General features: G+C 68.0%; 50 protein-coding genes, 1 other RNA gene and 2 pseudogenes (2 of these 53 only partly in view). 42 read left to right on the top strand and 11 right to left on the bottom strand.

The features are described 5' to 3' along the window. Positions 1-305 (top strand): annotated as a pseudogene (locus tag AC3WXD_RS07685) (YaeQ family protein) (it extends 342 nt beyond the left edge of the window). A gap of 144 nt (positions 306-449) precedes the next feature. Beyond that, positions 450-797, top strand: a complete 348-nt coding sequence (locus AC3WXD_RS07680; RefSeq protein ID WP_020204589.1) for an FKBP-type peptidyl-prolyl cis-trans isomerase — start codon at positions 450-452, stop codon at positions 795-797. Between the two features lie 73 nt (positions 798-870). Here AC3WXD_RS07680 and AC3WXD_RS07675 read toward each other — a convergent pair whose 3' ends face one another. Then, positions 871-1,191: a hypothetical protein gene (locus AC3WXD_RS07675; protein WP_059411286.1), complete on the bottom strand. Its 321-nt coding sequence runs from the start codon at positions 1,189-1,191 to the stop codon at positions 871-873. 208 nt (positions 1,192-1,399) lie between these two features. Between AC3WXD_RS07675 and AC3WXD_RS07670 the strand changes: the two genes are divergently transcribed. Then, the gene (locus AC3WXD_RS07670) at positions 1,400-2,104 is read left to right on the top strand and encodes a gamma-glutamylcyclotransferase (RefSeq protein WP_043366986.1); all 705 of its coding nucleotides are present in this window, start codon (positions 1,400-1,402) and stop codon (positions 2,102-2,104) included. Between the two features lie 26 nt (positions 2,105-2,130). Next, positions 2,131-2,931: an ankyrin repeat domain-containing protein gene (locus AC3WXD_RS07665; RefSeq protein WP_492323467.1), complete on the top strand. Its 801-nt coding sequence runs from the start codon at positions 2,131-2,133 to the stop codon at positions 2,929-2,931. Between the two features lie 38 nt (positions 2,932-2,969). On the opposite strand, the gene AC3WXD_RS07660 is transcribed toward AC3WXD_RS07665, so the two are convergent. Beyond that, positions 2,970-4,685, bottom strand: a complete 1,716-nt coding sequence (locus AC3WXD_RS07660; RefSeq protein WP_020204593.1) for a long-chain fatty acid--CoA ligase — start codon at positions 4,683-4,685, stop codon at positions 2,970-2,972. 219 nt (positions 4,686-4,904) lie between these two features. Between AC3WXD_RS07660 and trxA the strand changes: the two genes are divergently transcribed. Further along, positions 4,905-5,750: a thioredoxin gene (gene trxA, locus AC3WXD_RS07655; RefSeq protein ID WP_492323466.1), complete on the top strand. Its 846-nt coding sequence runs from the start codon at positions 4,905-4,907 to the stop codon at positions 5,748-5,750. Between the two features lie 34 nt (positions 5,751-5,784). Continuing rightward, entirely contained in the window at positions 5,785-6,171 is a 387-nt protein-coding gene (locus tag AC3WXD_RS07650; protein ID WP_020204595.1) for a cupin domain-containing protein, read from the top strand. A 21-nt stretch (positions 6,172-6,192) separates the two neighbouring features. Here the strand turns inward: AC3WXD_RS07650 and AC3WXD_RS07645 are convergent, their stop codons facing one another. After that, a complete protein-coding gene (locus AC3WXD_RS07645; protein WP_059411283.1) occupies positions 6,193-6,645 on the bottom strand; it encodes a bacteriohemerythrin in 453 nt (150 codons plus the stop codon). A 180-nt stretch (positions 6,646-6,825) separates the two neighbouring features. On the opposite strand from AC3WXD_RS07645, the gene AC3WXD_RS07640 reads away from it, so the two are divergent. Next, complete coding sequence (locus AC3WXD_RS07640) at positions 6,826-7,404, top strand: P-loop nucleotide/nucleoside kinase family protein (protein WP_492323465.1); 579 nt, start codon at positions 6,826-6,828, stop codon at positions 7,402-7,404. Between the two features lie 14 nt (positions 7,405-7,418). Here AC3WXD_RS07640 and tcdA read toward each other — a convergent pair whose 3' ends face one another. Then, positions 7,419-8,327 carry a tRNA cyclic N6-threonylcarbamoyladenosine(37) synthase TcdA gene (gene tcdA, locus AC3WXD_RS07635; RefSeq protein WP_492323464.1) on the bottom strand — a complete coding sequence of 303 codons (909 nt, stop codon included), beginning with the start codon at positions 8,325-8,327 and terminating at the stop codon, positions 7,419-7,421. A 215-nt stretch (positions 8,328-8,542) separates the two neighbouring features. Between tcdA and AC3WXD_RS07630 the strand changes: the two genes are divergently transcribed. The 5 genes from AC3WXD_RS07630 (at position 8,543) to AC3WXD_RS07610 (ending at position 15,471) form a co-directional block, all read left to right on the top strand. Further along, positions 8,543-10,738 carry an AsmA family protein gene (locus AC3WXD_RS07630; RefSeq protein WP_492323463.1) on the top strand — a complete coding sequence of 732 codons (2,196 nt, stop codon included), beginning with the start codon at positions 8,543-8,545 and terminating at the stop codon, positions 10,736-10,738. Positions 10,739-11,008: 270 nt separating this feature from the next. After that, complete coding sequence (locus tag AC3WXD_RS07625; protein WP_059411280.1) at positions 11,009-12,202, top strand: MFS transporter; 1,194 nt, start codon at positions 11,009-11,011, stop codon at positions 12,200-12,202. A gap of 131 nt (positions 12,203-12,333) precedes the next feature. Continuing rightward, complete coding sequence (pdxH, locus tag AC3WXD_RS07620) at positions 12,334-12,972, top strand: pyridoxamine 5'-phosphate oxidase (RefSeq protein ID WP_492323462.1); 639 nt, start codon at positions 12,334-12,336, stop codon at positions 12,970-12,972. Between the two features lie 214 nt (positions 12,973-13,186). Then, positions 13,187-14,419 (top strand): SAM-dependent methyltransferase, encoded by a 1,233-nt coding sequence (locus AC3WXD_RS07615; protein ID WP_020204602.1) that lies wholly within the window; start codon positions 13,187-13,189, stop codon positions 14,417-14,419. A gap of 8 nt (positions 14,420-14,427) precedes the next feature. Beyond that, positions 14,428-15,471 carry a DUF72 domain-containing protein gene (locus tag AC3WXD_RS07610; protein ID WP_492323461.1) on the top strand — a complete coding sequence of 348 codons (1,044 nt, stop codon included), beginning with the start codon at positions 14,428-14,430 and terminating at the stop codon, positions 15,469-15,471. Between the two features lie 13 nt (positions 15,472-15,484). Here AC3WXD_RS07610 and msrA read toward each other — a convergent pair whose 3' ends face one another. Continuing rightward, positions 15,485-16,039 (bottom strand): peptide-methionine (S)-S-oxide reductase MsrA, encoded by a 555-nt coding sequence (gene msrA, locus AC3WXD_RS07605; RefSeq protein WP_020204604.1) that lies wholly within the window; start codon positions 16,037-16,039, stop codon positions 15,485-15,487. A gap of 398 nt (positions 16,040-16,437) precedes the next feature. Here msrA and AC3WXD_RS07600 point away from each other — a divergent pair, with 398 nt between their 5' ends. Together AC3WXD_RS07600 and AC3WXD_RS07595 are read left to right on the top strand one after the other, a co-directional pair. Beyond that, on the top strand, positions 16,438-16,992 hold the full coding sequence (locus AC3WXD_RS07600) for a flavin reductase family protein (RefSeq protein WP_020204605.1): 555 nt from the start codon (positions 16,438-16,440) through the stop codon (positions 16,990-16,992). 17 nt (positions 16,993-17,009) lie between these two features. Continuing rightward, a complete protein-coding gene (locus tag AC3WXD_RS07595) occupies positions 17,010-17,549 on the top strand; it encodes a MarR family winged helix-turn-helix transcriptional regulator (protein ID WP_059411278.1) in 540 nt (179 codons plus the stop codon). Here AC3WXD_RS07595 and AC3WXD_RS07590 read toward each other — a convergent pair. Continuing rightward, the gene (locus AC3WXD_RS07590; protein WP_020204607.1) at positions 17,527-18,009 is read right to left on the bottom strand and encodes an Lrp/AsnC family transcriptional regulator; all 483 of its coding nucleotides are present in this window, start codon (positions 18,007-18,009) and stop codon (positions 17,527-17,529) included. The two genes, AC3WXD_RS07595 and AC3WXD_RS07590, sit on opposite strands and share 23 nt — an antisense overlap. 171 nt (positions 18,010-18,180) lie before the next feature. On the opposite strand from AC3WXD_RS07590, the gene kynB reads away from it, so the two are divergent. The 3 genes from kynB to kynA are packed head-to-tail and all read left to right on the top strand — an operon-like array spanning position 18,181 to position 21,064. After that, complete coding sequence (kynB, locus tag AC3WXD_RS07585; RefSeq protein ID WP_059411277.1) at positions 18,181-18,843, top strand: arylformamidase; 663 nt, start codon at positions 18,181-18,183, stop codon at positions 18,841-18,843. Positions 18,844-18,885: 42 nt separating this feature from the next. Next, the gene (gene kynU / locus AC3WXD_RS07580) at positions 18,886-20,142 is read left to right on the top strand and encodes a kynureninase (protein WP_020204609.1); all 1,257 of its coding nucleotides are present in this window, start codon (positions 18,886-18,888) and stop codon (positions 20,140-20,142) included. A 13-nt stretch (positions 20,143-20,155) separates the two neighbouring features. Next, a complete protein-coding gene (gene kynA / locus AC3WXD_RS07575; protein WP_492323460.1) occupies positions 20,156-21,064 on the top strand; it encodes a tryptophan 2,3-dioxygenase in 909 nt (302 codons plus the stop codon). A gap of 7 nt (positions 21,065-21,071) precedes the next feature. Here kynA and AC3WXD_RS07570 read toward each other — a convergent pair whose 3' ends face one another. Further along, entirely contained in the window at positions 21,072-21,896 is an 825-nt protein-coding gene (locus AC3WXD_RS07570) for an IclR family transcriptional regulator (protein WP_492323459.1), read from the bottom strand. Between the two features lie 328 nt (positions 21,897-22,224). On the opposite strand from AC3WXD_RS07570, the gene AC3WXD_RS07565 reads away from it, so the two are divergent. Next, positions 22,225-23,418, top strand: a complete 1,194-nt coding sequence (locus AC3WXD_RS07565; RefSeq protein ID WP_020204612.1) for an acyl-CoA dehydrogenase — start codon at positions 22,225-22,227, stop codon at positions 23,416-23,418. A gap of 169 nt (positions 23,419-23,587) precedes the next feature. On the opposite strand, the gene AC3WXD_RS07560 is transcribed toward AC3WXD_RS07565, so the two are convergent. Next, complete coding sequence (locus tag AC3WXD_RS07560) at positions 23,588-24,226, bottom strand: peroxiredoxin (protein WP_020204613.1); 639 nt, start codon at positions 24,224-24,226, stop codon at positions 23,588-23,590. A gap of 230 nt (positions 24,227-24,456) precedes the next feature. Between AC3WXD_RS07560 and AC3WXD_RS07555 the strand changes: the two genes are divergently transcribed. From AC3WXD_RS07555 to AC3WXD_RS07535, 5 genes are all read left to right on the top strand, one after another. Then, positions 24,457-24,774, top strand: coding sequence for an ElaB/YgaM/YqjD family protein (locus tag AC3WXD_RS07555; RefSeq protein ID WP_369796917.1), 318 nt, complete (start codon positions 24,457-24,459; stop codon positions 24,772-24,774). 195 nt (positions 24,775-24,969) lie between these two features. Beyond that, a complete protein-coding gene (locus tag AC3WXD_RS07550; RefSeq protein ID WP_020204615.1) occupies positions 24,970-25,350 on the top strand; it encodes a phage holin family protein in 381 nt (126 codons plus the stop codon). After that, positions 25,347-25,874 carry a DUF3318 domain-containing protein gene (locus AC3WXD_RS07545; RefSeq protein ID WP_492323458.1) on the top strand — a complete coding sequence of 176 codons (528 nt, stop codon included), beginning with the start codon at positions 25,347-25,349 and terminating at the stop codon, positions 25,872-25,874. Before AC3WXD_RS07550 ends, AC3WXD_RS07545 begins: the two co-directional genes overlap by 4 nt. Positions 25,875-26,057: 183 nt before the next feature. After that, entirely contained in the window at positions 26,058-27,251 is a 1,194-nt protein-coding gene (locus AC3WXD_RS07540; RefSeq protein ID WP_492323587.1) for an AI-2E family transporter, read from the top strand. Positions 27,252-27,291: 40 nt separating this feature from the next. Beyond that, complete coding sequence (locus AC3WXD_RS07535; protein ID WP_492323457.1) at positions 27,292-29,163, top strand: S9 family peptidase; 1,872 nt, start codon at positions 27,292-27,294, stop codon at positions 29,161-29,163. A 66-nt stretch (positions 29,164-29,229) separates the two neighbouring features. Here the strand turns inward: AC3WXD_RS07535 and AC3WXD_RS07530 are convergent, their stop codons facing one another. Beyond that, positions 29,230-30,327, bottom strand: a complete 1,098-nt coding sequence (locus tag AC3WXD_RS07530) for a linear amide C-N hydrolase (protein WP_059411272.1) — start codon at positions 30,325-30,327, stop codon at positions 29,230-29,232. Positions 30,328-30,337: 10 nt separating this feature from the next. Continuing rightward, entirely contained in the window at positions 30,338-31,021 is a 684-nt protein-coding gene (locus AC3WXD_RS07525) for a MarC family NAAT transporter (protein ID WP_492323456.1), read from the bottom strand. A 499-nt stretch (positions 31,022-31,520) separates the two neighbouring features. Here AC3WXD_RS07525 and AC3WXD_RS07520 point away from each other — a divergent pair, with 499 nt between their 5' ends. Both AC3WXD_RS07520 and AC3WXD_RS07515 read left to right on the top strand, forming a co-directional pair. Further along, the gene (locus tag AC3WXD_RS07520; RefSeq protein WP_020204621.1) at positions 31,521-31,790 is read left to right on the top strand and encodes a YtcA family lipoprotein; all 270 of its coding nucleotides are present in this window, start codon (positions 31,521-31,523) and stop codon (positions 31,788-31,790) included. Then, positions 31,787-32,539: pseudogene (locus AC3WXD_RS07515) on the top strand (HlyD family secretion protein); the annotation flags it as partial. The gene AC3WXD_RS07520 and the pseudogene AC3WXD_RS07515, both read left to right, overlap by 4 nt. Before the next feature lie 446 nt (positions 32,540-32,985). On the opposite strand, the gene AC3WXD_RS07510 reads toward AC3WXD_RS07515, so the two are convergent. Beyond that, entirely contained in the window at positions 32,986-33,405 is a 420-nt protein-coding gene (locus tag AC3WXD_RS07510) for a hypothetical protein (RefSeq protein WP_492323455.1), read from the bottom strand. Between the two features lie 245 nt (positions 33,406-33,650). On the opposite strand from AC3WXD_RS07510, the gene AC3WXD_RS07505 reads away from it, so the two are divergent. The 17 genes from AC3WXD_RS07505 to AC3WXD_RS07425 all read left to right on the top strand — a co-directional run. Next, positions 33,651-33,947: a helix-turn-helix domain-containing protein gene (locus AC3WXD_RS07505; protein ID WP_492323454.1), complete on the top strand. Its 297-nt coding sequence runs from the start codon at positions 33,651-33,653 to the stop codon at positions 33,945-33,947. A 78-nt stretch (positions 33,948-34,025) separates the two neighbouring features. Next, positions 34,026-34,544 (top strand): hypothetical protein, encoded by a 519-nt coding sequence (locus AC3WXD_RS07500; RefSeq protein ID WP_492323453.1) that lies wholly within the window; start codon positions 34,026-34,028, stop codon positions 34,542-34,544. Between the two features lie 15 nt (positions 34,545-34,559). Further along, positions 34,560-36,692: a transposase gene (locus AC3WXD_RS07495; protein ID WP_492323452.1), complete on the top strand. Its 2,133-nt coding sequence runs from the start codon at positions 34,560-34,562 to the stop codon at positions 36,690-36,692. Positions 36,693-36,762: 70 nt separating this feature from the next. Next, positions 36,763-37,533: an AAA family ATPase gene (locus tag AC3WXD_RS07490; protein ID WP_492323451.1), complete on the top strand. Its 771-nt coding sequence runs from the start codon at positions 36,763-36,765 to the stop codon at positions 37,531-37,533. Beyond that, positions 37,523-38,164, top strand: coding sequence for a hypothetical protein (locus AC3WXD_RS07485; RefSeq protein WP_492323450.1), 642 nt, complete (start codon positions 37,523-37,525; stop codon positions 38,162-38,164). The genes AC3WXD_RS07490 and AC3WXD_RS07485 overlap by 11 nt, the downstream gene beginning before the upstream one ends. Further along, positions 38,154-38,657, top strand: coding sequence for a MarR family transcriptional regulator (locus AC3WXD_RS07480; protein ID WP_492323449.1), 504 nt, complete (start codon positions 38,154-38,156; stop codon positions 38,655-38,657). Before AC3WXD_RS07485 ends, AC3WXD_RS07480 begins: the two co-directional genes overlap by 11 nt. Then, the gene (locus AC3WXD_RS07475; RefSeq protein ID WP_492323448.1) at positions 38,654-38,977 is read left to right on the top strand and encodes a hypothetical protein; all 324 of its coding nucleotides are present in this window, start codon (positions 38,654-38,656) and stop codon (positions 38,975-38,977) included. The genes AC3WXD_RS07480 and AC3WXD_RS07475 overlap by 4 nt, the downstream gene beginning before the upstream one ends. Beyond that, positions 38,977-39,129 (top strand): hypothetical protein, encoded by a 153-nt coding sequence (locus tag AC3WXD_RS07470; protein WP_492323447.1) that lies wholly within the window; start codon positions 38,977-38,979, stop codon positions 39,127-39,129. Before AC3WXD_RS07475 ends, AC3WXD_RS07470 begins: the two co-directional genes overlap by 1 nt. An 11-nt stretch (positions 39,130-39,140) precedes the next feature. Then, positions 39,141-39,569, top strand: coding sequence for a hypothetical protein (locus AC3WXD_RS07465; RefSeq protein WP_492323446.1), 429 nt, complete (start codon positions 39,141-39,143; stop codon positions 39,567-39,569). Then, complete coding sequence (locus AC3WXD_RS07460; RefSeq protein WP_492323445.1) at positions 39,569-40,162, top strand: HI_1489 N-terminal domain-containing protein; 594 nt, start codon at positions 39,569-39,571, stop codon at positions 40,160-40,162. The genes AC3WXD_RS07465 and AC3WXD_RS07460 overlap by 1 nt, the downstream gene beginning before the upstream one ends. Continuing rightward, entirely contained in the window at positions 40,159-40,488 is a 330-nt protein-coding gene (locus tag AC3WXD_RS07455; RefSeq protein ID WP_492323444.1) for a hypothetical protein, read from the top strand. Before AC3WXD_RS07460 ends, AC3WXD_RS07455 begins: the two co-directional genes overlap by 4 nt. 31 nt (positions 40,489-40,519) lie before the next feature. Continuing rightward, positions 40,520-41,143 (top strand): DUF3164 family protein, encoded by a 624-nt coding sequence (locus AC3WXD_RS07450; protein WP_492323443.1) that lies wholly within the window; start codon positions 40,520-40,522, stop codon positions 41,141-41,143. 9 nt (positions 41,144-41,152) lie between these two features. Beyond that, positions 41,153-41,371, top strand: a complete 219-nt coding sequence (locus tag AC3WXD_RS07445; protein WP_492323442.1) for a hypothetical protein — start codon at positions 41,153-41,155, stop codon at positions 41,369-41,371. Between the two features lie 66 nt (positions 41,372-41,437). After that, entirely contained in the window at positions 41,438-41,710 is a 273-nt protein-coding gene (locus AC3WXD_RS07440; protein WP_492323441.1) for an HU family DNA-binding protein, read from the top strand. 7 nt (positions 41,711-41,717) lie between these two features. Continuing rightward, positions 41,718-41,784, top strand: an RNA gene (locus tag AC3WXD_RS07435) — hammerhead ribozyme type II. 4 nt (positions 41,785-41,788) lie between these two features. Beyond that, on the top strand, positions 41,789-42,229 hold the full coding sequence (locus tag AC3WXD_RS07430) for a hypothetical protein (protein WP_492323440.1): 441 nt from the start codon (positions 41,789-41,791) through the stop codon (positions 42,227-42,229). Then, positions 42,226-42,438: the 5' end (the start) of a DUF3850 domain-containing protein gene (locus AC3WXD_RS07425; RefSeq protein ID WP_492323439.1), read on the top strand. It continues 555 nt past the right edge of the window; 213 of the gene's 768 nt are visible here — the first part of the coding sequence; its start codon is at positions 42,226-42,228; the stop codon falls past the right edge of the window. The genes AC3WXD_RS07430 and AC3WXD_RS07425 overlap by 4 nt, the downstream gene beginning before the upstream one ends.

Genomic DNA, 42,438 nt, shown 5'->3' with positions numbered 1-42,438 from the left:
CACCTTCCCCCCCCCCCCCCCCCCCCCCCCCCCCCCCCCCCCCCCCCCCCCCCCCCCCCGTGACCGTGTTCACCTACAATGGCGCAAGCGCGCGCGAATGGTGGAAGGGCATGGCGGGCAAGGCCGGCAAGCTGCGCAACGTGACCATCTACAATGTGCCGGCCGAAGCGGTGGACGCGCTCGCCGCGCTGGCCCAGCGCGCCATGCGGCTGTCGGTGACGATCCAGGACGGCGAGATCTGGGTCAGCGACGACGACCACAACGTGCGCATCACCCTCGACGTCCTGCAGCGCGCGGCGGGCTGAGCCCGCGCGGCGCCGGCATCGCCAGCACCACCAGCACGCACCACCAGCACCATCGCGCAGTACCCCGTTCGCCCGGGACCGCCAGCCACGCGCGGGCGGCCCCGGTACCGTGACACTCCCTGAGACACTACAAGGAAGCCAATCATGAATACGACTCCCTCCGGCCTGCAATACGAAGACACCGTCACCGGCGAAGGCGCCGAAGCCACCGCCGGCAAGCATGTCACGGTGCACTACACCGGCTGGCTCTACGACAACGGCCAGGCCGGCCGCAAGTTCGACTCGAGCAAGGACCGCAACGACCCCTTCGTGTTCCCGCTGGGTGCCGGCCACGTCATCCGCGGCTGGGACGAAGGCGTGCAGGGCATGAAGGTCGGCGGCACGCGCCGCCTGGTCATCCCGGCCGAGCTCGGCTACGGCGCGCGCGGCGCCGGCGGCGTGATCCCGCCGAACGCCACGCTGCTGTTCGAGGTGGAACTGCTGGCGGTCTGAGCGCCGGCCAGCGCCGCGCAGAAAAAAGGGACGCCCGCGGGCGTCCCTTTTTGCTTCCGGGCGCCGGCCGCGGTCAGAAGCTGATGGCGGCGTTGCCCACGTCGACGCGCACCTTGTCGCGGTCGAGCAGGCGCGCGGCGTGGCGCGCGTAGTCCTGGGCCCAGGCGGCGTCGTCGGCGAAGCGCTGCTCGCCCGAGAACTTGGCCACGTTGAGGATCTTGTCGATCACCAGCACCTTGCCCACCGGGCTGGAAGCCTGGCAGTCGAGCTCGGCGTATTCGCGGTCGAACCAGCGCCAGCCGGCCTCCTCGGTGACGGCGGCCAGTTCGGCGTCGCCGATGGTGAAGCCGAATTCCTTGCCGGTGCCGAAGGCCACCGTGAGCGTGCGCGCCATAGCCTGTTCTCCTGGGTTGATGCGGTATTGTAAGGACTTGTCCGGCGCCGCCGCCACCGTGCGCGGTCAAGTCCGTGCGATTTCGCCGGCCCCGCCGCCATGCCGACCGTTGTCTGCCGCACACAGCCAGTTGAGCGTTGCGGCGATTTCTGCCTGCCATGTGGTTTCCTTGCCGCCTGAAACGCAGCTTTGGATTATGCTTGCAGGCATGGCCATCACCCGACAAGATCTCGAAACGGATCGGCTGCGTGCTTCTCTTTGCAGCACGCCGGTGGCTTCCTCGCTACTCCCGGAAGCCGCATTCGAAGGCTCCCTGCGCGCCACGCTGGACCAGCGCCCGGACACGCCCGCGCTGGCCGGCGATGTGTGGGTGTTCGGCTACGGCTCGCTGATCTGGAACCCGATGGTGGTGCACACCGACCGCCAGCTGGCCACCGTGCACGGCTACCACCGCGGCTTCTACCTGTACTCGCGCATCAACCGCGGCACCTGGGACAGCCCCGGCCTGGTGCTGGGGCTCGACCGCGGCGGCTCGTGCCACGGCGTGGCGTTCCGCATCCCCCATGACATGATCGAGCAGGAATTCCGCCTGCTGTGGCGCCGCGAGATGCTGACCGGCGCCTACCACCCGCGCTGGCTCAACGTGAAACTGGCCGGCAGCGCGCCGCAGCCGGCGCTGGCCTTCGTCATGAACCGCGGCCACGAAGCCTATGCCGGGCGCCTGCCCGACGAGCGCGTGGTGGCCTGCCTGCGCCACGCCGCCGGCCTGTACGGCCCGGCGCGCGAATACCTGCAGCAGACCCTGCTCGGGCTGGCCACCAACGGCGTCGACGATCCCTATCTCGGCCGGCTGTGGCGCCAGTTGCAGGACACCGATGCCGCAAGCGGGCCTGCCGCCGGCACGGCCGCCTGATCCGGACCTATCCAGGAATCCACCCGATGCCGCGCCCCGCCGCCCGCCCCCGCCGACTGGTACTGGCCGAAGTGCTGGGGCTGACCGGGTTGCTGATGGGCGGCGCGCTGCTGGCCGGCCCGGGCGGATCGAGCCTGGCGGCGCGCCCTGCCGGCGGCGCGGCGTCCCATGCCGCGCCTCGCTCGCAGGCACCCGCGGGCACCGCGGCGTCCGGCCCGCGCGAGGGCGTGGGCGCGCTCGATCGCAACCTGATCGCCGCGGCCATGCAGGGCGACCTCGAACTGGTCAAGCGCCTGCTTGCCGCCGGCGCCTCCGCGCAGGCCACCGACGAGCGCGGCCGCAGCGCCTTGCTGGTGGCGGTGGACAGCCGCCACACCGAGGTCGCCAAGACCCTGGTGGCAGCCGGCGCCAACGTCAACCGCAAGGACATCGACGCCAACAGCCCCTTCCTGCTGGCCGCCGCCACCGGGCAGCTCGAGGTGGTGCAGCTTTCGCTGGCGCACGGCGCCGACCTCGCCAGCACCGACAGCAACGACAGCACGGCGCTGATCCTGGCCAGCCAGCATGGCAATACCGAGGTGGTGAAAGTGCTGCTCAAGGCCGGCGTGCCGGTCGACCACGTCAACCGGCAGGGCTGGACCGCGCTGCTGGAAACCATCGTCATGGGCGACGGCAGCGCGCGCTACGAAGACACCGTGCAACTGCTGCTCGACGCCGGCGCGGACGCCAACCTGGCGGACCGCGACGGCACCAGCCCGACGCGGCACGCGCGCGAGCGCAGCTACAAGACGATGGTGAAGATGCTGGTGCGCGCGCGCGGGCACTGAAGGCCGCCCCGCGCGCGGCGGGCGTCAGGCGGCAAGCATCAGGCCGCCGGCCTGGCCGCATCGTCGCGCGCGTTCTCGCTTTCCTGCAGCTGGCGCCACATCACCTTGCCGGTGCCCGACTTGGGCAGCGCGTCGACGAACTCCACCACGCGCGGGTACTTGTAGGCCGCCATGTTCTCCCTGGCCCATTCGATGATGTCCTCGGGCGTGGTCTTGCCGCGGGCATCGGTCTTGAGCACCACCACCGCCTTGACGGTCTCGCCGCGGTAGGCGTCGCGCGTGCCGATGATGCACGCTTCCTGCACGGCCGGATGCTTGTACAGCAGGTTCTCCACCTCGGCCGGCCACACCTTGAAGCCGGAGGCGTTGATCATGCGCTTGAGGCGGTCGGTCAGGAAGTAGTAGCCCTCCTCGTCCATGCGCCCGAGGTCGCCGGTGCGGAAGAAGGTCTTGCCCTCGAACTCGATGAAGGCGTCGCGCGTGGCGTCCGGCTTGCCCCAGTAGCCCTTGAACACCTGCGGGCCGCACACGATGATCTCGCCGGTTTCGTTGGGTGGCAGCTCGGCCAGCGTGACCGGGTCGATCACGCGCGCGTCGGTGTTGAAGGTGGGCACGCCCAGGCATTGCAGCTTGGGGCGGTCGCTCGGGTTGCCGTGGGTCGGCGCCATCGTCTCCGACAGGCCGTAGCCTTCCAGGTAGTTCAGGCCGAACTGCTGGTGCAGCCGCTCGGCCACCGCCTGCGGCATGGCCGCGCCGCCGCCGCCGATGTAGCGCAGGCTCGACAGGTCGAACTGGGCCAGGTTGGGGCTGCCGAGGAAGTCGATCACCATCGTCGGGATGTTGGTCCAGTGCGTGACCTTGTAGCGCGAGATCAGGCGCCCGGCCACCTCGCGGTCCCAGCGCGGCAGCATCACCACGGTGGCGCCGCTGTAGATCGGGCCGTTCATGCCGTACTGCATGCCGGTGACGTGGAACAGCGGCAGCACCGACAGGATGGTCGATTCCGCGCCGCTACCGCTCCAGGTACTGCCGCCGATCACGTTGTGCATGACCGTGCGGTGGGTGTGGATGCAGCCCTTGGGAAAGCCGGTGGTGCCCGAGGTGTACGGCATCACCGCCATGTCGTCGGGGCCGGCGGTGTGCGGCGCCGGCACCCGCTGCGCGGCGAGGACCCGCGACCACGGCGTGGCGCCGGCCGGCAGCGGGTGCTCGGCGGTGAGCCAGGCCGGCGGCGCGTCCTCGGGGTTCTCGTAGCTGGCCGGCAGCGCGTCGCCGTACTGCGTGACCAGCATGTGCCGCAGGCGCTGCGCCTCGGGCAGCTCGGCGCTGGCCTGTTCGGCGCCGGCGGCGAGGTCGGCGCTGCAGATCGCCACGCGCGCCTGCGCGTCGCTGATGTAATGCTTGAATTCCTCGGTGCGGTTCATCGGGTTGACCGGCACCACCACGGCGTCGGCGCGCAGGATGGCGTAGTAGCCGATGATGAACTGCGGGCAGTTCTGCATGTAGAGCAGCACCCGGTCGCCCTTCTTCACGCCGGCTTCCTGCTGCAGCCAGCCGGCCACCGCGCTGGCCTGCGCCTCGAGCTGGCGGAAGGTGATGGCGTTGCCGAAATAGCGGATGGCCGCCTTGTCGGCGTAGCGGTGCGCGGAAACCACCAGGTTGTACCAGAGCGAGGTCTCCGGCGACACGATCTCGGTAGGAACGCGCTTGGGCCAGAACTGGAAATGCGGGCGCGCGGGCTGGTGGGTCTGCATGGAACGTCTCCTGTGCGGTCTGTCCGACCTGATCTTGGATACCAGTCAATCAATATAACCGAACGACCGTTCTATTTTCAATCCATCGCTTACCCTTGTCTATCCACCTTGCCCGCCCGCCTTTGCGCGCCACGCTGTTGCAATCGGCGGCATCCGCCCCCAACTAGGCCCCGTATGGCCCCGGCATGCGCGGGGCTTCCCTTCTAGCGAGATCAAGTCATGAGCGACGTAACCCTGCAGAATTTCGAGGCGGACGTGATCGAGACATCGCGTCACATCCCGGTGCTGGTGGATTTCTGGGCGCCCTGGTGCGGCCCGTGCAAGACGCTGGGACCGATGCTGGAGAAGCTCGAAGCGGAGGCCGGCGGCAAGTGGCGGCTGGCCAAGGTCAACGTGGACGAGAACCAGGACCTCGCCGCGCACTTCGGCGTGCGCAGCATCCCGCATGTGGTGGCCTTCGTGGACGGCCAGGCGGTGGACCAGTTCACCGGCGTGCTGCCGGAGTCGGGCCTGCGCGAGTTCCTCGCGCGCGTGATGCCGGACCCGGGCCAGACCGCCCTGCGCGCCGCGCGCGACGCGCTCGCCGCCGGCGACCGCGAAGCCGCGCGGGCGGCGTTCCAGGCGGCGCTGGCCTTCGATCCGGGCTTCGACGCGGCGCGGCTCGAGTACATCGGCTTCCTGCTCGACGGCGACGCGCTGGAACAGGCCGAGACCGAGTTCGGCATGCTGTCGCGCGGCGCGTCGCAGGAAGACGGCTTCGCGGCGCTGCGCACCCGGCTCGAAGCCATGCGCGGCGTGGCCGAACTGCCCGACACGGCCACCCTGGCCGCGCGCGTGGCGGCCGCGCCCGGCGACCTGCGCACGCGCCTGGACCTGGCCCGCGCGCTGATCGCGCACCGGCACTACGAGCCGGCGCTGGAACAGCTGCTGGCCATCGTGCGGGCCGACCGCGGCTTCGAGGAGGACATCGGGCGCGTCACCATGCTGTCGGTGTTCGCGCTCATGGGCGACCAGCCCGAGGCGGTTTCGCGCTGGCGCCGGCAACTGGCCTCGGTGCTGAATTAAACTGGCGGGCCCGACCTTCCTGCCCGCCCTAGCCGTGACCGCTGCCGCCCTGCCCCGCCTGGCCGATTTCCGCGCCGACCCCGCCCCCAGCCACGACCGTCCGCGCCCGGACCGGCTCGTGGCGGGCAATCCCGAGCGCACCACCTGGACGCACTACAGCGCCGGCCAGGGCGATTTCGACTGCGGGGTGTGGGGCTGCGAGCCGGGCGCGTGGCGCATCGCCTTCCCGGCGGGCAAGGAGGAATTCTTCCACGTCATCAGCGGACGCATCCGCATCAGCGACGACGCGGGCAACGCGCGCGAGTTCGGGCCCGGCGACGCCTGCGTGATCCCGGCCGGCTTCACCGGCCTGTTCGAGGTGCTGGAAACGGTGCGCAAGCACTTCGTGGTGCTCGACCGCGCGGCCGCCGGCGGCGGCTGAAGCGCCGCGGCGCGGCCGTCTTCAGGCGGCCTGCCCGTCGGGCGCCTCGATCAGCGTGAAGCCGTGCTCGCGCATGTAGCCGACCATCATCGCGTCCATCGACCTCACGTGCTGGTCGAACCAGCCGGGCAGTTCGGACACCAGCCGCCGGCCCAGCGTCACGTCGCCCTCGGCGACCTTGACGCGCACCGCGTCGGCCACCGCCAGCACCTGCTGGTGCTCGCCGCGGTGGCAGTGCTGCGGGCCGAAGTTCATGGCTTCCATCCACGTTTCTTCCTGGCCGAAATGATGGCGCGTGTGCTCGATCCACTCGTCCAGCGCGGCCAGGAAGCCGTCGTCCGCGGCGCGCGCGGCGGCATCCAGCAATTGCACGAATTCTTCATGGGTGGCGTCGGTCACCGGCTCGCCGAGCAGCAGCTCGGGCGCAAGGGCGGCGCGGCTCGGCGCGGGGACATCCGTGGCGTGATCGGTCATGTCTGGAGAAGCGAGGCAACGAAGGAATCGGCTGGCCGGCCCCGCGCGCGCGGCGCGAAGTCCGGCCCCAGCCGAGAGCATACCGAATCCGCCGCGGCGCGGACTGATCCAGGACAAACCGGCGCGCGGGTTATGCTGGCGGCTGGCTTTCCACCGCCGCGGGCTCCGCCCCGCCTTCCCATGCCCCGACTGCTCTTCTTCTGCGGCCATGCCGGCACCGGCAAGACCACCCTGGCCCACCGCCTGATCGGCCCGCTCATGCAGGCCACCGGCGAGCCGTTCTGCCTGCTCGACAAGGACACCCTGTACGGCAGCTACAGCGCCGCCGCGATGGGCGCGCTGACCGGCGACCCCAACGACCGCGACAGCCCTACCTACCTCAAGTACCTGCGCGACGCCGAATACCACGGCCTGCTCGACACCGCGCGCGAGAACCTCGCGCTGGGCATCAGCGTGATCGTGGTCGGGCCGCTGTCGCGCGAGGTGCGCGACCACCGGCTGCACGATCCGGCATGGCTGCGCGTGCCCGCCGGCACCCAGGTGCGCACGGTGTGGGTCCACCTGCCCGAGGACGAGGCGCACGCGCGCATCGTGCGGCGCGGCAACCCCAACGATGCCTACAAGCTCGCGCACTGGGAGGACTACCGCGCGCGGCGCTTCATGCCGGCGCCGGAGCAGCACCCCGAGCTGCGCTATTTCGACAACACCGCGCCGGGCGAGGGCGAGCTAGCGGCCCTGCTGGCGGCGCTGGCCGCCTAGCGCGGGCGCGCGGCTCACTCGGGGGCGGCGGGCCCGGTCAGCGCGGTGAGCGCGCCCAGCACGCTGGCGGCGGCGACCATGCCGAACACCGCCGTGACCGCCACCGACGAGCCGAAGCCGGCGCAGGCCAGGCCCTGCGGGCCGGCGGGCGCGATCGCGGGCGCGTCGGCCGGGGCTTCGTCGATCTCGCAGGCCTGCTGCTCGGGTTCGGGATAGCGCAGCGGCTCGTCGGAGAAGACCGCGTCGATGCCGAACTTGCGCTTGGGATTGCGCGGCCAGCCCCAGTCCTGGCGCAGGCGGGAGCGCACCTTGGCCAGCAGCGGGTCCTGCACCGTGCGCGAGAAATCGACCACACGGATGCGGGTCGGGTCGAGCTGGCCGCCGGCGCCGCCGCAGGTGATGATGCGCCGCCCGGTGCGGCGCGCCCAGCCCAGCATGGCGACCTTGACCTTGACCGAATCGATCGCGTCGATGATGTAGTCGTGCCCGCCGAGCAGCTCGGCGACGTTGTCCTCGGTGACGAAGTCGTCCACCTCGGTCACGCGGCAGCGCGGGTTGATCTGCACCATGCGCTCGGCCATCGCCTGCACCTTGGCGCGGCCGTAGGCATCGCCCAGCGCGTGGATCTGGCGGTTGGTGTTGGACAGCGCGATGTGGTCGAGGTCGATCAGCGTGACGCGGCCGACCGCGTTGCGCGCCAGCGCCTCGGCCGCCCAGCTGCCCACGCCGCCGATGCCGACCACGCATACGCTGGCCGCCTCCAGCCGCGCCAGCCCGGCCGCGCCGTACAGCCGCGCCACGCCGCCGAAGCGGCGGTGGTAGTCGTCGTCGGCCGGGCTCTCGTGCGTCAGCGCCGGCGGCAGCTGCGCCAGTTCCGGGGAGGCGGAAGGGGCCGGGGAGGTTTCCGGGACGAGGTGGCTCATGGATAGGATCGAGGCTTGCTGAAGGAGGGCCGCCGGCGGGCGGACGCGGGCGGACTGGCCGTCCAGGCGCCGCCTGCGTCACCCTGTCAGCCTGGCGCCGACAGGAGAACGCGGCGCGCAACTATACAATACCTGACAACAGTGGTCCGGCCGCCGCATCGCCCCACCCCCGGGGCCGGCGCCGCGGCCACCCGCCCGACCAGGACGACAATCCCATGCCCGTGCGCCGCAAGGCCGTTCTCTGGAGTGTACTGACGCCGCTGGCGCTGGTGGCCATCGTGGTCGTGGTCGTCCTGACCTTCGACTGGAACCGCCTCAAGCCGTGGCTCAACCAGCGCGTGTCCGAGGCCATCGGCCGGCCTTTCGCCGTCAACGGCGACCTCACGCTGACCTGGCGCAGCGCGCAGGGCGAGACCGGCTGGCACACCTGGGTGCCGTGGCCGCGGCTGTCGGCCGCCGATATCACGATCGGCAACCCGGACTGGGCGCGCGAGCCGAACTTCGCCACCGTGCGCGAGCTGATCTTCGTGCTGCGCCCGCTGCCGCTGCTGTCGCGCCAGATCTCGATTTCCACCATCGTGGTCGACAGCCCGGCCGTGTGGCTCGAGCGCCTGACCGACCAGCGCAACAACTGGACCTTCGCCACGCCGGCCAGCAAGCAGCCGTCCGAGTGGCGGCTCGACATCGGCGAGGTGGCGCTGGCGCAGGGCGACCTGAGCCTGTCCGACCAGGTGCTGAAGCTCGACATGCAGGCGCGCCTGGACACCATCGGCGACAGCCCGCTCTACGACAAGGCCCGCGACGGCGCGCTCACCGGCGCGGCGGCCCCGGGCACCGCCGGCGCCACGGCGGCAGCGCCCGCCAGCCAGCGCTACGGCCTGCGCTGGAAGGCCACCGGCCGCTACCACGACGCCACCATCAGCGCCAGCGGCAAGGCCGGCACGGTGCTGAGCCTGCGCGACGCCAACGTGCCGTTCCCGGTGCAGGCCGATGCGCGCGTCGGCAACACGCGCGCGGTGGTGGAAGGCACGCTCACCAACCCGGCCCATCTCGGCGCGCTCGACGTCAACCTGCAATTGTCCGGCGACAACATGGCCCGGCTGTACGCGCTCACCGGCATCGTGCTGCCCAGCACGCCGCCCTACGAGACGCGCGGGCGGCTGGTGGCCACGCTGCGCAAGGGCGCCTCGACGTACCGCTACGACAAGTTCAGCGGGCGCGTGGGCGGCAGCGACCTGAGCGGCACGCTCAGCTACGCCCAGCGCCAGCCGCGCCCGCTGCTGTCGGGCGAGCTGGAATCGAGCCAGCTGCGCTTCGAGGACCTGGCGCCGCTGATCGGCGCCGACGCCAGGCCCGGCGGCGCGGCCGCGGACAGCACCGTGCGCCAGCCCGCCGACAAGGCGCTGCCGGTGGCGCCGTTCCGCACCGAGCGCTGGGACAGCATCGACGCGGACGTGAAGTTCACCGGCAAGCGCATCGTGCGCACCGCCGACCTGCCGATCACCGATCTCGTCACCCATCTCAAGCTCGACGACGGCCGGCTCACGCTGGACCCGCTCGACTTCGGCATCGCCGGCGGCAACCTGGTGTCGACGCTGCAGCTCAACGGCAAGCGCGCGCCGCTGGCCGCCACCATCGACATGAAGGCGCGCCATCTCAAGCTCAAGCAGCTGTTCCCGAAATTCGAGTCGATGCGCGCCAGCATCGGCGAGCTCAACGGCGCCGCGCGGCTCAGCGCCACCGGCAACTCGGTGGCGGCCCTGCTCGGCAGCGCCAACGGCGAAGCCAAGCTGCTGGTGGAAAACGGCACGGTGAGCAAGTTCGTCCTGGAGGCGATGGGCCTGAACGTGGGCAGCGTGGTGATCTCCAAGCTGTTCGGCGACAAGCCGGTGCGGATCAACTGCGGCGTGAGCGACGTCAGCTTCACCAACGGCCTGGCGCGCGCGCGCACCTTCGTGCTCGACACGCAGGACGCCGTGATCGACACCACCGGCGCGGTCGACCTGGCCAGCGAACGGCTCGCGCTGACCATCCGGCCGGACTCGAAGGGCCTGCGCATCTTCTCGCTGCGCTCGCCGCTCTACGTGGGCGGCACGCTCAAGAAGCCCACGGTCAGCCCCGACATCGGCGTGCTGGCCCTGCGCGCGGGCGGCGCGGTGGCGCTGGCGCTGGTGGCGCCGGTCGGCGCCGCGGTGCTGCCGCTGATCGATCTCTCCGGCGGCGGCGAGGAGTCCCAGTGCGGCAAGCTGCTGGCGCAGGTGCGCAAGCGCCCGCTGGCGCCGCCGCCGGGCCAGGCCTACCGCGAGCCGGCCAGCGGCGCCGCCGGCCCCGTGCCATCGGGCGAGGGCGCGGGCGCTGCCGCCGCGCCGGCGCGGCCGGCGCCCGACGCCTCGCTGCACCAAGGCGGCTGACCGCCGCGCACCATCGCGGTGGCGCCACCGTTGCCCGTGCGCGACACCCGCGCACGCATCGACGCAATTTCGCAACACTTTCGCCACGCTGGTGCAGAGAACCGTTGTCTATCGCACACGCCGCTCGCATAATTAAACGGCCATTTACAACGAAGTCTTCAATAGATGGCGCATTGCGGACCTCTGCGAGTGATCGTGGCGTCCTTCTCAGGGTGCGGTTTCGGCCGCACTTGTTTTTCTCCCGGATTCCCCCAAAGCCCCCGCCCGCGCATGACGCCGCTACACGCCACCGTTCCGCCGATCAGCTGCCTGATCGCGCTCACGGTGTGCAACCACGTGGCCTTCAATGCCAGCCGCGTGGTGGTGTCGCTGTTCGCGCTGTCCCTCAAGGCCTCCACCGTCACGCTCGGCATCCTGATGTCGCTCTATGCGCTGCTGCCGATGCTGCTGGCCATCCATGCCGGCAAGCGCATCGACGAGATCGGCCCGCGCAAGCCACTGATGGCCGGCTCGCTGATGGTGCTCGCGGGCACGCTGCTGCCGGCGCTGTGGCCGGGCATCGCGGCGCTCTATCTTTCGTGCGCGCTGATCGGCGTGGGCTTCATGCTGGTGCAGGTGGCCATGCAGCTGCTGATCGGCCAGATCTCCAGCGACGGCACGCGGCTGCGCAACTACACGCTGCACGCGCTCGGGCTGTCGTTCTCCGGCACGCTGGGGCCGGTGGTGATGGGCTACATGATCGAGCACGCGGGCTTCCGCCCGGCCTTCTTCACGCTGGTGGCGGTGGCCGCGGCGGGGCTGGCCGGACTGCAGCTGGTGCGCCACCGCCTGCCCGCGCGCGGCGCCCGGGCCGCGCGCAACGCCATCGTCGACGGCAGCCGCAGTTCCACGCTGGGCCTGCTGGCGCACCCCGAGCTGCGCGCGGTGTTCATCGCCAGCGCGGTGCTGTCGGCCGCGTGGGACCTGCATGCCTTCCTGATCCCGATCCAGGGCACGCGCGTGGGGCTGTCGCCGTCGTCGATCGGCTGGGTGCTGGGCGCGTTCGCCATCGCCACCTTCGCCATCCGCGTGGCGATGCCGCTGGTGTCGCGCCGGCTGTCGGAATGGAAGGTGATCCGCGGCGCGCTGCTGCTCGGCGCGGTGGCCTACCTGCTCTATCCCTTCGTCGCGCAGTTCTGGCTGATGTGCTGCCTGGCGTTCCTGCTCGGGCTGGCGCTGGGCAGCGCGCAGCCCAACGTGATGAACATCCTGCACGCGGCCTCGCCGAGCGGGCGCGCCGGCGAGGCGCTGGGGCTGCGCTCGGCCGTGCTCAATACCAGCCAGGTGGTGTGGCCGCTGACCTTCGGCGTGGTCGGCACCGCGCTCGGCATGCTGCCGATCTTCCTGTCGATGGCGGGCGCGATGGGCGTGGCCGGCTACTACTCGCGCGGGCATGCGCGCAAGCTGCCGCCGCCAGCGGCCTGACGATGGCAACGCGAGGGCTTGCGCATGCGCAAATGCGGCCGGGTGCGCTTTCGCTATACTCGAATCAGGCGCGCCGCCGGTGCCGGGCAGGCCTGCCCGGCGCGGCACGCAGACTTGATACCTGATCCGACATGACCCAACTTGCCGACCTCCGCCGCACCTACGTGCTCGGCTCGCTCTCCGAGTCCGACGTGGCGACCGATCCCATCAGCCAGTTCCAGCGCTGGTTCGACGAAGCCATCCATGCCAAGCTGCCCGAGCCCAACGCGATGACGCTGGCCACCGTCGACGCCGACGGCCAGCCGTCCGCGCGCATCGTGCTGCTCAAGGGCATGGACGCCAGCGGCTTCACCTTCTTCACCAACTACGAAAGCCGCAAGGGTCTGGACATGGCCGGCAACCCGCGCGCGGCGCTGCTGTTCCACTGGGTGCAGCTCGAGCGCCAGGTGCGCGTGGAAGGCACCGTGGAAAAGGTCAGCGATGCCGAGAGCGATGCCTATTACGCCTCGCGCCCGCTCGGCTCGCGCCTGGGCGCGTGGGCGTCGGAGCAGAGCCGCGAGGTCGCGGACCGCGCGGTGCTGGAGCAGCGCGAGGCGGATTTCCGCGCCAGGTTCGGCGACAACCCGCCGCGGCCGGCCCACTGGGGCGGCTATCGCCTGGTGCCGTCGCGCATCGAATTCTGGCAGGGCCGGCCGTCGCGCCTGCACGACCGCATCGCCTACCGGCTGCAGGCGGACGGCGCGTGGCAGATCGTGCGGCTGTCGCCGTGAGCCGTTGAATGGCGGCTGAATAGCGGCTGAATTGTCCGGGCGGCCAGGCGGCCGCGGCCCCGCGCGCATCGGGGCCGCGCACTGCACAAAATTGGGAATTGTCGTAAAGTGAGTCATCGGCACTTCCGCGAGGAAGACGCCATCGTGTGCAGGCCCAGCCTGCCCGCTGCTGAGGTTCGAGGAGTGTGCCGCAACCGCCAATTTGGGAGGCCGCATGTTTTTCAAGCAAGCACTGGACAAGCAACTGGATCACTGGATCGCCGATCTGCGCGAGCGAGCCAACCTCCCGGTCAAGCTGCGATTATGGAACGGCAACGAGTATCCGCTCGGCCGTTTCGAGCAGCCCGCGGTCACGCTGACGGTCCGCGAGGCGGGCGCGCTGCCGCTGCTGCTCACGCCGAGCCTCGACAACCTCGGCGAAGCCTACGTGCAGGAGAAGATCGACCTGGACGGCAAGCTCAGCGACATCATCGCCGTGGCCTACCGCTTCTCCGCCGCCGCCAGCGCGCAGGCCGGCGGCGCGCTGGCCCGCGTGGCGCAGCACTTCGCCCACACCAAGGCCGCCGACAAGGCCTCGATCCAGTACCACTACGACGTCTCCAACGCGTTCTACGCGCTCTGGCTCGATCCGGCGATGGTCTATTCCTGCGCCTACTTCGAGAACGGCGACGAGGACCTCGCCACCGCGCAGCGCAAGAAGATCGACCACATCCTGACCAAGATCCGCCTGCAGCCCGGCCAGACCCTGCTCGACATCGGCTGCGGCTGGGGCGCGCTGGTGCTGCGCGCGGCGCAGAAGTTCGGCGCGCGCTGCGTGGGCATCACGCTGTCGCAGAACCAGTTCGACCTGGCCACCGAGCGGGTCAGGCAGGCGGGCTTGTCGGACCGCATCGAGATCCGCCTGCAGGACTACCGCGACACCGCCGGCACGTTCGACCGCATCACCAGCGTCGGCATGTTCGAGCACGTCGGCAAGGACAACCTGCCCGGCTACTTCAAGCGCATGCGCGAGCTGCTGGCCGACGACGGCTTCGCCATGAACCACGGCATCACCTCGCCCGATCCCGAGAGCGGCGCCACGCCGATGGACGGCTCCGAATTCATGGACCGCTACGTGTTCCCGCAGGGCGAGCTGCCGCACATCGGCATGGTGCTCAACACGCTCCAGCGCGGCGGCCTGGAAGCCACCGACGTGGAGCTGATGCGCAACCACTACAACCGCACGCTGCACCACTGGGCGGACAACTTCGAGGCGCAGGGTGATACCATCCGCGCGATGGTGGGCGAGAAGAAATACCGCATCTGGCGCGTCTACCTGGCGGGCTGCGCGCACGCCTTCGATACCGACCAGATGTCGATCTACCAGGTGGTCTGCCACAAGGCCGGCCTGCCCTCGCAGAGCCTGCCCTGGTCGCGCCGCTACATCTACGACAAACCGCTGGACTGAAAACCCGCTTGACTGAAGACCTGTTCGGCGGCTTGCCGGAAACACCCGTGCCGGCCGCCGCGCCGGCGGCGCGCCCCGCACGCGGAAAAAGCGTGCAGGCGCCGCCGCCCGATCCCGCCCTCCTCGCGCTGGCCGAACGCCTTCCCGCCGGCCTGCATCTCGGTACCTCGTCGTGGTCCTACGGCGGCTGGAACGGCCTGGTCTACCAGGGCGAATACAGCGACAGCCTGCTCTCGCGCAAGGGCCTGGCCGCCTATTCGCAGCATCCGCTGCTGCGCGCGGCCGGCATCGACCGCGGCTTCTACGCGCCGATCCCGCTGGCCGACTACGTTGCCTACGCGGCCCAGGTGCCCGCGCATTTCCGCTTCCTGACCAAGGCGCCCGCCAGCATCTGCGATCCGTGGCTGCGCACCGCCGAGGGCGCGGGCCGGCTGGCCAACGCCAGCTTCCTGAACGCGGAGATCGCCGCGCGCGACTTCATCGGCCCGGCCACCGCGGGGCTCGGCGAGAAATGCGGCCCGCTGCTGTTCCAGCTTTCGCCGCTGGGCGCGATGGCCGCGGACGGCGCCGGCTTCCTGGCGCGGCTCGACGCCTTCCTCGGCGCGCTGCCCGCGCTCGATGCCGGCGCCAATCCGCATGCGTGCTACGCGGTGGAGCTGCGCGACGCATCCCTGCTCACGCCGCGCTTCATCAAGCTGCTGCGCGCGCGCGGCGTGCGCTTCTGCCTGTCGGCGCGCGAGCGCATGCCGCCGGCCGAGCGCCAGTTGCCGGCGCAGGCGCTGATGGACGAAGGCATACCGGGGCCGCTGGTGCTGCGCTGGATGCTGCATGCGGGCTTCGCCTACGAGCAGGCCGAATCGCGCTACGCGCCGTTCGACCGGCTGCTGGACGAGGACCCGCACACGCGCGCGGTGATCGCCGGACAAGTGGTCCGCACGCTGCGCGCGGGCCAGCCCGCCTACGTGATCGTGAGCAACAAGGCCGAGGGCTGCGCGCCGCTGAGCTGCGTGCGGCTGGCCGAGGCCATCGCCGAGCGGCTGGCGCGCGACTGAGCGCGCCGGCGGATCAGCGCACCAGCAGGTGCGCGAACTTCTGCCGGAACTTGGCCAGCTTGGGCGAGATCACGAACGAGCAATAGCCCTGGGTCGGATGGGTCTGGTAGTAGTTCTGGTGGCCTTCCTCGGCGCGCCAGTACGGCTGGCCCGGCTCGATCTGCGTCACCAGCGGGGCGTCGTACAGCTTTTGCGCGGTCACTTCGCGCATCACGTACTCGGCCGTCGCGCGCTGCGGCTCCGAATGGGTGAAGATCACCGAGCGGTACTGCGGGCCGACGTCGTTGCCCTGCCGGTTGAGCGTGGTCGGATCGTGGATGGCGAAGAAGATTTCCAGGATCTCGCGGTACTTGATCACCGAGGGGTCGAACGTCACGCGCACCACTTCGGCGTGGCCGGTGTCGCCGTCGCAGACCTGCTCGTAAGTCGGATGGTTCACGTGGCCGCCGGTATAGCCCGATTCCACCGCCCGCACGCCCCTGACCTGCTGGTAGACCGCTTCCAGGCACCAGAAGCAGCCGCCGCCCAGGGTGGCGACCTCGCGCTCGCTTTCCAACTCTTTTTCCATCTTGTTTTCTCCGGCTCCGACGGTGGATTCAACTAGCATACTCGTTCGGCGCATCTCATGCCGCCCCGGCGCGCCCGCGGCGGCATGGCGGCAGGCCGTCCCCGCCGGGACGCATGCGGAGCGTGGCCGCGGTCATGCGTTTCCCGTCATGTGTCCGTGTTCCCGGCTAGGCAGCGGCGCCGGCCCGGACAACGCCACACTGGCGGGTCGGGATTGGGACTCCGCTACAATCCCCACGGCCTGTCCGGCCGGCAGGGCGCCGGGTCCGGGGGCACGCCGCCGCCTTGGTGCGCCAGCCCACCGATGCGCCGCGCCGGACGCCTTAGCTTGTACTTGTGCTTCTCGTCGCCGGCGCAAATAATATATGAAATTTCATGGATTCAAGTGGAGCCCGCGCTATGGGCATGCCTGAAGCCACGCCGCGCACCGTCGGCAAGGCTGCCTCTCCCGATTTCGACACGCTGCACTTCCGGCGCACGCTGTCCCAGTTCGCCACCGGCGTGACGGTCATCACCACGCGCGCGGGCCCCGGCTCGCCGCCGGGCGCGCCGTTCGTCGGCATCACCGCCAGCTCGTTCAACTCGGTCTCGCTCGATCCGCCGCTGGTGCTGTGGAGCATGGCCACGCGCGCCAACAGCCTGCCGATGTTCCGCGACGGCTCGCACTACATCATCAATGTGCTGTCGGACTCGCAGCTGGACCTGTGCCAGCGCTTCGCCACGCTCAAGGGCGACCGCTTCGCCGGCGTGGACTACCGCCTGTCCGAGACCGGCCTGCCGATCCTGGCCGATGCGCTGGCCTGGTTCGAATGCCACAACCGCAGCCGCTACGACGAAGGCGACCACGTGATCTTCGTGGGCGAGGTCGAGCGCTGCGGCGTGCACGGCCTCGCCGGCGGCCCGCTGGTGTTCCACGACGGCCGTTTCGGCACCACCCGCCCGCTCGCCGACTGAGGCGCCGGGCGCGCGCCATGACGCAACCGCAGCCATCTCCGCCGCCACCGCCGCCACCACCGGCGGGCGCCTTCGTCGACGGCTACCTGCCCTACCTGCTGGCGCGCGCGAGCCACCTGATGGCGGACGAGTTCCACCGGCAGGTGGAGGCCGCCGGCCTCTCGATCCCCGCATGGCGCGTGCTGGCCGCGCTGGCCGACCGGCCCGAATGCACCATCGGCGCGCTGGCCGATCTCACCCTCGCCAAGCAGCCCACCCTGACCAAGCTGATCGGCCGCATGGAGGCCGGCGGGCTGGTCGCGCGCCGCAACGGCGCGCGCGACCGCCGCCACGCGCTGGTTTCCATCACCGCGCGCGGCCGGGCCTGCGCGCGCGCCCTGCTCGCGCAGGCCGCGCGGCACGAGCGCCGGATGCTCGACGATTTCGGCCCGGCGCAGGCCGACCAGCTCAAGGACGCGCTGCGCCGCCTGATCGCGCTGCACGCGCCGCGCGAGGCGGCGCCCAGACAACGCGCACGCGGCGCGCAGGCAACGCTCAAGCGCCCGGCGCGCCCTTGATCACCGCCAGCGGCGAACCGTCGGTCTTGATCTTCTGCAGCACGATGTTGGAGCGGATGTCCATCACGCCCGGCGTGCGGTACAGCCGGTTGACGATGAAATCCGAGTAGTGCTTGAGGTTGCGCGCCTGCACCTTGAGGATGTAGTTGCTGTCGCCGGTGATGATGTAGGCCGACACCACCTCGGGCCACGCCTGCACCGCCGCGTTGAAGGTATCGTGCCAGCCCTCCACGTCGTGCCGCATCGACACCTGCACGATGGCCTCGATCTCCAGCCCGAGCTGCTCGGCGTCGAACCACGCGCGGTAGCCGCCGATCACGCCGCTTTCCTCCAGCAGCCGCACGCGGCGCAGGCACGCCGACGGCGACAGCGCCACGCGGTCGGCCAGGTCCTGGTTGCTGATGCGCCCGTTCTCCTGGAGGCAGGCCAGGATGCGCAGATCGGTAGGGTCCAGGTTCATTTCGCAGATTCTTTCCACATTCTCGTATTCGGTGAAATTCTATGCGAATCCGAGGTCGATACCCGGGGTATTTAGCAAGCCTCTTGCCTGGGATATTGACTATCATGCCGTCATCCGCTCCTCGCCGAGCCAAGGAACGCCGGACCCCGGCGCCACTCGCCCGCCCCGCCAATGACGAACCGCCCCGCCGCCACCGCCACGCCCGAGCGCCAGCTCTGGGACATCAGCCCGCCGCTGTCGCCCGACACCCCCGTGTGGCCCGGCGACACGCCGTTCCGGCAGGAGCGCGCGTGGCAGATGGACGCGCACTGCCCGGTCAACGTGGGCCGCATCACGCTGTCGCCGCACACCGGCGCCCATGCCGACGCGCCGCTGCACTACGCCGCCGACGGCGCGCCCATCGGCGCGGTCGACCTCGCGCCCTACCTCGGCCCGTGCCGCGTGATCCATTGCCTGGGCGCCGCGCCGCTGGTCGAGCCGCGCCACGTCGAACACGCGCTGGCCGGCACGCCGCCGCGCGTGCTGCTGCGCACCTACCAGGCCGCGCCGCTGGCGCGGTGGGACCCGGCGTTCTGCGCGGTGGCGCCCGCGACCATCGCGCTGCTGGCCGCCCACGGCGTGATGCTGGTCGGCATCGACACGCCCTCGCTGGACCCGCAGGAATCGAAGACGATGGAGGCGCACCGCATGGTGCGCCGGCACCGGCTGGCCATCCTCGAAGGGCTGGTGCTCGACGCCGTCGCCGCCGGCGACTACGAACTGATCGCGCTGCCGCTGCGCCTGGCCGGGCTCGACGCCAGCCCGGTGCGCGCCGTGCTGCGCAGCCTGGCCTGACGCGCAGGCCCACCGAATCCGTTTTTTCTCCAGGAAGCTCCCATGACCGCACCAAGCCGCGAGCAATGCCTCGCACTCGACCGGCAGGACCCGCTGCGCCCGCTGCGCGACCAGTTCGCGCTGCCCGAAGGCGTGATCTATCTCGACGGCAACTCGCTGGGCGCGCGCCCGCGCAGCGCCGCCGCGCGCGCCGCCGAGGTGGTGAGCGAGGAATGGGGGCATGGCCTGATCCGCAGCTGGAACACCGCCGGCTGGTTCGACCTGCCGCAGCGCCTGGGCAACAAGCTCGCGCCGCTGATCGGCGCCGGCGAAGACGAAGTGGTGGTGACGGACACCACCTCGATCAACCTGTTCAAGGTCCTGGCCGCGGCGCTGCGCGTGCAGCAGGCGCGCGACCCGCGGCGCAAGGTCATCGTCTCGGAAGCCAGCAACTTCCCCACCGATCTGTACATCGCGCAGGGCCTGGCCGACCTGCTGCAGCAAGGCTATTCGCTGCGCCTGGTCGACGCGCCGCAGGAGATCGACGCCGCGGTCGGCGCCGACACCGCGGTGCTGATGCTGACCCACGTGAACTACAAGAGCGGCGAGATGCTGGACATGGCCGCCGTGACCGCGATGGCGCACGCGCGCGGCGCGCTCACGGTGTGGGACCTGGCCCATTCGGCCGGCGCGGTGCCGGTGGCGCTGACGGCGTCGGGCGCGGACTACGCGGTGGGCTGCACCTACAAATACCTCAACGGCGGCCCCGGCTCGCCGGCCTTCCTGTGGGTCGCGCCGGCGCTGCGCGATGCGTTCTGGCAGCCGCTGTCGGGCTGGTGGGGCCACGCCGCGCCGTTCGCGATGGAGCCGGGCTACCGCCCGCGCGCGGGCGTGGGCCGCTTCCTGTGCGGCACCCAGCCGGTGACTTCGCTGGCGATGGTCGAATGCGGCCTGGACCTCTTCGCCCGGACCGACATGCAGGCGCTGCGCGCCAAGTCGCTGCTGCTGACCGACCTGTTCATCGCGCTGGTCGAGCAGCGCTGCGGCCACCATCCGCTCGAGCTGGCCACGCCGCGCGCGCACGCGCGCCGCGGCAGCCACGTCAGCTTCGCCCATCCCGACGGCTTCGCGCTGGTGCAGGCACTGATCGAGCGCGGCGTGATCGGCGACTACCGCGAGCCGCGCATCGCGCGCTTCGGCTTCACGCCGCTGTACATCGGCTTCGCCGACGTGTGGGACGCGGTGGAGGTGCTGCGCGACGTGCTCGACAGCGGCAGCTACAAGGAAGCCCGCCATCAGGCGCGCGGCCTGGTGACTTGAGGAGGAGAACGACATGAGCGCCAACAAGGGATGCCCGATGTCGGGGCCTGGCGATGCCACGAACGCCGCCAACGCCACGAATGCCGCGGCGGCGGGCGGCGAGGCCGCCTGGCACGATGCGCAGATGGACTTCGCCGGGGACATGAGCTACGGCGACTACCTGGCGCTGGACCAGATCCTCACCGCCCAGCATCCGCTCTCGCCCGAGCACAACGAGATGCTGTTCATCGTGCAGCACCAGACCAGCGAGCTGTGGATGAAGCTGGCGCTGCACGAGCTGCGCGCGGCGCGCGAGTGCGTGCGCGGCGACCAGTTGCCGCCGGCCTTCAAGATGCTCACGCGCGTGTCGCGCATCATGGAGCAGCTGGTGCAGGCGTGGAACGTGCTGGCCACCATGACGCCGCCGGAATACTCGGCGATGCGCCCGTATCTCGGCATGTCGTCGGGTTTCCAGTCCTACCAGTACCGCGAGATCGAGTTCATCCTCGGCAACAAGAACGCCGCCATGCTGCGCCCGCATGCGCACCGGCCCGAGCACCTCGCGCTGGTAGAGGCGGCGCTGCGCACGCCGTCGCTGTACGACGAGGCGATCCGCCTGATGGCGCGGCGCGGCTTCGCCATCGACGCGGGCTGCATCGAGCGCGACTGGACCCGCCCGGCCGGCGAGAACGCCTCGGTGGAGGCGGCGTGGCTGGAGGTCTACCGCCAGCCCGGCGCGCACTGGGAACTGTACGAACTGGGCGAGAAGTTCGTCGACCTGGAGGATGCGTTCCGCCAATGGCGCTTCCGCCATGTCACCACGGTGGAGCGCGTGATCGGCTTCAAGCGCGGCACCGGCGGCACCGAGGGCGTGAGCTACCTGCGCAAGATGCTCGACGTGGTGCTGTTCCCCGAGCTGTGGAAGCTGCGCACCGACCTCTGACGCGCGCTCAGGGCGCCGGGTCCGACAGCCGCGCGGCCAGCGCGCGCAGGGCCGGCGCCAGCTTGTCGTGGAACACGGCCTCTTCCACGGAACCGTAGGAGGCGCTGCAGCTCAGCATGTGCAGCTCCTTCTCCCCCACCGGCCGGAACGCCACCGCGCAGGCGTGGATGGCCGGGTGCCAGTCGCGGAACGAGGCCGCGTAGCCCTGCCCGGCGGCCTGCGCCAGTGCCGCGCGCGTCGGCCCTTCCTGCGTCTTCCATTGCTCCGGGAAAGCCTGTGCGAATTCCGCCAGCACGCGCTCGCGCCGCGCCGCCGGCAGCGCCGCCAGGTAGGCGCGCCCCATCGAGCTCGACACCAGCGACAGGCGCGAGCCCACGCCCAGCCCGAGCATCACGCCGGCATCGTTGCGGATCGACTCCAGATAGATCACCTCCATGCGCTCGCGCTTGCCGAGCGAGACCGAGACCCCGTAGGACTGCGCGAACGCCAGCATGTGCGGCCGCGCCAGCGCCACCACGCCCGACGCCGACAGGTACGCATAACCGAGCGCCAGCACGCCGGCGTCGAGCGCGTACTTGCCCAGGCTGTCGTCGTAGCGCAGGTAGCCGAGCTGCACCAGCGTGCCGGCCAGCCGGCTCACGGTCGCCTTGGGAAAACCGGTGCGGCGCACGAAGTCCTGGTTGCCCAGCATCGCTTCGCCGGTGCGGAAACAGCGCAGCAGCTCCAGGCCGCGCGCCAGCGCGGCGACGAAGTTGGGATCGCTCTCGCGCGGCGCGGGGCCGGTGGCATCCGCCTGCTGCGTGGCGGGCAAGGCTTGCGGTTCGGTGGCCAAGAGAGCGCTCCGGCTGGTGGAATGGGAAGGTGCCGCGGCCGCAACGGGCGGGGCCGCCACGGTCATGCCGATTCCGGCTATTGCACGGACCGCGCATTGCGCTATACTACATCATCGGAACAAAGTTCCGCAATGCGGAACTAAAAAGTCGCGGCGAAAGTCACGAAAGTCACCGCAGACCGCGGAATGCGCCGATGCTTTTGTTGAGGCCTGCTGACCCCAGGCCACCCGCGAGACCGCCCGGCCCGATCCGCCGCGCCATCCCGCCGGCGCCCGCAAACCCCTGCACGAACCCGCACAACGCACTGCACTACCGAAGGAGACCTACATGGCTGCCAACGCCGAATTCAACTGGGCCGACCCGCTGCTGCTGGACCAGCAACTGAGCGACGACGAGCGCATGGTGCGCGACGCCGCCCAGGCCTATTGCCAGGACAAGCTCGCGCCGCGCGTGCTGCAATCGTTTCGCAACGAGAAGACCGACGTCGAGATCTTCCGCGAAATGGGCGAGCTCGGCCTGCTGGGCCCGACCATTCCCGAGCAATACGGCGGCCCGGGACTGAACTACGTGTCCTACGGCCTGATCGCGCGCGAGGTGGAACGGGTGGATTCGGGCTACCGCTCGATGATGAGCGTGCAGTCCTCGCTGGTGATGGTGCCGATCTACGAATTCGGCAGCGAAGCGCAGAAGCAGAAATACCTGCCCAAGCTCGCCACCGGCGAGTGGATCGGCTGCTTCGGCCTGACCGAGCCGAACCACGGCTCGGACCCGGGCTCGATGGTCACGCGCGCCAGGAAGGTGGCGGGCGGCTATGAGCTGAGCGGCGCCAAGATGTGGATCACCAACTCGCCAATCGCCGACGTGTTCGTGGTGTGGGGCAAGCTGGCCGGCGACGACGGCAAGGAAGCCATCCGCGGCTTCATCCTGGAAAAGGGCTGGAAGGGCCTGTCGGCGCCCGCGATCCACGGCAAGGTCGGCCTGCGCACCTCGATCACCGGCGAGATCGTCATGGACCAGGTGTTCGTGCCGGAAGACAACCTGATGCCCGGCGTGTCCGGCCTCAAGGGTCCGTTCACCTGCCTGAACTCGGCCCGCTACGGCATCGCCTGGGGGGCGCTCGGCGCCGCCGAGTTCTGCTGGCACACCGCGCGCCAGTACACGCTGGACCGCCAGCAGTTCGGCCGCCCGCTGGCCGCCAACCAGCTCGTGCAGAAGAAGCTGGCCGACATGCAGACCGAGATCACGCTGGGCCTGCAAGGCTGCCTGCGCCTGGGCCGCATGAAGGACGAAGGCACCGCCGCGGTGGAAATCACCTCGATCATGAAGCGCAATTCGTGCGGCAAGTCGCTCGACATCGCCCGCGTGGCGCGCGACATGCTCGGCGGCAACGGCATCTCGGACGAGTTCGGCGTGATCCGCCACGTGGTCAACCTCGAAGTGGTCAACACCTACGAAGGCACCCACGACATCCACGCGCTGATCCTGGGCCGTGCCCAGACCGGCATCCAGGCCTTCTACTGAAGCCTGCGCCCGCCCCGTCTCCGAAATCCAAGGGCAAGAAGCAAAAAGGCCCGGCTGCGAAGCCGGGCCAAGCACACTACCAAGGAGAGACGACGGGCGAGCCCATCGTGTTACAACACCGTGACGCGCCGGCCGGCGCCACGCGCCCGGCCGGCCTGCCGCCGGGCCCCTAGCGATTGGGCTGCGGCGTCAGGCGAAGGTAAGGCCGCACGGCCTTGTAGCCCTTCGGGAATTTCTGCTTGATCACTTCCTCGTCCTTCAGCGAAGGCACGATCACCACGTCCTCGCCGTCCTGCCAGTTGCCCGGCGTGGCGACGCTGTGGTTGTCGGTGAGCTGCAGCGAGTCGATCACGCGCAGGATCTCGTTGAAATTGCGCCCGGTGCTGGCCGGGTAGGTGATGATGAGGCGCACCTTCTTCTTCGGGTCGATCACGAACAGCGAACGCACCGTCAGGGTCTCGTTCGCGTTGGGATGGATCATGTCGTAGAGCTGCGAGACCTTGCGGTCGCCATCGGCGATGATGGGGAAGTTGACCGTGGTGCCCTGCGTTTCGTTGATGTCCTTGATCCACTCGCGATGCGATTCGACCGGGTCGACCGACAGCGCGATGACCTTGACGTTGCGCTTGGCGAAATCGCCCTTGAGCTTGGCGGTCAGCCCCAGCTCGGTGGTGCAGACCGGCGTGAAGTCCGCCGGATGCGAGAACAGCACGCCCCAGCTGTCGCCCAGCCATTCATGGAAGCGGATCGGGCCGTCGCTGGAGTCCTGCTCGAAATCCGGCGCAATATCGCCTAGACGTAGTGCCATCTCTGTCTCCTTCCGCGAGAAATTGGGGTTGAACCAGTTTAGTCCGATTGCGATCCAACCCAAACAAATATAAAGTCACTACAAAATCACCTTTTCATCTTAAGGACTTTTGTCTCAAGTCAGCGTCCTACATAACTTGTCGGACCCGTGGTGTTGAAACCACGGCGGCTCCCCGCATATGCTAAGAAAGAGGGCGAGAAGGCTGCCCGACACCGTGCGAGGAAGGCAAAATGTCACAATCCGAAACCACCGCCCGCAAACAGGAGAAACTGATGAGCGATGTCAAGACCGTTTTGTCCGATGCCGAAGAACTGCTTAAGCAAGCGGCCTCGACCACCGGCGAGAAAGCTGCCGAACTGCGCGAGCGCGGCATGGGCCTGCTGAAGCAGGCCAAGGAAAAGGCGCAGGACCTCCAGGACGCCGTCGTCACCAAGAGCAAGGCGGCCGCGCGCGCCACCGACGACTACGTGCACGATCACCCGTGGCGCGCCGTCGGCGTGGCGGCCGGCGTCGGCCTGCTGGTCGGCCTGCTGCTCAACCGCAAGTAATCCTGAACCATGCGACCCGCCGGGCCTGATGGCCCGGCGCCAGGAACGAGTGCCCCGCGTTAGCCGTATTGCGCCCACGCATTGCGCAGCGCGCGGCAACATGCGGAGCAAACGCCCTCCGGCGGCATGTTCCGCCGGCCCGGCTCCCGTCCGCAACCGGTGCAGCCCCGTGCTGCACGCCCTTGCCGGAATTGCATGAGCGACCCGACCTCCTCTCCCAAGTTCATGGACGCCCTGCGCAGCCTGGCAGGATCGCTGGTGGCGATGGTGCAGACGCGCCTCGAACTCGCCAGCGTCGAACTCGCGGAAGAACGATCGCGCCTGATGAAGATGGCCTTGCTGGCCTGCTTCGGGCTGGTGTTCTTCGGCCTGTCCCTGGTCACGCTGACCGTGCTGATCGCCATCGTGTTCTGGGACACCTACCGCTGGCAGGCGCTGGGCGCGCTGGTCCTGTTCTACCTCGCCGCGTGCGCGGTCTGCCTGGCGCTGGCGCGCCACCTCGTGCGGCATGCCCCGCCCCTGTTCGAGGCCACCCTGGCCGAGATCGACAAAGACCGGGAGATCCTGCGCCGATGAGCACGCCGTCCAACCCCAGCGACGCACCGGCCGAACGCGCCGATGAGCGCGCCGACACCGCCGCGGCCCGCGACGCCGGCCAGCCGCGCGCGCATCCGCGCCCGGTGCGCTATTCGCGCGAAGTGCGCCTGCCGCTGGCGATCCGCAAGGAACTGCTGATCACGCGCGCCGCGCTGGAGCGCTATGACTGCGCCCAGGCGCTGCACCAGGTACGCGGCAGCGCGGCGCGCTTCGGCCGCCTCGGCAACTGGCTGCCGCGCGTGGCGCAGCCCGCCTCCTTGCTCAAGCTGCTGGGCCTGGCGCGCGACTACCCGGTCCTCAGTTCCACGATTTCCCTGGCGCTGCCCCTGCTGCGCAAGACCCCGGTGCTGCGCTGGGGCTGGAAGCTGGCCAAGCTCGGCGGCCTCGCCGCGGCCGGCTACTGGGCCTACGATACCTGGCAGAAAGGTACCGCCGGCGACACCCGGACCGCCCGCGCGCCCGGCGCCGCCGACACCGGCTTTCGCGATCCGCTGGTACGCTAGTCCGCAGCCCGCCGCCGATAACCGATAGCCACCCGCCCCGGCCCCGGCCACCACCGGCCTGCCGGTCGGCGCGCCCGCGCCCTGACCAGCGCCCCGGCGAGTTGTCATGCCGGGACGGGATAATCCCGTGCCCCCGGGGGATTTTCCACGCAAGGTGACAGCGCCATGACCCAACCAGCAGACATGCAGCAGAAGGCGTTCTACCTGCTGCTGGCCGCAGTCTCGATCGCATTCTGCTTCGTGCTGTGGCCGTTCTTCGGCGCCGTGTTCTGGGGCGCCATCCTCGCCATCATCTTCACGCCGCCCAACAACTGGCTCACGCGCCGCATGGGCGGGCGCCGCAACCTCGCCGCGCTGGCCACGCTGACGCTGTGCCTGCTGATCGTGGTGCTGCCGCTGATCTTCGTGACCGGCGCGCTGGCCCAGGAGGTCAGCACGGTCTACCAGCAGATCAAGACCGGGCAGCTCAACTTCGGCGCCTACTTCCAGCAGGCCGTGCACGCGCTGCCGCCGTCCGTGAACCGGGTGCTGGACCGCTTCGGCATGGCCGACATCGCCGGCGTGCAGGCCAAGCTCACCGCCGGCGCCGCGCAGGGCAGCCAGCTGATCGCCACGCAGGCGCTGAGCATCGGCCAGAACACGTTCCAGTTCGTGGTCAGCTTCGGCGTGATGCTGTACCTGCTGTTCTTCCTGCTGCGCGACGGCGCGGAGATCTCGCGCCGCATCGTGCAGGCCATTCCGCTGAGCGAGCCGCACAAGCAGCACCTGCTGCGCAAGTTCACCACGGTGGCGCGCGCCACCGTCAAGGGCAACATCGTGGTGGCCGCCGTGCAGGGCGCGCTCGGCGGGCTGATCTTCTGGTTCCTCGGCATCCAGGGCTCGCTGCTGTGGGGCGTGCTGATGGCCTTCCTCTCGCTGCTGCCGGCGGTCGGCGCGGCGCTGATCTGGGGGCCGGTGGCGATCTACTTCCTGCTCACCGGCGAGGTCGGCAAGGGCGCGGTCCTGATCGGCTTCTGCGTGCTGGTGATCGGCACGGTGGACAATGTGCTGCGCCCGATCCTGGTCGGCAAGGACACCCGCATGCCCGACTGGGTGGTGCTGATCTCCACGCTGGGCGGCATGGCGCTGTTCGGCCTGAACGGCTTCGTCATCGGCCCGCTGATCGCCGCGCTGTTCATCGCCAGCTGGGACCTGTCCACCTCCACGCGCGAGGAAATCGAACGCCGCGAGGCCACGCAGGACCAGGAAGACCAGGACCAGCCACCGCCGCCCGCGCCCGATGCGGCCGCCGCGCCATCAGCGCCATCAGCGTCATCCGCCCCGGCCGCCCCGGCCGCCCCGCGCGACCGCGTGCCCGCGGCGCAACGCGCCGAGTGAGCGCGCCGCGGGCCACCCCGAACCCATCCAGGAGCCAGCCTTGAACCAGAGCAACGCAAAGACACCCAGGCACTACACGGTGCGCGAGCTGTTCCGCAAGCCGGACCGCTCCCAGTTCTCGATCTCGCCGGACGGGCGCCATCTTTCCTTCCTGGCGCGCCACCAGGGCCGCCAGAACGTCTTCGTGCAGGCCATCGACGCCGACGGCAACCTGCTCGGCGAAGCGCGCCCGCTGACCGCCGAGACCGAGCGCGACCTGCCCCTCCACACCTGGAAGGGCAACGCCCACATCCTCTACATCAAGGACTTCGGCGGCGACGAGAACTTCCACGTGCTGTCGGTGCCGGTCGACGGCGGCGAGCCGGTCGACCTGACGCCGTATCCCGGCGTGCGCGCGGAGATCGTGGACGACCTCGAGGACGACGACCGCCACATCCTGCTGTCCCACAACAAGCGCGACCCGCAGGTCTTCGACGTGCTGCGCGTGGACGTCGCGACCGGCGAGTCCGTGCAGATCGCCGAGAATCCCGGCAACGTGATGAGCTGGGGCACCGACCACGCCGGGCGCCTGCGCGTGGCCACCGCCAGCGACGGCGTCAACACCACCCTGCTCTACCGCGACACCGAGGACGAGCCGTTCCGCCCCATCCTCACCACGGATTTCCGCGAGACGGTCGCGCCGCTGTTCTTCACCTTCGACGACGCGCAGCTCTACGTGCAGTCGAACCGCGGCCGCGACAAGCTCGCCATCTTCGAGTTCGACCCGCACACCGCGCAGGAAGGCAAGCTGGTGTTCGAGCACGGCGAGGTCGACGTCGGCGGCCTCGGCTACTCGCGCCACCGCCGCGTGCTCACCGCCGCCTGGTACACCGACTGGAAGACGCGCCGCCATTTCTTCGACGCGCGCAGCCAGCGGATCCACGCCGACCTCGAGCGCCAGCTGCCCGGCTACGAGCACCACGTCACCAGCATCACGCGCGACGAGACCCGCATGATCGTGTCCGCGTCGAGCGACCGCACCACCGGCACGCGCTACCTGTACGACAGCAACACCGGCAAGCTGGTGTCGCTGGGCCAGATCCTGCCGTGGCTCGACGAGGCCGACATGGCGCCAATGCAGCCGGTCGGCTTCACCTCGCGCGACGGCCTGCAACTGCACGGCTACCTGACGCTGCCGCCGGGCGCCGAGGCGCGGAACCTGCCGCTGGTGGTCAACCCGCACGGCGGCCCGTGGACGCGCGACGTATGGGGCTTCAACCCCGAAGTGCAGTTGCTGGCCAACCGCGGCTATGCCGTGCTGCAGGTCAACTTCCGCGGCTCCACCGGCTACGGGCGCAAGTTCTGGGAAGCCAGCTTCAAGCAATGGGGCCGGACCATGCAGAACGACATCGACGACGGCGTCGACTGGCTCGTCGCGCAGGGCATCGCCGATCCGCGCCGCGTGGCCATCTACGGCGGCAGCTACGGCGGCTATGCGGTGCTCGCGGGCGTGGCCTTCACGCCCGAGCGCTACGCCGCGGCCATCGACTACGTGGGCGTGTCGAACCTGTTCACGCTGCTCGAGACCATTCCCGCCTACTGGAAGCCGATGCTCGACATGCTCTACGAGATGATCGGCAACCCCAACGACGAGAACGACCGCAAGGCCATGCACGATGCCTCGCCGGTGTTCTTCGCCGACCGCATCCGCACGCCGCTGCTGGTGGCCCAGGGCGCCAACGACCCGCGCGTCAAGCAGGCCGAGAGCGACCAGATCGTGGAGGCGCTGCGCAAGCGCGGCGTGGACGTGGCCTACCTGCTCAAGGAAAACGAAGGGCACGGCTTCCACAACGAGGAAAACCGCTTCGACTTCTACGAGGCGATGGAAGCGTTCCTGGCCAGGCACCTCGCCAGGGCCGACGTCCGGGCCTGATCTGGCGCGCGGGCGCGCAGGAAGGCGTGGCGGGCGACCGCCACGCCTTTTTTCATCCGCCGCGCGTCAGGGCGCCGGCATGAACGTGAACGGCGGCGCCGGCACGAACGACGCCGACACCTCTCCCGCATAGACCTGCCCCCTGTCCATCGCCAGCTTCAGCACCGGCGCGCCGGCTTTCAGGTTCAGCTTGTCCAGCGACACCCAGAACGTGTCCGGGCGCGTGGCCGAGTCGAAGTAGTAGACCAGGTTCTTCTGGTCCGACACGGTGCGCCAGATGGTCGAGGACAGGTTGGGCTGGTCCGGCGTGCTGATGCCGAGCGGCACACTCACCGAACGCATCACGCTCATCACGCCGGCCACGGCCTGGAACGCGTACGACCGGTTCGGCACGCCGGCGATGTAGTTCGGATCGAGCTGCTTCGGAATCGCGTCGAGCAGGAACGACGCGCGCACGAAGCGGTCCGCGGCGCGATTGGTGCCGGGCAGGAACGTCAGGCCGCCGACGCCCTTCCAGTAAGTGTCGAGCGCAAGCTGCTCGCTGTAGGCCGGCGAGTTCGTCATGACCTTGAACGCCTTGCCGTGGTGGATGACGAGCTTGCCGCCGAGATACTCGAGGATGGCCGAATCGCCCTGCGCGTCCGACAGCGAAAGATGGATCGTCAGCGGCTTGCCGTTGGGCAGCGGCGGCGCGATGACCTGGAAGGGATTCTGGCCAAGCACGCCGACCGCTTCGGCGACGGTGGCGAAATTGTCGAGCGCATACTGCGCCCACAGGCTGATGGCGATTCCCGCGCGGCGCGCGTCGGGCCTGCCGTAGTCGGTCTCGGCGAGATACAGCGCATTGGCGACCAGCCCGCGCTCGTTCATGCCGTCGACGCTGCCGATCTCATAACCCGACACGACCACGCTGCCGTATTTCGACGTCCAGCGCGGCGAGCGCGGCCCGGCGGCGCCGTCGCGCCCGATGCCGGCGGGAAACACCCAGAGATTGGAGCCCATGTCCTCGGACCAGTCCATCGAGCGTCCGGTGATCACCTGGCCCTCCGCGCCGACATACAGCACGCGCGTGCAGCCGTAGGCGAGCGAGACGCCCAATGCGGTCAGCGCGATGGCGATCGCGCCCAGCGCCGCGAGCCGGAACTTCCGAAAATGCCGCAACATGACGTTCTCCTCAATGCGCCGAAGCGGCGACGACTTCCAGCGTGCCGTCGATCACGAACTGCACGCCCATGCAGACCAGCAGGAACCCCATCACGCGCGAGATGGCCTCGACGCTGCCATTGCCGAGAAAGCGCACGAGCTGCGTGGACGAGCGCAGGCAGATCCAGAACAGCAGGCCCAGCAGCACCGCGACGATCACCGGCGCCGCCGCCAGGACCCAATGAGCATATGCGTCCTGCTTGCCGCTGAGCTTGGAGGCGAGGCTGATGACGATCGCGATGGAACCGGGCCCGGCGGTCCCCGGAAACGCCAGCGGCACGAAGGCGATATCGGCGGAATTCTCCTGGCTTTGCTCGGCCTTTTTCTTGCCGGTTTCCGGAATGTCCGTTACCGGGGCAGATGGAAAAAGCATCTTGAAGCCGAGAAAGGAAACGATCAGGCCGCCGGCGATGCGCATGCCCGGAATCGATATGTCGAACGTGCGCATGATCCACGTGCCGGAGTAATAGGCCACCAGCATGATCGACGTCACGTAGCAGGCGCCGAGCCGGATCTGGCGCTTGCGCCTGGCGTCCGGCATATGCGCGCCCAGCGCCAGCAGCAGCGACATGGATGCCAGCGGATTGGCCAGCGGAAGCATCAGCGTCAAGCCGATGCCCACCAGCCTGAACAACTGGAGAATCTCTGCGCTCATAGGGAGCCACTCCCGAAGTCAGCGATGCGGATCGTTCGCCAGAACGAATTGGTTCATGATAGTCCAGTTCAATTCTTTATCGCGTAAAAAATTGAAATTACGGAATTATCGAAAAAACTTTTACGCGATGGCTTATCGGACTTTATGGCTATCCGATCTGAATCGTCCGGTTAAATCCAATGCGCATGCGCATAGTACGAATCGCGGCCGTCGCCAGCGGGCCGGCCGGCCCGCGCCGGCCGCCAGCCGCTGCGGCCAGCACCCCGCCGACACCCGCCAGCACCCCGCCGGCAGCGCCGCGGATTTCCCCGCGCGGCACCGCCGCCGCAACTCTTGGACAAGGCGCATTCCGTGCTGCTATATTGCCTGCATTGTTTCCGACGCAGCGGCATGGAAGCGAGCTGGCCGATCCTTGAAACCGATCATTGAACTGACGATGTTTCAGACAGAAAGCAGCGCACTCACGCCCTTCGGGCAATGGACTCGCGGCCGCCGCCGCATGCCGGCGCTGGCCGCGCTGGCCGCGCCGTGCGCCTCGCTGCAGGGCTGCGCGTTCGGCGGCGCGCCCGCGTTCGACCTGTTCGGCGCCTACTTCCCGCTCTGGCTGCTGAGCGCGCTGATCGGCGCGCTCGGCGCGGTGATTGCGCACCGGGTGTTCGTCGCCACCGGATGGGCGCAGATCGTGCCTTGCCAACTGCTGGTCAACACCGCAATCGGCGTGACGGTCGCCGTGCTCGCCTGGTTGCTCGGAACGGGACAATTTCCATGAAACTGGCCGGCGCACGCCAACCCGCCATCCGCGGCCGCCTGATCGCCGCGGCCATCGTCGTGCTGGGCATCGGCATGGCCTTCTACGCCTATCACCGCATCGCGCGCTTCCCGTCCTCCGACGACGCCACGCTCGACGCCGACGTGGTCCACGTGGCCTCGCCGGTCGGCGGCAGGATCGCCCGGCTGTGGGTCACGGAGAACCAGCAGGTCGCCAAGGGCGCGCCGCTGTTCCAGATCGACCCCGAGCCCTACCGGCTGGCCGTCGCCCAGGCGCAGGCGGACCTGGAGCTGGCGCAGGCCGCGCTCGGCACCCGGCGCAGGAGCATCGCCAGCGAGCAGGCGGCGGCGTCGATCGCCGCCGAGCAGGCCGCGCGCGCCGCGCAGAACTACGCCCTGACCGCGCGCACGGTGGAGCGCCTGCGCCCGCTCGAAGCGGACGGCTACGTGCCGGCCCAGCAACTGGACCAGGCCCAGGTCACGCAGCGCGACGCGGCGATCTCGCTCAAGCAGGCCAAGGTGCAGCGCTCCGCCACGGCCCAGGCGGTGGGCGACGAAGCGGGCGCGGTGGCGGCCATGCACGCGCGCCAGGCCGCGCTGGCCATCGCGCGGCGCGCGCTCGACGACACGCTGGTGCGCGCCCCGCACGACGGCCGCGTCACCGGGCTGACGGTCCTGTCCGGCGAAGTGGTGGTGCCCAACCAGTCCCTCTTCGTGCTGATCCATACCGGCGAATGGTTCGCTGTGGGGAGGTGATCGTTTTGACACCAACCAAAAAACAACCCAAAAAGTCGGAAATCCAGGCGCCGCAAGGGATTGCAGCCTTCTGATCTCTTAGCAAAGGCCAAAAAAAATTGCGAAAAAAACGACGAAAACAGGCCACTTTTGCAGATATTTTGACACCGAGATAGAACGGAAGCAGGCAGACGGCAAACAACACTAGGCGCCTCGCCCAAGGCGGCCGATACGTCACGTCATTGGCCGCCGGACGGCCGTCAATCCGGACGGTGCCCCGGAACTCCGTGCATCCCACCTTGCAAGGGCTGATCGCTTCCCCAACGACCTGCTCCAGGACCCCTTGTAACGCCTTTTTTGTTTTTTCCACCACAACATGCCTTCCCGAAAAGGCATATAAGGTGCTCCCTGCACCGGGAATGTGCGCCCCCTCGGGAGAGGGGATTGGCGCACATCCAATGTCACTCACCCATAACCTTGAGCATGTTGGCAACATCCTCCTGGTCAGCGCCCTTGGCCATGTAGTCGTATAGCAGCGCCACGATCGCGCCTCTGCGCCGCGAATCGACACTCAGCGCCTTCGCCCGAAGCCATTCGTCGAGCGCCTCCTCCGCGAGCTGCAGGAGCTCTGTGTCCACCTTGGATGTGCCGGCGGCAATAGTGCCGACCACCTTCGCAATATGCGGAGGCTGCCAAGAGGTTCCGGCAATGTACTGCTCGGGGACCTCATACATTCGACGAGTCCCGCCGAGACCTTTCCGCTCTTCGAAGTACCAGCCTTCCGCCGCGGCCCGCTCGATGATCTTCCCCTTCGTCGTCGGCAGGCCAGGCAGGCGCATCTTCGCTATGTCGGCTGCGGACGTGAGTTTTTTTGCCGGCACACTTATTCCTCTTGTAAGCGTTCCTGCTTGCGGAACACTTAGGCCGCAGGAAACGCTCTTTTAAATTCAATAAAATCAAACAGTTAATACGATGCCCTACGTAAGTGGGGTGCTCATAAAGTGTTCCCATTGCGGAACACTATTGACGGAACACTTCGGCACGGTTAATCTTCGCTAAACCAAACCTTCGGGATTACGCCCCGATCAAAAAACCGGCTGACACCGGTTGAAGTGAAGATCCGACCATGAGCGAAACCAAACTCGTTGGGTGGCACAAGGAAGACATCAAAGCCGCCATTCGCAAGCGCGGCAGCACGATGAACGACCTGGCCAGAGAGCGCGGCCTGCCGCCATCTACCGTCCGAAATGCCCTGAGCCGCCCCGCCTATTCCGGCGAGCTCGCTATCAGCGACTTCCTCGGCATTCCTGCGCATGAGCTCTGGCCCGCTCGCTGGACGCCAGAGGGTCGCCGAATTCGCCCTCGCTATGCCCACAAGTATATCGGCGACGTCGAAAGCGTAAGCGTTAAGTGTGCCGCGTAGCTCTACGCACTCCAGTTTAACGCAGGGAAAGTGAATCGAACCGACACGCTGAATAGCGACCAACAGCCAGAGACAGCCATGACCAAACGCCGCCAGCCCAACCGTTCCGAGCCAAGTGCCAACCAGCTCGCGCTCAACTTTGACGTCTTCGCGGTCGAGACCCCCGCCGGCGTGGTTGCTGTAAAGGGCGAGAACGCCCTGGATGCTGGCATTCGCCAAGCCCTCGTGATGACCCTGGATGCCGCTTTTGGCAAAGGGCTGTCCCGCGACCGCGTCGCCGACCGCATGGCTGAGATCCTGTGCCGCCCGGTGACGAAGGCACACCTTGACCTCTGGGTCGCACCCAGCCAAGCGGACCGCCGGATCCCTGTCGACGCCTTCATGGCCTTGATGACGGTCTGCGAAGACTACCGCCCGCTGGAATGGATGGCCGGCCACTTTGCCCGACGGGTGCTGACCGCAGATGAGGCCCTCTGTGCCGAATTCGGCGCCATGGCGGTCCTCGATCGCCACATTCGAGCCAAGCAGAAGTCGATCGAGGGCCAGATGGACGAGAAGCTGTTCGGCCAGCTCATGAACAAGATCAAGCGTGGTTAAGGCGTGAGCGTTGCGATGAACCAGGTAACTGTTAAGTCCAGCTATAGCGCTACCGAGCTGCTCGGCATGCGACTGCCTGGGCTCCCAACATCAAAGGGGAAGCTGATTGCGCGAGCAACCCGCGAGTCCTGGTCATTCGATGAGGCAACTGGCATCGGCGGCACCCGCCGTGAATACACCCCGCCCTCTGAGGTCATGGATGCCATCCGCGCCAAAGCCGCCCAGCATCTTGTGGCCACTGCCGCCGTGCCGGCCGTAGTGACCCGCGAGGTCACCCTGCACCAGCGCCGCGACGAGACCAAGGCCCAGACGCTCAAGGCCGACGCCCGCAAGGGTGTGCTGACGGCCCTTAACCATCTGATGGAGCGCTCCCGATACTCCATGAAGCGTGCCGCCACGGTCCTGCTGGACATGGCCCGCATTGGCACGGCCAGCGACCAGCTGGTGGCCATGCTCAAGCTGGCCCGAGACGAACGCGGTCGCAGCAGCCAGGACGGCCTGCCATCGGTTCGCAGCATCCTTCGCTTCGTCGAGTACGAGCGCAGCGGGAGCTTGGTGCCCAAGCGCGCCGAGCGCGACATGTCCGTGCCGGACTGGGCGCCGTTCTTCCTCGGGCGCTATCAGCGGCCGGAGAAGCCGTCGGTCGCTCACGCCTATGAGCTGTTTGTTAAGGACTGGCAGCAGGTGCCCGGCGCGGTCGTGCCGAGTATTCACCAGGTGCGCCGCTTCCTGGACAAGATCGGCAACGTGAGCCGCGAAGCCGGCCGCATGGGCGCGCGCGAGCTTAAGACGCTCAAGCCATTCGTTCGCCGCGGCTTCGAACACCTCCTGCCGGGCGATATCTACAGCGGCGACGGCCATACCTACGACAGCGAGGTCCAGCACCCGCTGCACGGCCGTCCATTCCGGCCGGAGATCACGACCATCGTCGATATTGCCACCCGCAAGGCCGTGGGCTGGTCTGTCGGCCTGGCCGAAAGCGCGCTCGCTGTCCTGGATGCCTTGCGCATGGCCTGCATCGACAACGGCATCTGCGCGATCTTCTACGTCGACAACGGCTCCGGCTATGTCAACGAGATGATGACGGACGACGCCACCGGCCTGATGGGCCGCCTGGGCTCCGAGATGGTCAATAGCCTGCCGTACAACTCGCAGGCGCGCGGCGTCATAGAAAAGCTGCACCAGACCATCTGGGTCAAGGCCGCCAAGGAAGACAAGGGCTACATCGGCAAGGACATGGACCGCGAGGCCAAGCTGGCCACGTTCAAGCTGTCGCGCAAGGCGATCGCCGCCGGCGGTGAGGCTGTCGTAATGCCGCTCATGGCATGGGTGCAGTTCGTCGCGCGCGTAGAGAAGAAGGTCGACGAGTACAACAATCGGCCGCACCGCAGCCTGCCCAAGTTCACCGACCCGATCTCCGGCCGCCGCCGCCACATGACGCCGAACGAGAAATGGGAAGAATTCGTGCAGCAGGGTTTTGAGCCGCATCGCGTGCTTGACGACGAGGCCGTGCCCCTGTTCCGGCCGCAGCTCCTGCGCACCGTGCGCCGTGCTGAGCTAGAGCTGTTCGGTAACCGTTACTTTAACCGTGACCTGGAAGAGTTCCATGGCGAGCAGCTCGCCGTCGGATACGACATTCACGACCCCAGCAAGGTCTGGGTCTATGACGCCACCGGCCGCTTCATCTGCACCGCAGGCCTGGACGCCAACAAGCGCGATTACATGCCCAAGTCGGTCATCGAGCGTGCCCGCGAGCAGCGCGCCGCCGGCCGGGAGAAGCGCCTGGAGAACAAGCTGTCCGAAGTCCGCGAGGAGCTGCACGGCACGCCGGCCATTGAGCACAGCGACACCTTCGTCGTTCCCGGCTTCCTGAATATTACCCGCGAGCAGCTCGAGCAGCGCGCCCGCAATCTCGAAGCGATTGACGTCGAGGTCAACGAATTGCGGCCGGCGGCAGAGGTTGTGACGCTGCCGGTCGATCTGGCGCCGGCCTGGTCGGTTCCGACCACACCCGATGCGCGTTTCGCCGAATGGAATCGCCTGATCAATTTGAACGAGGAGGAAATCGACAGCGCGAAGGCAAAGAAATGGCGGCACACCTATCAGGAGACCGCCGAGTTCCGGACTTTCCAGCGGAAAACCGCCTGAGGAGGCGGCCGCTTAACCAACGCGCTGCTGTTCCAGCAGTAGCGCACCAGTACTCAGGAGCACCCGAATCATGACGCAACGCACCGCGACGGTCAACCGCATCGCGCAAATCACCAATCTCCACTTGGTCTCGGTGACCTTGGAAAAGCTGTTGTCCCGCGTTAATGGCCTGCCGGGCATTGGCGTGATGTTTGGCGATCCCGGCACCGGAAAATCGGTGGCCAGCAATGCAGTCGCAATCCATATGCGCGGCTATTACGTCCAGATGCGCAGTGCCTGGAACCGCAAGACCCTGCTCGCCAAAATCCTCGCGGAAATGAGCATCGAGCCCGAGAAGACTATCCCGGCCATGCTCGACCAGGTCAGCGACCAGCTGCGCAGCAGCCGCCGCCCGCTGATTATCGACGAGTTCAATAACTGCCTGCGCAGCGATTCGATGATCGAGCTCGTGCGCGACATTTACGAGAGCAGCCACGGCACCATGCTGCTGGTCGGTGACAAGCGCATTCCCGCCAAGCTGAAGAGCTGGGAGGCATTCGACAGCCGCGTGATGGCCCGCATCGAAGCCGCGCCCGTGTCGGTCGACGACGCCCGCAAGCTGGCCCCCATCTATTGCCACGACGTTAAGGTCGCCGATGACCTGCTGGAACACGTCGTGCACAAGGCCGCCGGCTCCGTGCGCCGCGTGTGCGTGAACCTGGCGCGCATCCATGAGGAGGCCATGATGATGGCCGAATCCGAGATGACCCTTGCCCTCTGGGGTGACCGCGAGCTCTACCAGGCGGCCACTGTCGCCACCAAACGTAAGACCAAGGGCGAGGAGGCAGCGTATGCCGCGTAAGGCAGTCAGCCTCGAAATGAAGGGCGGCAAGTCTCCGCGCCAACGCGTCTGGGAAGCAATTCGCGCCAGCCGTAGCCGCTTCACCCAGCGCGAGCTGGCGGAAGCCGTCGGCGGCCTGGAAAGCATCATCCAGGACTACGTTAAGAACCTGCTCAAGGCTGAATTCATCGAGGTTATCGCGGAGGAGAAGGTGGGTCGCCTGGCAACACGCAGAACCTACCGTCTCCTCCGGGATAACGGCGTTGAGGCGCCCCGCATCAGCCGACGCGGGGAAATCGTGACCCAAGGCGGCGGCAACGAGGCCATGTGGGGGACGATGCGTCGCATGTTCAGCCGTCCGGGCAGCGATTTTAACCATCGTGAGCTCGCGGGCCTGGCGAGCACCGATACGCATCAGGTGTCCGACGAGACGGCCAAGTCCTATGTTCTGTGCCTCGCAGCAGCTGGCTACCTCGAAGAGACACGGCCAGCCGTGCTCGGCCGCCGCCCCTTGCCCGCTCGCTACTACCTCAAGCTCGACACCGGCCCGCGCGCCCCGATGATCCAGCGCACTCGCCAGGTGTTCGACCCGAACCCCAAATACAACCGCGTCATGTGGACGGAACAGAAAGGATTCGACGATGAGCAGTGAAGTGAAAACGCAGCCGGCATATATGGCGGCTGACTGGTTTGCAGGGCTGCAGCGGGAAGTCCGGGCTAGCACCGCCACCAAGGTCGCCGAGCGCATGGGCGTCTCGCGTCCGACGCTCTCGATCGTGTTGAATGGCCTGGGCGAATACGGCAGCGGCAAGGCCAGCACGTCCCGCATCGAAATGCGCTATCGCCAGGCATTCGAGCGGATTGAGTGCCCGTATGACGGGCAGCGGGTCGATACAGATCACTGCCGCGAGAAGGCGCTTGGCAAGGCACCAAACCACAACCCGATGAAGATGCATCACTGGCAGGCCTGCCAGGGCTGCCAGTTCAAGCCGCGGCCGGTGGTGACCCAGCCGGCCGTCGTTAAGCGGGCGCCGAGGAAGGCTGTCGCTGCCGAGGTCCCCATGGCTGCCCTCGACACCAGAACCCTTCCGCTGCCCGAAGTGGGCGCACCGCAGATCAAGCCGACAACCGAGGAGCTTGCATGACAACCCATAGCAATGCATCGCGCCCGCGCGGCGCTTTAACCCTCGCGGCACGTCCTCGCTTCGACGGCCCCATCGCGCGTGAAGTGCGCGTCGGTCTGGCACGCGTCGGCGCCGAGGTCCGCCGCATGGCCGCTCGCGTTGCCGCCCAGCGAGCTCTGCGCGCCGTCGATCGCGAAGAGCTGCGCGCAAGCCGTGAGCTCGGCTGGCTGCGCAACGAACTGGAACAGGCCGAGCACAACTGGAACTGGCTCCAGCTGGAGTATCGCCAGCGCCGCGAAGCCCTTAACGCACGCCTGCGAAACCTCGCTGAGGAGGCTTGATGAAACCCGGCTTCAGCTTCCGTGCATTCCTGCACACCCGCCTGGGCATCCTAGTCTGGACGCTCCTGGTGGCCCTGATGGCTTATCAGTTCGGCCAGATCTCCAACCCGTCGCAGGGTGTTAAGAGCACCCGTCCGCGCGTCATTGCATGAAAGGAATCGTCATGACCAACAAGCAGCTCGTTATCGCCAAGATCAAGTCGACGCCGGGCATTCGTACCCCGGAAATCACAGACCAAACTGGTGTCGAGAATCCCGCCAGCTATATCACTGGCGAACTGGACCGCGGCGAGATCCTGGTGGAGAAGCTCGCATCGGAGCTGGGCGGCCGGCCCGTCAACGCCTACCGCATCAACCCGGACAACCCGCCTGACGAGACGCTGAACCCGCGTCAGCGTGTGGTTAAGGCGCGTGCCGCGGCGCCTGCCGGCGCCGATGGCTTCAGTGCGGCGCTGTCCTCCCGCGGCGACCTGACCATCAGCGACGGCCGCAAGTCGGTCCAGCTCACGCCAGCCCAGACTGGCAGCCTGATCGCGTACCTCGACCGTATCAATGTCGACCAGGTCATGAAGGCTGCCGGAGGTGCTGCCTGATGCCGCTGCCGACTTTCCGCTGCCCGGTGTGCCGGAACGCGCTGACGCTCGATGTCGTGTTTGCGCACGACGGAGTGCGCGACGCGATCCTGCACCTGCTGAACGCCCACCCCGCGGCGGGGAAGCTCCTGCGCCCGCTGCTCGGGTACATCGGCCTGTTCGCGCCCGTTAAGACCGAGATGCGTTATGAGCGTGTCGCGGCACTCCTGGCCGAGCTGGTGCCGTTGATCCACGCTGGCACGGTAGAGGACGGCCACGGCCGCACCTGGCCTGCGCCGCTGGAGTACTGGGGCCAGGCATTCGAGCAGATGCTGGCGAACCGCGATACGGGCTCGCTGAGACTGCCGTTGAAATCCCACGGCTATCTCTGCGCCATCGTGGCTGGCTTCTCCAACAAGTCGGACGCTGCATCGGAGCGACACACCGAAGCGCAGCGTGCCGGCCATGCTGGCTTCGGAACGGCACCGGCACGCCATCAGCCTGTAACCGTATCAGAACCTGCCCCGCGCACCCCGATGTCAGGGCAGGCACGTCAAGAACTCCTCCGCGCAGCCGGCAGCCGGCGCGCAGACATCGTCGGAGAGAACCAATGAATACACAGAGCAAGGCCCTCTTTCAGCGCGCCTGCATGGACGACAAGGTCAACTGGTCGCCCGAGCTGGAGAAGCTCGCCATCGGCTATCTGCGCATGCTCGACATCATCCTGTCGACCGACGATCCATTGTCTGCCTACGAATCTGCGGCAATCGCCTCCGGGCTCGCCCATCTAGCGGTCAACGTGGGCTGGATCTCGCACCACTCCTATCAAGCGCTCGTGGCAAACGCCAAACACATACGTGCGCAGGCCATGGCCAAGTGGGCCGGTCAGACGGTCATCGTGAAGACCGGCGCGATCGCTGCGCCCGCTACGACCCACTAACAGCAACCAGTACGAACGAACAGGAACGGAAATGACGAAAGCAGCAATTGAAACTCCGGCCGGCTACATGCAGGACGCCCGCGGCCGTCTAATCCGCGAGGAGATGGTTAAGCCCATCGACCGCACGCGCGACCAGGTCGTCGGTGAGTTGGTCAGCCTGGCCAAGCGTCACAACCAGCTCCTCGCCGATTTCAAGAAGCGCGTCTTCGGCGATACCGAGGCCTTCATTAGCATGTCGGCGGAGGAGTACGGCGCCAAGGTCGGCGGCGCAAAGGGCAACGTGACGCTGTTCAGCTTCGACGGCCGGTACAAGGTGCAGATCGCTCGCGCAGAGAACATCACGTTCGATGAGCGCCTGCAGGCGGCCAAGGGGATGATCGACGAGCTGCTCGCCGAATGGACCCAGGGGGCTCGCCCCGAATTGCAGGCGGTCGTTCAGGGCGCCTTCGAGACCGACAAGGAAGGCAACCTCAACACCGGCCGCATCCTCTCGCTGCGCCGCCTCGACATCCAGGATCCGCGCTGGAAGCAGGCCATGTTCGCCATTAGCGACAGTGTCCAGGTGATCGGCACCAAGGCATACGTGCGCTTCTACGAGCGTGTCGGCGACTCGGAAGAGTACCGGCCCATCTCGCTAGACATCGCCAAGATCTGAGGACCGGATATGGACAAGGACTTCACCCAGATCCGACTCAAGATGAACAGCAGCGGCTCCTGGGCCAACGTTCTGAGCTGCGATGGCTCTCGCGAGGAGGAAGTTAAGCAAGCCTGTGAGACGCTCATCAAGGCATCCGACAACCGACTGCGGTTCAAGCTCACGGACGCCGAAGGCGGTGAGCTCTCCCACATCGGCCCGCCGGAATACCGCTGGAAAGCCCGTTAAGCACTCCGCGCCGGGGCGGCTCAACCAGACCCGGACACCCCTTTAATCCCTGAAGGAAATCGCACCATGAACAAGCAAGACCTGATCGCCCACGTCGCCGATGAAGCCAAGCTGAACAAGGCCGAGGCCGAACGCGCGCTGAATGCGGTCATCAGCGGCGTTACCAAGACCCTCGCCGCTGGCGGCACCGTCGCACTGACCGGCTTCGGCGCCTTCTCGGTGACCAAGCGGGCGCCGCGTGTCTCGCGCAACCCGCAGACCGGCGAGGCCATCCAGGTGCCCGCCTCACTGGCGCCGAAGTTCAAGCCCGGCAGCAACCTGAAGGCGGCTGTAGCCTGACCTCACGAAGCGAAACGCCCGCTCCGGCGGGTGTCTGCCAGGCGTGGTGGCCTGGTACTGATGAGCAGCCGAGGGAATATGGGAAAAATCACGAAAGAGCAGATCACCGCCATCGAACATGAGCTGGCATCCCCATGGGGCCGGCTGGAGCTGGCCTGCGACGGCTTCAAGGTGAATGTTGAGGTGCAGCGGGATGGTCCACGGAAATACATCCTGATGGTCTACGTCAACGACGTCTTCAAGGGAACATGGATGAAAGGAGACTGCGATGAAGCCACACGTTTTATGCGGCCGGTGACGAAGTCGCTCTATGGCGCCAAGGTTAAGTCCGGTCTCGTCAAAGACTTGGGGAAACGTCGGGGGGAGAAGCTGTTCGCGGAGATGAACAAGACACTGACCCACTACACGCCTGTCTGGAATTCGGTGCGGTCGATGCTCAGCCACTTCTGCAAGAAGAATGAAGCCGTCAGCGTTGTTTCGATCGGCTATCCGGCGCAGACAACGGCGGAGGCAGCATGACCGAACAGAACACATCGCCTACTAGCGCGTTGCACTTGCACTCGCATCAATCGGGTTCATGCACCAAATGTGGAGGCGGCCGCTTGGTCTATATCGGTCAAGGTGAATACCGCGAGTGCAATGCGTGCGTCGACAAGGACGCATCGCCTGCCTGGAGGTGCTTCCACTGCGACGAGACGTTCACCGACGAAGCAGCGGCGCGCGAGCAC

This window comes from Cupriavidus sp. FW216-B1 (genome assembly GCF_058789195.1).
This window is presented reverse-complemented; position numbering and strand designations above follow the sequence as displayed.

Excerpts from the sequence above, each read along its gene's own strand:
- AC3WXD_RS07680 (WP_020204589.1), top strand. The coding sequence starts at position 450 with ATGAATACGACTCCCTCCGGCCTGCAATACGAAGACACCGTCACCGGC.
- AC3WXD_RS07675 (WP_059411286.1), bottom strand. The coding sequence starts at position 1,191 with ATGGCGCGCACGCTCACGGTGGCCTTCGGCACCGGCAAGGAATTCGGC.
- AC3WXD_RS07670 (WP_043366986.1), top strand. The coding sequence starts at position 1,400 with ATGGCCATCACCCGACAAGATCTCGAAACGGATCGGCTGCGTGCTTCT.
- AC3WXD_RS07665 (WP_492323467.1), top strand. The coding sequence starts at position 2,131 with ATGCCGCGCCCCGCCGCCCGCCCCCGCCGACTGGTACTGGCCGAAGTG.
- AC3WXD_RS07660 (WP_020204593.1), bottom strand. The coding sequence starts at position 4,685 with ATGCAGACCCACCAGCCCGCGCGCCCGCATTTCCAGTTCTGGCCCAAG.
- trxA (WP_492323466.1), top strand. The coding sequence starts at position 4,905 with ATGAGCGACGTAACCCTGCAGAATTTCGAGGCGGACGTGATCGAGACA.
- AC3WXD_RS07645 (WP_059411283.1), bottom strand. The coding sequence starts at position 6,645 with ATGACCGATCACGCCACGGATGTCCCCGCGCCGAGCCGCGCCGCCCTT.
- AC3WXD_RS07640 (WP_492323465.1), top strand. The coding sequence starts at position 6,826 with ATGCCCCGACTGCTCTTCTTCTGCGGCCATGCCGGCACCGGCAAGACC.
- tcdA (WP_492323464.1), bottom strand. The coding sequence starts at position 8,327 with ATGAGCCACCTCGTCCCGGAAACCTCCCCGGCCCCTTCCGCCTCCCCG.
- AC3WXD_RS07630 (WP_492323463.1), top strand. The coding sequence starts at position 8,543 with ATGCCCGTGCGCCGCAAGGCCGTTCTCTGGAGTGTACTGACGCCGCTG.
- AC3WXD_RS07625 (WP_059411280.1), top strand. The coding sequence starts at position 11,009 with ATGACGCCGCTACACGCCACCGTTCCGCCGATCAGCTGCCTGATCGCG.
- pdxH (WP_492323462.1), top strand. The coding sequence starts at position 12,334 with ATGACCCAACTTGCCGACCTCCGCCGCACCTACGTGCTCGGCTCGCTC.
- AC3WXD_RS07615 (WP_020204602.1), top strand. The coding sequence starts at position 13,187 with ATGTTTTTCAAGCAAGCACTGGACAAGCAACTGGATCACTGGATCGCC.
- msrA (WP_020204604.1), bottom strand. The coding sequence starts at position 16,039 with ATGGAAAAAGAGTTGGAAAGCGAGCGCGAGGTCGCCACCCTGGGCGGC.
- AC3WXD_RS07600 (WP_020204605.1), top strand. The coding sequence starts at position 16,438 with ATGGGCATGCCTGAAGCCACGCCGCGCACCGTCGGCAAGGCTGCCTCT.
- AC3WXD_RS07595 (WP_059411278.1), top strand. The coding sequence starts at position 17,010 with ATGACGCAACCGCAGCCATCTCCGCCGCCACCGCCGCCACCACCGGCG.
- AC3WXD_RS07590 (WP_020204607.1), bottom strand. The coding sequence starts at position 18,009 with ATGAACCTGGACCCTACCGATCTGCGCATCCTGGCCTGCCTCCAGGAG.
- kynB (WP_059411277.1), top strand. The coding sequence starts at position 18,181 with ATGACGAACCGCCCCGCCGCCACCGCCACGCCCGAGCGCCAGCTCTGG.
- kynU (WP_020204609.1), top strand. The coding sequence starts at position 18,886 with ATGACCGCACCAAGCCGCGAGCAATGCCTCGCACTCGACCGGCAGGAC.
- kynA (WP_492323460.1), top strand. The coding sequence starts at position 20,156 with ATGAGCGCCAACAAGGGATGCCCGATGTCGGGGCCTGGCGATGCCACG.
- AC3WXD_RS07565 (WP_020204612.1), top strand. The coding sequence starts at position 22,225 with ATGGCTGCCAACGCCGAATTCAACTGGGCCGACCCGCTGCTGCTGGAC.
- AC3WXD_RS07560 (WP_020204613.1), bottom strand. The coding sequence starts at position 24,226 with ATGGCACTACGTCTAGGCGATATTGCGCCGGATTTCGAGCAGGACTCC.
- AC3WXD_RS07555 (WP_369796917.1), top strand. The coding sequence starts at position 24,457 with ATGTCACAATCCGAAACCACCGCCCGCAAACAGGAGAAACTGATGAGC.
- AC3WXD_RS07550 (WP_020204615.1), top strand. The coding sequence starts at position 24,970 with ATGAGCGACCCGACCTCCTCTCCCAAGTTCATGGACGCCCTGCGCAGC.
- AC3WXD_RS07545 (WP_492323458.1), top strand. The coding sequence starts at position 25,347 with ATGAGCACGCCGTCCAACCCCAGCGACGCACCGGCCGAACGCGCCGAT.
- AC3WXD_RS07540 (WP_492323587.1), top strand. The coding sequence starts at position 26,058 with ATGCAGCAGAAGGCGTTCTACCTGCTGCTGGCCGCAGTCTCGATCGCA.
- AC3WXD_RS07530 (WP_059411272.1), bottom strand. The coding sequence starts at position 30,327 with ATGTTGCGGCATTTTCGGAAGTTCCGGCTCGCGGCGCTGGGCGCGATC.
- AC3WXD_RS07525 (WP_492323456.1), bottom strand. The coding sequence starts at position 31,021 with ATGAGCGCAGAGATTCTCCAGTTGTTCAGGCTGGTGGGCATCGGCTTG.
- AC3WXD_RS07520 (WP_020204621.1), top strand. The coding sequence starts at position 31,521 with ATGCCGGCGCTGGCCGCGCTGGCCGCGCCGTGCGCCTCGCTGCAGGGC.
- AC3WXD_RS07505 (WP_492323454.1), top strand. The coding sequence starts at position 33,651 with ATGAGCGAAACCAAACTCGTTGGGTGGCACAAGGAAGACATCAAAGCC.
- AC3WXD_RS07500 (WP_492323453.1), top strand. The coding sequence starts at position 34,026 with ATGACCAAACGCCGCCAGCCCAACCGTTCCGAGCCAAGTGCCAACCAG.
- AC3WXD_RS07495 (WP_492323452.1), top strand. The coding sequence starts at position 34,560 with ATGAACCAGGTAACTGTTAAGTCCAGCTATAGCGCTACCGAGCTGCTC.
- AC3WXD_RS07490 (WP_492323451.1), top strand. The coding sequence starts at position 36,763 with ATGACGCAACGCACCGCGACGGTCAACCGCATCGCGCAAATCACCAAT.
- AC3WXD_RS07485 (WP_492323450.1), top strand. The coding sequence starts at position 37,523 with ATGCCGCGTAAGGCAGTCAGCCTCGAAATGAAGGGCGGCAAGTCTCCG.
- AC3WXD_RS07480 (WP_492323449.1), top strand. The coding sequence starts at position 38,154 with ATGAGCAGTGAAGTGAAAACGCAGCCGGCATATATGGCGGCTGACTGG.
- AC3WXD_RS07475 (WP_492323448.1), top strand. The coding sequence starts at position 38,654 with ATGACAACCCATAGCAATGCATCGCGCCCGCGCGGCGCTTTAACCCTC.
- AC3WXD_RS07470 (WP_492323447.1), top strand. The coding sequence starts at position 38,977 with ATGAAACCCGGCTTCAGCTTCCGTGCATTCCTGCACACCCGCCTGGGC.
- AC3WXD_RS07465 (WP_492323446.1), top strand. The coding sequence starts at position 39,141 with ATGACCAACAAGCAGCTCGTTATCGCCAAGATCAAGTCGACGCCGGGC.
- AC3WXD_RS07460 (WP_492323445.1), top strand. The coding sequence starts at position 39,569 with ATGCCGCTGCCGACTTTCCGCTGCCCGGTGTGCCGGAACGCGCTGACG.
- AC3WXD_RS07455 (WP_492323444.1), top strand. The coding sequence starts at position 40,159 with ATGAATACACAGAGCAAGGCCCTCTTTCAGCGCGCCTGCATGGACGAC.
- AC3WXD_RS07450 (WP_492323443.1), top strand. The coding sequence starts at position 40,520 with ATGACGAAAGCAGCAATTGAAACTCCGGCCGGCTACATGCAGGACGCC.
- AC3WXD_RS07445 (WP_492323442.1), top strand. The coding sequence starts at position 41,153 with ATGGACAAGGACTTCACCCAGATCCGACTCAAGATGAACAGCAGCGGC.
- AC3WXD_RS07440 (WP_492323441.1), top strand. The coding sequence starts at position 41,438 with ATGAACAAGCAAGACCTGATCGCCCACGTCGCCGATGAAGCCAAGCTG.
- AC3WXD_RS07430 (WP_492323440.1), top strand. The coding sequence starts at position 41,789 with ATGGGAAAAATCACGAAAGAGCAGATCACCGCCATCGAACATGAGCTG.